The 57,029-nt window shown below is 59.7% G+C and carries 52 protein-coding genes (1 of these 52 only partly in view); 23 read left to right on the top strand and 29 right to left on the bottom strand.

Annotated elements, in window-relative coordinates:
• Window positions 1–47 precede the first annotated feature (47 nt).
• Window positions 48–941 carry a LysR substrate-binding domain-containing protein gene (locus tag DNK50_RS15585; protein ID WP_112194975.1) on the top strand — a complete coding sequence of 298 codons (894 nt, stop codon included), beginning with the start codon at window positions 48–50 and terminating at the stop codon, window positions 939–941.
• Here the strand turns inward: DNK50_RS15585 and DNK50_RS15580 are convergent.
• The 5 genes from DNK50_RS15580 to DNK50_RS15560 all read right to left on the bottom strand — a co-directional run bounded on the left by DNK50_RS15580 (window position 938) and on the right by DNK50_RS15560 (window position 5,962).
• Window positions 938–1,519 (bottom strand): GNAT family N-acetyltransferase, encoded by a 582-nt coding sequence (locus tag DNK50_RS15580; protein ID WP_099582784.1) that lies wholly within the window; start codon window positions 1,517–1,519, stop codon window positions 938–940. The two genes, DNK50_RS15585 and DNK50_RS15580, sit on opposite strands and share 4 nt — an antisense overlap.
• An 8-nt stretch (window positions 1,520–1,527) precedes the next feature.
• Entirely contained in the window at window positions 1,528–3,783 is a 2,256-nt protein-coding gene (locus DNK50_RS15575) for an Orn/Lys/Arg decarboxylase N-terminal domain-containing protein (protein WP_112194974.1), read from the bottom strand.
• A gap of 125 nt (window positions 3,784–3,908) precedes the next feature.
• Window positions 3,909–4,649, bottom strand: coding sequence for a DNA polymerase III subunit epsilon (gene dnaQ / locus DNK50_RS15570; protein WP_177411613.1), 741 nt, complete (start codon window positions 4,647–4,649; stop codon window positions 3,909–3,911).
• Between the two features lie 70 nt (window positions 4,650–4,719).
• Complete coding sequence (rnhA, locus tag DNK50_RS15565) at window positions 4,720–5,172, bottom strand: ribonuclease HI (RefSeq protein ID WP_017528573.1); 453 nt, start codon at window positions 5,170–5,172, stop codon at window positions 4,720–4,722.
• A gap of 31 nt (window positions 5,173–5,203) precedes the next feature.
• Window positions 5,204–5,962, bottom strand: a complete 759-nt coding sequence (locus tag DNK50_RS15560; RefSeq protein ID WP_099582781.1) for a class I SAM-dependent methyltransferase — start codon at window positions 5,960–5,962, stop codon at window positions 5,204–5,206.
• Between the two features lie 65 nt (window positions 5,963–6,027).
• On the opposite strand from DNK50_RS15560, the gene gloB reads away from it, so the two are divergent.
• The 9 genes from gloB (at window position 6,028) to DNK50_RS15515 (ending at window position 20,473) form a co-directional block, all read left to right on the top strand.
• Entirely contained in the window at window positions 6,028–6,795 is a 768-nt protein-coding gene (gloB, locus tag DNK50_RS15555; protein WP_112194973.1) for a hydroxyacylglutathione hydrolase, read from the top strand.
• A 98-nt stretch (window positions 6,796–6,893) separates the two neighbouring features.
• Complete coding sequence (locus DNK50_RS15550; protein ID WP_099582779.1) at window positions 6,894–8,300, top strand: lytic transglycosylase domain-containing protein; 1,407 nt, start codon at window positions 6,894–6,896, stop codon at window positions 8,298–8,300.
• Between the two features lie 212 nt (window positions 8,301–8,512).
• A complete protein-coding gene (locus DNK50_RS15545) occupies window positions 8,513–10,342 on the top strand; it encodes an extracellular solute-binding protein (protein ID WP_099582778.1) in 1,830 nt (609 codons plus the stop codon).
• Complete coding sequence (locus tag DNK50_RS15540; protein WP_112194972.1) at window positions 10,339–12,186, top strand: extracellular solute-binding protein; 1,848 nt, start codon at window positions 10,339–10,341, stop codon at window positions 12,184–12,186. The genes DNK50_RS15545 and DNK50_RS15540 overlap by 4 nt, the downstream gene beginning before the upstream one ends.
• Window positions 12,187–13,263, top strand: a complete 1,077-nt coding sequence (locus DNK50_RS15535; RefSeq protein WP_099582776.1) for a microcin C ABC transporter permease YejB — start codon at window positions 12,187–12,189, stop codon at window positions 13,261–13,263.
• A 1-nt stretch (window position 13,264) separates the two neighbouring features.
• Window positions 13,265–14,284, top strand: coding sequence for an ABC transporter permease (locus DNK50_RS15530; protein ID WP_032885814.1), 1,020 nt, complete (start codon window positions 13,265–13,267; stop codon window positions 14,282–14,284).
• A 1-nt stretch (window position 14,285) separates the two neighbouring features.
• Complete coding sequence (locus tag DNK50_RS15525) at window positions 14,286–15,887, top strand: ABC transporter ATP-binding protein (protein ID WP_112194971.1); 1,602 nt, start codon at window positions 14,286–14,288, stop codon at window positions 15,885–15,887.
• Between the two features lie 153 nt (window positions 15,888–16,040).
• Window positions 16,041–19,526 (top strand): hypothetical protein, encoded by a 3,486-nt coding sequence (locus DNK50_RS15520; protein ID WP_112194970.1) that lies wholly within the window; start codon window positions 16,041–16,043, stop codon window positions 19,524–19,526.
• A gap of 71 nt (window positions 19,527–19,597) precedes the next feature.
• Window positions 19,598–20,473, top strand: coding sequence for an AraC family transcriptional regulator (locus DNK50_RS15515; protein WP_099582773.1), 876 nt, complete (start codon window positions 19,598–19,600; stop codon window positions 20,471–20,473).
• On the opposite strand, the gene DNK50_RS15510 is transcribed toward DNK50_RS15515, so the two are convergent.
• Window positions 20,415–21,002, bottom strand: coding sequence for a LysE family translocator (locus tag DNK50_RS15510; protein ID WP_099582772.1), 588 nt, complete (start codon window positions 21,000–21,002; stop codon window positions 20,415–20,417). The genes DNK50_RS15515 and DNK50_RS15510 overlap by 59 nt on opposite strands.
• Before the next feature lie 129 nt (window positions 21,003–21,131).
• Window positions 21,132–22,013, bottom strand: coding sequence for an NAD(P)/FAD-dependent oxidoreductase (locus tag DNK50_RS15505; protein WP_112194969.1), 882 nt, complete (start codon window positions 22,011–22,013; stop codon window positions 21,132–21,134).
• 145 nt (window positions 22,014–22,158) lie between these two features.
• Between DNK50_RS15505 and DNK50_RS15500 the strand changes: the two genes are divergently transcribed.
• Window positions 22,159–22,596: an Rrf2 family transcriptional regulator gene (locus tag DNK50_RS15500; RefSeq protein ID WP_099582770.1), complete on the top strand. Its 438-nt coding sequence runs from the start codon at window positions 22,159–22,161 to the stop codon at window positions 22,594–22,596.
• Here the strand turns inward: DNK50_RS15500 and DNK50_RS15495 are convergent.
• Both DNK50_RS15495 and DNK50_RS15490 read right to left on the bottom strand, forming a co-directional pair.
• Window positions 22,593–23,222, bottom strand: coding sequence for a ribonuclease T2 (locus DNK50_RS15495; RefSeq protein ID WP_099582769.1), 630 nt, complete (start codon window positions 23,220–23,222; stop codon window positions 22,593–22,595). The two genes, DNK50_RS15500 and DNK50_RS15495, sit on opposite strands and share 4 nt — an antisense overlap.
• A gap of 35 nt (window positions 23,223–23,257) precedes the next feature.
• Entirely contained in the window at window positions 23,258–24,238 is a 981-nt protein-coding gene (locus tag DNK50_RS15490) for a Gfo/Idh/MocA family protein (protein WP_112194968.1), read from the bottom strand.
• A gap of 127 nt (window positions 24,239–24,365) precedes the next feature.
• On the opposite strand from DNK50_RS15490, the gene DNK50_RS15485 reads away from it, so the two are divergent.
• Both DNK50_RS15485 and DNK50_RS15480 read left to right on the top strand, forming a co-directional pair.
• Window positions 24,366–24,728, top strand: coding sequence for an NUDIX hydrolase (locus DNK50_RS15485; RefSeq protein WP_112194966.1), 363 nt, complete (start codon window positions 24,366–24,368; stop codon window positions 24,726–24,728).
• Window positions 24,729–24,865: 137 nt separating this feature from the next.
• Window positions 24,866–25,810 (top strand): sensor domain-containing diguanylate cyclase, encoded by a 945-nt coding sequence (locus tag DNK50_RS15480; RefSeq protein WP_099582766.1) that lies wholly within the window; start codon window positions 24,866–24,868, stop codon window positions 25,808–25,810.
• 266 nt (window positions 25,811–26,076) lie between these two features.
• On the opposite strand, the gene DNK50_RS15475 is transcribed toward DNK50_RS15480, so the two are convergent.
• Window positions 26,077–27,132: an AbrB family transcriptional regulator gene (locus tag DNK50_RS15475; RefSeq protein WP_112194964.1), complete on the bottom strand. Its 1,056-nt coding sequence runs from the start codon at window positions 27,130–27,132 to the stop codon at window positions 26,077–26,079.
• A gap of 106 nt (window positions 27,133–27,238) precedes the next feature.
• On the opposite strand from DNK50_RS15475, the gene DNK50_RS15470 reads away from it, so the two are divergent.
• Complete coding sequence (locus DNK50_RS15470) at window positions 27,239–28,138, top strand: LysR family transcriptional regulator (RefSeq protein ID WP_112194962.1); 900 nt, start codon at window positions 27,239–27,241, stop codon at window positions 28,136–28,138.
• On the opposite strand, the gene DNK50_RS15465 is transcribed toward DNK50_RS15470, so the two are convergent.
• Together DNK50_RS15465 and DNK50_RS15460 are read right to left on the bottom strand one after the other, a co-directional pair.
• Window positions 28,139–28,468 carry a hypothetical protein gene (locus tag DNK50_RS15465; RefSeq protein ID WP_026139966.1) on the bottom strand — a complete coding sequence of 110 codons (330 nt, stop codon included), beginning with the start codon at window positions 28,466–28,468 and terminating at the stop codon, window positions 28,139–28,141.
• 133 nt (window positions 28,469–28,601) lie between these two features.
• A complete protein-coding gene (locus DNK50_RS15460) occupies window positions 28,602–31,103 on the bottom strand; it encodes a TonB-dependent siderophore receptor (protein WP_112194960.1) in 2,502 nt (833 codons plus the stop codon).
• A 264-nt stretch (window positions 31,104–31,367) separates the two neighbouring features.
• Between DNK50_RS15460 and DNK50_RS29535 the strand changes: the two genes are divergently transcribed.
• From DNK50_RS29535 to DNK50_RS15445, 3 genes are all read left to right on the top strand, one after another.
• A complete protein-coding gene (locus tag DNK50_RS29535) occupies window positions 31,368–31,646 on the top strand; it encodes an HNH/endonuclease VII fold putative polymorphic toxin (protein ID WP_112194958.1) in 279 nt (92 codons plus the stop codon).
• Window positions 31,643–32,287: a hypothetical protein gene (locus DNK50_RS15450; protein WP_112194956.1), complete on the top strand. Its 645-nt coding sequence runs from the start codon at window positions 31,643–31,645 to the stop codon at window positions 32,285–32,287. The genes DNK50_RS29535 and DNK50_RS15450 overlap by 4 nt, the downstream gene beginning before the upstream one ends.
• Before the next feature lie 996 nt (window positions 32,288–33,283).
• Window positions 33,284–33,694: a hypothetical protein gene (locus tag DNK50_RS15445; RefSeq protein WP_112194954.1), complete on the top strand. Its 411-nt coding sequence runs from the start codon at window positions 33,284–33,286 to the stop codon at window positions 33,692–33,694.
• A 28-nt stretch (window positions 33,695–33,722) separates the two neighbouring features.
• Here DNK50_RS15445 and DNK50_RS15440 read toward each other — a convergent pair whose 3' ends face one another.
• The gene (locus tag DNK50_RS15440; RefSeq protein WP_112194952.1) at window positions 33,723–34,160 is read right to left on the bottom strand and encodes a DUF3995 domain-containing protein; all 438 of its coding nucleotides are present in this window, start codon (window positions 34,158–34,160) and stop codon (window positions 33,723–33,725) included.
• Window positions 34,161–34,251: 91 nt separating this feature from the next.
• Between DNK50_RS15440 and DNK50_RS15435 the strand changes: the two genes are divergently transcribed.
• Window positions 34,252–34,641 (top strand): DUF2946 domain-containing protein, encoded by a 390-nt coding sequence (locus tag DNK50_RS15435; protein WP_099585103.1) that lies wholly within the window; start codon window positions 34,252–34,254, stop codon window positions 34,639–34,641.
• A gap of 95 nt (window positions 34,642–34,736) precedes the next feature.
• Window positions 34,737–36,863, top strand: a complete 2,127-nt coding sequence (locus tag DNK50_RS15430; RefSeq protein ID WP_112194950.1) for a TonB-dependent siderophore receptor — start codon at window positions 34,737–34,739, stop codon at window positions 36,861–36,863.
• Between the two features lie 72 nt (window positions 36,864–36,935).
• Here the strand turns inward: DNK50_RS15430 and DNK50_RS15425 are convergent, their stop codons facing one another.
• The gene (locus tag DNK50_RS15425) at window positions 36,936–37,937 is read right to left on the bottom strand and encodes an ABC transporter substrate-binding protein (protein ID WP_099585105.1); all 1,002 of its coding nucleotides are present in this window, start codon (window positions 37,935–37,937) and stop codon (window positions 36,936–36,938) included.
• Window positions 37,938–38,070: 133 nt separating this feature from the next.
• Window positions 38,071–38,520, bottom strand: a complete 450-nt coding sequence (locus DNK50_RS15420; RefSeq protein ID WP_177411611.1) for a hypothetical protein — start codon at window positions 38,518–38,520, stop codon at window positions 38,071–38,073.
• A gap of 798 nt (window positions 38,521–39,318) precedes the next feature.
• Here DNK50_RS15420 and DNK50_RS15410 point away from each other — a divergent pair.
• A complete protein-coding gene (locus tag DNK50_RS15410) occupies window positions 39,319–39,549 on the top strand; it encodes a hypothetical protein (RefSeq protein ID WP_099585108.1) in 231 nt (76 codons plus the stop codon).
• A gap of 72 nt (window positions 39,550–39,621) precedes the next feature.
• Complete coding sequence (locus DNK50_RS15405; RefSeq protein WP_112194947.1) at window positions 39,622–39,858, top strand: DUF2789 domain-containing protein; 237 nt, start codon at window positions 39,622–39,624, stop codon at window positions 39,856–39,858.
• A gap of 48 nt (window positions 39,859–39,906) precedes the next feature.
• Here the strand turns inward: DNK50_RS15405 and DNK50_RS15400 are convergent, their stop codons facing one another.
• From DNK50_RS15400 to iolC, 13 genes are all read right to left on the bottom strand, one after another.
• Window positions 39,907–41,139 carry a methyl-accepting chemotaxis protein gene (locus tag DNK50_RS15400; protein ID WP_371929522.1) on the bottom strand — a complete coding sequence of 411 codons (1,233 nt, stop codon included), beginning with the start codon at window positions 41,137–41,139 and terminating at the stop codon, window positions 39,907–39,909.
• A 545-nt stretch (window positions 41,140–41,684) separates the two neighbouring features.
• Window positions 41,685–42,089: a TraR/DksA C4-type zinc finger protein gene (locus DNK50_RS15395; RefSeq protein WP_010564800.1), complete on the bottom strand. Its 405-nt coding sequence runs from the start codon at window positions 42,087–42,089 to the stop codon at window positions 41,685–41,687.
• Window positions 42,090–42,495: 406 nt separating this feature from the next.
• On the bottom strand, window positions 42,496–43,518 hold the full coding sequence (locus tag DNK50_RS15390) for an ABC transporter permease (RefSeq protein ID WP_024076018.1): 1,023 nt from the start codon (window positions 43,516–43,518) through the stop codon (window positions 42,496–42,498).
• Between the two features lie 31 nt (window positions 43,519–43,549).
• Window positions 43,550–45,103 (bottom strand): sugar ABC transporter ATP-binding protein, encoded by a 1,554-nt coding sequence (locus DNK50_RS15385; protein ID WP_112194944.1) that lies wholly within the window; start codon window positions 45,101–45,103, stop codon window positions 43,550–43,552.
• A gap of 65 nt (window positions 45,104–45,168) precedes the next feature.
• Entirely contained in the window at window positions 45,169–46,098 is a 930-nt protein-coding gene (locus DNK50_RS15380) for a sugar ABC transporter substrate-binding protein (protein ID WP_112194942.1), read from the bottom strand.
• Window positions 46,099–46,146: 48 nt separating this feature from the next.
• Window positions 46,147–46,323, bottom strand: a complete 177-nt coding sequence (locus tag DNK50_RS28935) for a hypothetical protein (RefSeq protein WP_012723783.1) — start codon at window positions 46,321–46,323, stop codon at window positions 46,147–46,149.
• Window positions 46,324–46,451: 128 nt separating this feature from the next.
• Window positions 46,452–47,480 (bottom strand): Gfo/Idh/MocA family oxidoreductase, encoded by a 1,029-nt coding sequence (locus DNK50_RS15375; RefSeq protein ID WP_112194940.1) that lies wholly within the window; start codon window positions 47,478–47,480, stop codon window positions 46,452–46,454.
• 212 nt (window positions 47,481–47,692) lie between these two features.
• Window positions 47,693–48,703 carry a Gfo/Idh/MocA family protein gene (locus DNK50_RS15370; RefSeq protein WP_099585114.1) on the bottom strand — a complete coding sequence of 337 codons (1,011 nt, stop codon included), beginning with the start codon at window positions 48,701–48,703 and terminating at the stop codon, window positions 47,693–47,695.
• 19 nt (window positions 48,704–48,722) lie between these two features.
• Window positions 48,723–50,654 carry a 3D-(3,5/4)-trihydroxycyclohexane-1,2-dione acylhydrolase (decyclizing) gene (gene iolD / locus DNK50_RS15365; protein ID WP_099585115.1) on the bottom strand — a complete coding sequence of 644 codons (1,932 nt, stop codon included), beginning with the start codon at window positions 50,652–50,654 and terminating at the stop codon, window positions 48,723–48,725.
• A gap of 10 nt (window positions 50,655–50,664) precedes the next feature.
• Window positions 50,665–51,480 carry a TIM barrel protein gene (locus DNK50_RS15360; RefSeq protein WP_099585116.1) on the bottom strand — a complete coding sequence of 272 codons (816 nt, stop codon included), beginning with the start codon at window positions 51,478–51,480 and terminating at the stop codon, window positions 50,665–50,667.
• 23 nt (window positions 51,481–51,503) lie between these two features.
• The gene (gene iolB / locus DNK50_RS15355) at window positions 51,504–52,292 is read right to left on the bottom strand and encodes a 5-deoxy-glucuronate isomerase (protein WP_112194939.1); all 789 of its coding nucleotides are present in this window, start codon (window positions 52,290–52,292) and stop codon (window positions 51,504–51,506) included.
• Window positions 52,292–53,182 (bottom strand): myo-inosose-2 dehydratase, encoded by an 891-nt coding sequence (gene iolE, locus DNK50_RS15350; protein ID WP_112194937.1) that lies wholly within the window; start codon window positions 53,180–53,182, stop codon window positions 52,292–52,294. The genes iolB and iolE overlap by 1 nt, the downstream gene beginning before the upstream one ends.
• A 100-nt stretch (window positions 53,183–53,282) precedes the next feature.
• Window positions 53,283–55,220: a 5-dehydro-2-deoxygluconokinase gene (gene iolC, locus DNK50_RS15345; protein ID WP_099585119.1), complete on the bottom strand. Its 1,938-nt coding sequence runs from the start codon at window positions 55,218–55,220 to the stop codon at window positions 53,283–53,285.
• Between iolC and DNK50_RS28800 the strand changes: the two genes are divergently transcribed.
• Together DNK50_RS28800 and DNK50_RS15340 are read left to right on the top strand one after the other, a co-directional pair.
• On the top strand, window positions 55,219–55,422 hold the full coding sequence (locus DNK50_RS28800; RefSeq protein ID WP_143522444.1) for a hypothetical protein: 204 nt from the start codon (window positions 55,219–55,221) through the stop codon (window positions 55,420–55,422). The two genes, iolC and DNK50_RS28800, sit on opposite strands and share 2 nt — an antisense overlap.
• 82 nt (window positions 55,423–55,504) lie before the next feature.
• Entirely contained in the window at window positions 55,505–56,413 is a 909-nt protein-coding gene (locus DNK50_RS15340) for a MurR/RpiR family transcriptional regulator (protein ID WP_112194935.1), read from the top strand.
• Between the two features lie 151 nt (window positions 56,414–56,564).
• Here the strand turns inward: DNK50_RS15340 and DNK50_RS15335 are convergent, their stop codons facing one another.
• Window positions 56,565–57,029 carry the 3' portion of a hypothetical protein gene (locus tag DNK50_RS15335; RefSeq protein ID WP_112194933.1) on the bottom strand. It continues 441 nt past the right edge of the window, so only the last 465 of its 906 coding nucleotides appear in the window; the start codon falls outside the window, past its right edge; its stop codon occupies window positions 56,565–56,567.

Here is a 57,029-nt window from a genome sequence, read left to right as displayed (position 1 = left end):
CCACTTGTACCATTGAAACCCCACTGCACTGCACATAGACTCCGGCCATGCGTTTACGTCATCTCGAAGTGATTCAGGCCATCTTGCAGACCGGACACCTTGGCACGGCCGCCGAATGGTTGCAGCTCCCCGTGGGCGATGTGGAGGCGTCGCTCAAGGAAGCCGAGCAGCAACTGGGTTTTATGCTGTTCGCCAGCGTACGCGGGCGCTTGCAGGCAACGCGGGAAACCCTGGCGTTGCAGGCAGAAATCGCCCATGTGTACGAAGCGTTGGAGCCGGTGCAACGGCTGGCCAGCCGCCTGAAACACCATCACGCCCCACCCCTGCGAGCGCTCTGCACCCCGCCCCTGGCCAATCAACTGTTGCCGCACAGCATCGCGGTGCTGCGCCGACGGTTCCAGGACACCCCCTGCAACCTGTCGAGCCAGCCCACACGAGAAATCGTCAGGAGCCTGTTGCTGCACGAGGCCGACGTCGGCCTGAGCCTGCATGACCCGGAACACCCGCAAATCCTCAGCACCGTGCTCGCCCAGGGCAAACTGCAGCTACTCGCACCCCACGGTTGGCTCAAGCCCAAGCAAAAGTACATTGCGCTGCAGGACCTGGCCGGGCAGTCGATGATCGGGCTGGAGGGGCAAGACCCACTCAGCCGACTGCTGGACGCCAAGCTGCAAGCCCTTCGGCCACTGCCGGTGGTGCAAACCCGCGTGCAGACCTACCAGATGATGCGCAGCATGGTGGAAGCGGGAGAAGGCCTGGCGATTGTCGACCCGTTCACCGCGTTCGGCGCACGGGAGGCCGGGCTGGATGCATGCCCGGTGTCGCCGCCGATCACGATCCATCTGTACGCGCTGACCCTCAAGGATGGGATGGCTTCTGCAGCCTTGAATGCATTGCTGGAGATTGTCACGCAGAAGGCTGAAAGCCTGCTGTTGGGTTAAGTCTTGTCGACTTCGGACTTGAACAACCGATACCAGAAAATCGCCACTTCGCGCGTTTGCGGGTCGATGCCGCGATAACGCAGGTGGTCGATCCCCCCCATCACATAACCGCAGCGCTCATAAAGACGGCACGCGCCGAGGTTGTTGTTTTGGGTTTCGAGCATCATGCCCGGCAGGTTTTTCTTGCGGCTCCAGAACTGCGCCACATCCAGCAACGCCTTGGCCACGCCGTGCCGCCGTGCCGGCAGGACCACCGCCAGTTCATCCACATGGGCAAAACCATTCCAGTTGGTACTGACCACGATATGCCCCACCGCTCGATCGTCCAGGTAGGCCATGAAAATCGCGCTGTCTGGCGCATCGCGGAAACTGGCGAACTCCTCAGGATCAATCCCATAACATTTGCGGTACGGCAGGATGCGCTCCAGCGGCCACTGATCGACGCGCTTGCCCATCTCCGGCACGCTATAGGCGCTGACCTCGAAACTGAAGTCATTGCCCCACACGTAGGCATCGAAGCCTTCGTCGGCGACTCGCACACTGAGCCCTGGATACTTCGGGTTCATTACGGCTTGCATAAACATCCTTAACCCTTGATGCAATCTACGGTGTAACAACGACCACTGCCGTCATCTTCGTGTTGTAACCCGTGAACATCGGCAACAAAACCGGGGAAACTGCTATCGAACGTCCGGGCAAATGCCAGGTAGTCGATGATCGAGCGGGTTGACTCGGTAAAGCGCTCGCCAGGCATGATCAACGGAATGCCCGGCGGATACGGCACCAGCATCACGGCTGCGACGCGTCCTGGCAAGGCATCAATCGACACGGCCTCCACTTCTCCTCTTACCAATTGGTCGTAGGCGTCCGCCGGTTTCATCGCGACGTCCGGTAATACGGTGTACATGCGCTTGAGGTGTTTGGCGGTGGCGTTGCTGCGGTAGCAACTGTGCAGTTGGTCGCACAGGTCGCGCAAACCCAGGCCCTGATAACGCGCCGGGCCCTGGGCAAATACTGACGGCAAACAACTGGCCAGGCTGGTATTCGCGTCATAACTGCGCTTGAACTCCAGCAACTCGGTGAGCAACGTGCTCCATTTGCCTTTGGTGATGCCCATGGAAAACAGCACCAGAAAGGAATACAGCCCGGTCTTTTCTACCACCAGCCCGCGCTCCCAGAGGAATTTGCTGACCACCGCCGCGGGAATCCCGCAATCGCTCAAGGCACCGCCTGCATTGAGGCCGGGCATCACCAGCGTGACTTTGATCGGGTCCAGCAACACATAGTCTTCGGCCACATCACCAAAGCCATGCCACTCATCCTGCGGCTGCAACAGCCAATCCGCCGTGGCGACGCGGTCGATGCCGGCCACCGACGGCGGTTGCCAGATGGAGAACCACCAGTCCTCGGCGGCGATATGCTGGCGCAGATTAGCCAGGGCGCGGCGAAAACTCAGGGCCTCATCGAACATTTCCTGGAGCAACGAACGCCCGGCCGGACCTTCCATCATCGCCGACGCTACGTCCAGCGAGGCGATGATGCTGTATTGCGGCGATGTGGAGATGTGCATCATGAACGCTTCGTTGAAACGGTCGCGGTCCAGCTGCCGCGCACCGCCATCCTGGACATGGATCATCGAGGCCTGGCTGAAGGCCGCCAGCAGTTTGTGGGTGGAATGGGTGGTGAACACCAGCGGGCTGTCCGGGGTACGCGAGGTGCCCATGCCATAGCGCCCGGCGAAAAACTCATGGAACGCTGCGTAGGCATACCAGGCTTCGTCAAAGTGCAGCACCTCGACGCTGTTGCCCAGTTGCTGCTTGATCAGCTCGGCGTTGTAGCACAGGCCGTCATAGGTGGAGTTGGTGACCACGGCCATCTTCACTTTCGCGGGCCGCCCACGGGTCAGGGGGCTGGCGTGGATCTTGGCGCGGATCGACTCGGGGCTGAATTCGCTCAGGGGAATAGGGCCGATGATCCCCAGTTCATTGCGTTCCGGGCACAGGTACAGCGGGATCGCGCCGGTCATGATGATCGAGTGCAGGACGGATTTGTGGCAGTTGCGGTCCACCAGCACCAGGTCATCGCGGCCGACCATGGAATGCCAGACGATCTTGTTGGCGGTGGATGTGCCATTGATCACAAAGAAGGTGTGGTCGGCGCCGAAGTTGCGCGCAGCACGAGCCTCGGCTTCGGCCAGCGGGCCGGTGTGGTCCAGCAGCGAGCCCAGTTCGGGCACTGAAACCGACAAATCCGAACGCAGGGTATTTTCCCCGAAGAACTGATGAAACGCCTGCCCCACTGGGCTTTTGCGATACGCCACGCCTCCGCCATGACCGGGGGTGTGCCAGGAATAATTGGAGTCGGCGGTGTGTTGTACCAAGGCCTTGAAGAATGGCGGCAGCAGGCCATCTAGATAGGTGCGTGCGGCGCGGGCCACTTGCCGGGCCAGGAATGGCACGGTGTCTTCGAACAGATAAAGGATGCCGCGCAGCTGGTTGAGTTCGCTCATGGCATCGGCCGGGGCGTTTTCCAGAGTGACTTGCTCGCCCAGGGCAAAGATCGGCAGGTTGGGTGCCCGCACCCGCGCCAGGCGAATCAGCTCGACCATGTTTTGCAGCAGGTGGGTATTTTCGCCAGCGCCCTCGGCGGCGATCAACATGCAGGCCAGGCCGTGATGGGTAGACGCCACCAGCCGACCTTCGGCGTAGTCCACGGCGGAAAAAACACTGAAGCCCTCCTGTTCCAGCTCCCGGGCAATGCCGCGGACCCGGTCGCCAGCAACGGTGTCGGCCTTGATGTCGCGGTGCACGATAAGAACAGGGAACTTCAGGTCTTTGTACATGAGGGCGTAGAGTCCTGAGGGCTATGCACTCAGGGTAGAAGCTAGGCTGCGATGACGCGAATGAAGATTTTGAAAGCTATGGAGATCAACTGTAGGGGGGCAAGCCCCCTCCGACATCTTGATGGCTATTGTTGTGTCAGCTGAGTCCACAACGCAGGAGCACCGGCCGACTTGGCAATTGCTTCCAGGCGTTGTGCATGCTCGACCATGTCCTGTTCGCTGGCGCGAAGAATCGTGGTCGGCTTGCGATCTGCCGGCAGGCGGCGGATTTCCGAAGGACGGTTGCCCGAGCCTTCTGCCGAGCCACTGCCATCGGACGCATTACCTGCCAACGAAAGGCTGGTCTGCCCGCCGGTCATGGTCAGGTAGACGTCGGCGAGAATCTCGGAGTCGAGCAGAGCGCCGTGGAGTTCGCGGCCGGAGTTGTCGACACCATACCGCTTGCACAACGCATCGAGGCTGTTGCGCTGGCCGGGGTGACGTTCACGGGCCATCATCAAGGTATCGAGGATCGAGCAGTGCTGGGAAATGTCTGCACGATCAGTCTGCCCCATCAGGGCAAATTCGTTATTGATGAAACCGACGTCGAACGCCGCGTTATGGATGATCAGCTGGGCGCCCTTGATGAATTCGAAGAACTCATCGGCCACTTCAGCGAAGCGTGGCTTGCCCTTGAGGAACTCGTCGGTGATACCGTGGACGCCGATGGCGCCTTCGTCACTGTCGCGGTCCGGTTGCAGGTAGACGTGGAAGTGACGCCCGGTGAGACGCCGCCCCATGAGTTCGACACAGCCGATTTCAATGATCCGGTGGCCGTCAGTCACCGGCATGCCGGTGGTTTCGGTATCGAGTACAACAGATCGGATGGCCATCAGGGTTCAGCTCTCAACGGTGGTGTGCACTGTGGTGTGCGTCAAAGGGCGCGATGTTAGCACGTCAGCTCTGCTTGTAGCCTCGCACCTCGTCTACACCGCGGTTGGCGAGCTGGTCTGCACGCTCGTTGCCGGGGTGGCCGATGTGCCCGCGAACCCACTTCCAAGTGATGTCATGGCGATTGCATTGCTCGTCGAGCAATTGCCACAGGTCGGCATTTTTTACCGGTTCCTTGGCGGCGGTCTTCCAGCCGCGCTTCTTCCAATTGACCATCCATTCGTTGATGCCCTTCATAACGTACTGCGAGTCGGTGACCAGCAGCACGCTGCAGCGACGCTTGAGTTCTTCCAGGCCGCGAATCGCGCCCATCAGTTCCATGCGGTTGTTGGTGGTATTGGCTTCGCCGCCCCACAGTTCCTTCTCGACGCCCTTGCACACCAGCAAGGCGCCCCAGCCGCCAGGGCCTGGGTTGCCCTTGCAGGCGCCATCGGTGAAGAGTTCTACGCTGTCAGTCATCAGTTACTCGGTCTTAAATCAAAAAGGGGTTTTACGTTTCACTTTGCTTGCGGTTGACCTTGGCCATCGGCATCGGCACCAGTTTGCCGATGGGCTGGCGCGCTACCTGGCGCACCGGCCGTAGCCCGACCACAATCTTGCGCGCCACTAATAGATAGAAGCCGCCGCCCGAGAGCTGCCAGATACCCGCCCGGCGTTCCCAGCCGCTGAGGCGCGCCTGCCACTTGGTCGAGGCAAGCGGAGGACGATAGCACCCGAAGCGGCGTTTCTCCAGCGCGAAGCCCAGCAGGTTCAGCCAGTCCGCCACCCGCGACGGCGCGATGCAGCGCGCCTGGCGCAGGCCATCATGGGCGAACACATGGCGCAGCCCCCAACTGCTCCAAGGGTTGATGCCGACAATCAGCAAATGGCCACCAGGGCGCACGCTGCTCGCCGCCTCGCGCAGCAAACCGTGGGGCGACAGGCAGAAATCCAGGCCATGCTGCAACACCACCACATCGGCGGCGTGCTCGCTCAACGGCCAGGCCTGTTCCTCGCAAACGATCTCGACGCCCGGCAACGGTGCGCCCAGGCGCACATTGCGTTGCACCTGCGGCGCAGACGGCGGCGTCTGTGCGGAGGGACCGTAATGCACCAGATAGCCACCAAAGAAGCGGCCCAGCTCGTCTTCGAGCATGCGCCGTTCTTCATCCAGCAGAAATTGCCCGATGGGCCCGGACAGCCATTCACGGGCCGCGCCGATCAGGGCTAGCCACTCAGGATCGGCCTGGGCGAACGCTTTATCAGTCATTGCATTCTCCAACTCGCCTAGACGTTCTAAGATGCACCAATGTGTTCAGCTTGGCGAATCGAAGAATGATACAGATCAGTGCCCTGCCCGCCTTCACCGATAACTACATCTGGTTGTTACAGGACCCGCCTAAAAAGCGCTGCGCGGTGGTCGACCCCGGCGATGCCGCGCCGGTACTGGCCTGGCTCACGCAAAATCCCGAGTGGACCTTGAGCGATATCCTGATCACCCACCATCACCATGACCACGTGGGTGGCGTCGAACAACTCAAGCGCGTGACCAACGCCAAGGTCTACGGCCCGGCCAACGAACAGATCCCGGCGCGGGACGTGGCGTTAAATGATAACGACCGCATCACGGTGCTCGGCTGGGACTTCGACATTTATGCCGTGCCCGGCCACACCCTAGGCCATATCGCCTTTTATCACCCGGGCGTGCTGTTGTGTGGCGACACCCTGTTCGCCGCCGGTTGCGGGCGCCTGTTCGAGGGCACGCCTGAACAGATGCACACTTCGCTGGAGCGTTTGGCTGTCCTGCCCGCCGACACCTTGGTGTACTGCACCCACGAATACACACAAAGTAACCTCAAGTTTGCCCAAGCGGTGGAACCAGACAACGCCGATATCGCCGAACGGGTGGAAAGCGTCCGCCAACTGCGGGCCCGTGGCGAGATAACACTGCCCTCCAACCTGGCCCTGGAAAAACGCACCAACCCTTTTTTGCGCACCTCTGAAACATCCGTTAAACAAAAAGCGGACGAACGGAACGGCCGCGACAACCGCTCTGGGGCCGAGGTTTTTGCTAGCTTGAGGGCGTGGAAAGATAAGTTCTAAGACGATGCAATCTGATACGTAATTTCTGAATGGTTGACCGGAACCAAAGCGCTTTCTAGAATCGCCCGACATTTTTGCCCGGAACTTACTTCCAGCCAATGTCGTCATCTATTCGTAAATCCAACCATTCAGACGCATTGACCCGCCTGGCTCAAGCTGTGGCGGTGGCTGTCTCCGCAACTCTGGCGGGCTGCCAATCGACAAATTACGCTGCACAAACCACCGTGCAACCCAAACCCAATCTTGCTGCCAAGATCAAGCAAAAACCTATCTGGCTCACAGAGAAGCCCAGCCCCGAAGTACCCCAGGACGTCTGGGAACGCATGCGCCGGGGCTTTCAATTGCAGGACAACGTTGGCGTCAACCCGCGCATCGAGCAACAGCGCCTGTGGTTCGCGAGCAACCCGTCCTTCCTGGAGAACGCCGGCGAACGCGGCAGTCTCTACATTCATTACATCGTCGAACGCCTTGAAGAACGCAACATGCCCCTGGAGCTGGCGCTACTGCCGGTGATCGAAAGTGCCTACAACCCGATGGCCTATTCACGCAGCGATGCGGTGGGCCTGTGGCAGTTCATCCCCTCCACCGGGCGCTACTTCAACCTGCGCCAGACCCGCGCCTACGACGGCCGACGCGACATCACCGCCTCCACCACCGCCGCCCTCGACTACCTGACACGCCTGCATGACATGTTCAACGGCGACTGGCTGTTGGCGCTGGCCGCCTACAATGCCGGCGAAGGCACCGTGAGCCGCGCCATCGAGCGCAACGAAAAGCTCGGCCTGCCGACCGACTACTGGAACCTGCCCCTGCCCCAGGAAACCAAGGACTACGTGCCCAAGTTCCTGGCGCTCTCCCAAGTGGTGCTGGCCCCCGAGGCCTACGGCGTCAACCTGAACCCGATTGCCAACACGCCGTACTTCGAAGTGGTTGAAGTCAAGCAAAGCATGGACCTGTCACGGGTCGCCGCGCTGGCTGAAATCGACGAAGACGAGCTGTTCCAACTCAACCCGGCCCTGAAACAACGCACCACCCTGGACGGCCCGCAACATCTGTTGGTACCGAGCTCCAAGGCGCAGTTGCTGACCAGCACCCTTTCGACGATGAAGCCGGAAGAATTGCTGGCGATGCGCCCGAAAAAACAGGTGTTCGACGAAGTCGAGACCGCACGGGTGGCCGGCCGCAGCCGCAGCTACAAGGTGCGCAGCGGCGACAACCTCACGCTGATCGCCAAGGCCAACAAGGTCGATGTGCACGACCTGCAGCGCTGGAACCAGCTTAATGGCCAGGCACTGAAGGTCGGTCAGACATTGGTGATGCAGGACACCCGCCGCGCGGTGGCCAGCAGCAAGAAGCCGGTGCAGTACAAGGTCAAGAAAGGCGACTCGCTGTACATCGTCGCCAAGCGATTCAACGTCGAGATGCAACATCTCAAGCGTTGGAACCCGCGTACTGGCCAGGCATTGAAGCCTGGGCAGATGCTGGTAGTTTCCGGGCCGCGCTGATAACTCGGGAACACTACGGATCTAATCGTGGGAGGGGGCTTACCCCCGATAGCGGTGTGTCAACCAGTGAATCTGGTAGCTGACAGCCTGCTATCGGGGGCAAGCCCCCTCCCACATTGGTTCTCCAGTGTCTGGGACTGGCTTTTTCCAACCGGAACAAGCTGTTACTGTACCGACCATAAAGCCCAAGCCGCCTGGATCGGATCTCTGACTTGAAGCGTCCCCTCCTTCTACTAATAAGTCTGGCCTTGAGCTTTGGTGCGAACGCGACGATTACCGAGAGCCACGGTTATACGCAGTTCGGCAGGCTCAAGTACCCGGCCAAATTCACCCACTTCGACTGGGTCAACCCTGCAGCGCCGAAAGGCGGGACTTTGCGGGTCATGGCATTTGGCACCTTCGATACGCTCAACCCCTATACCTTCAAGGGCTCCAGCCCGGTTTCCACCCCCAATTTCCTGCAATACGGCGTCAACGAGCTCAATGAGCCGTTGATGGTCGGCACCGGCCAGTACGCGCCGTCCGGTGATGAGCCCACCTCTAGCTACGGATTGATTGCCCAATCGGTCGAGTACAGCGAGGACCGCAGCTGGGTGGTGTTCAATTTGCGCCCGGAAGCGCGCTTTCATGATGGCAAGCCGATCACCGCCGATGACGTGGCCTTTTCCTATCGCACCCTGCTGACCGAGGGCCATCCGCAATACCGCACCAACCTGCAGGAAGTGGCGCGGGTGGACATCCTCAATCCTCACCGCATCCGGTTTGTGTTCAAGCGCGCCGGCAACCCGCTGCTGATCCTGCGCCTGGGCGAGCTGCCGGTATTGCCCCAGCACTATTGGAAAAACCGCGACTTCAAGGCCACCACCTTCGAACCGCCGCTGGGCAGCGGACCGTACCGTATCAGCAAGGTCACCCCGGGACGCCAGCTGGTGTTTGAGCGGGTCAAGGATTACTGGGGCAAGGACCTCCCGGTCAACCGGGGTTTTTACAATTACGACAAGGTCGAAGTGGAGTTCTACCGCGACAGCGACGTGGCCTTCGAGGCCTTCAAGGCCGGCGAATTCGACATCTATATTGAGCACCAGGCCAAGAACTGGGCCAATGGCTACAACTTCCCTGCGGTGAACCGGGGTGAGGTGATCAAGGCGCAGATCGCCCACCAGATCCCCACCCAAAGTCAGGGCCTGTTCATGAACACCCGCCGGCCGACCTTCAGCCAGGCCAAGGTGCGTGAAGCCCTGGGGCTGATGTTCGACTTCGAGTGGACCAACCGCACCCTGTTCAGCAACGCCTACAAACGCACCTTGAGCTACTACCCCAACAGCGAGTTCGCCGCGAGCGGCGTACCCGTGGGCCATGAATGGCTGATGCTCTCGCCGTACCGCGAGCAATTGCCGGCGAACCTGTTTACCCAAGCCTTCAGCCTGCCGCAGACCGACGGGCGCGGCATCCCCCGCGAGAACATGCGCCGCGCCCTGGCACTGCTGGGCGAGGCTGGCTGGAAACTCTCGGGCCAGCGCTTGCTCAACAAAGATGGGCAGCCGCTGCGCTTTGAGATGCTGCTGGTCAACCCGAACCTGGAGCGCATCCTGCAACCCTATGTGGAGAACCTGATCAGCATCGGCATCGACGCGCGCCTGCGCACCGTCGACCGCGCGCAGTACAAGCAGCGCCTGGATCAATTCGACTTCGACATGATCCTGATCACCCTCAACCAGACCCTGAGCCCCGGCCTTGAGCAGTGGCAGTACTTCCACTCCAGCCAGGCCGCGATCAAGGGCAGCAAGAACTACGCAGGCATCGCCAACCCGATCGTCGATCATCTGCTGGAACAACTGCTGGCCGCCCAGACTCGCGAAGAACAACTGGCCGCCGGCCGCGCCCTCGACCGGGTGCTGCTGTGGCAGCACTACAGCATTCCAAACTGGTACCTCAACTATCATCGCCTGGCGTACCGCAACCGGTTCGCCTTTGTCGCCACGCCGCCCTACAGCCTGGGCCTGAGCGCGTGGTGGCTCAAAGCGTCGGAGAAAGCCCAATGATGTCTTTGCGTTCTTCACTGTTTGCCGGCTTGTTGCTGAGCTGCGCGGCCCACGCGGCCCACGCGGCGCCGCAGCATGCGCTGACGCTGTACAACGAGCCGCCGAAATACCCGGCCGACTTCAAGCACTTCGACTATGTGAACCCGGATGCCCCCAAGGGCGGCACGTTCCGCGAGTCGGCCATGGGCGGCTTCGACAGCCTCAACCCCTACATTGCCAAAGGCGTGCCGGCGGACAACCTCGGCCTGATCTACGACACCCTGGCCATGCAAAGCCTGGATGAACCCATCACCGAATACGGCCTGGTCGCCGGCAAGATCGAAAAAGCCCCGGACAACAGTTGGGTGCGTTTCTACCTGCGCCCCGAAGCGCGCTTCCATGATGGCCACCCGATCCGCGCCGAAGACGTGGTGTTTACCTTCCAGGAACTGATCAAGGAAGGCTCGCCGATCTACCGCACCTATTACGCCGACGTCGACGAAGTCATTGCCGAAGATCCGCTGAAAGTGCTGTTCAAGTTCAAGCGCACCAACAACCGCGAATTACCGCTGATCCTCGGGCAACTGCCGGTATTGCCCAAGCATTGGTGGGCGACCCGCGACTTCGCCAAGGGCAACCTTGAAGTGCCGTTGGGCAGCGGGCCGTACAAGGTCGCCGAGGTCAAGGCCGGGCGCATGATCCGCTACGAGCGGGTCAAGGACTACTGGGCCAAGGACCTGCCGGTCACCAAGGGTTTCTACAATTTCGATAACCGCATCACCGACTACTATCGCGACAGCACCGTCTCCCTGGAAGCCTTGAAGGCTGGGCAGTTCGACTATTGGCTGGAATTCAGCGCCAAGAACTGGGCCAACGCCTACAACATCCCGGCCGTGACCGAAGGCCGCTTGATCAAGGAAGAGATTCCCAACGGCAACCCCACCGGGATGCAGGGTTTTGTGTTCAACATGCGCAAACCCATGTTCGAAGACGTGCGCGTGCGCAAGGCCATCAGCCTGTTGCTGGATTTCGAATGGAGCAACAAGCAGCTGTTCAACGGCGCCTACACCCGTACCCGCAGCTACTTCGAAAACTCGGAGATGGCGGCCACTGGCCTGCCCGGCCCTGATGAGCTGAAAATCCTCGAACCGCTGCGCGGCAAGATCCCACCCGAAGTCTTCACCCAGGCTTTCGAACCGGCCAAGACCGACGGCAGCGGCATGATCCGCACCCAGCAACGCGAAGCCTACCAACTGCTGCAGGAAGCCGGTTGGCGTATCGTCGATGACAAGATGGTCGACCCCACCGGCAAACCGGTGAAGATCGAATTCCTGCTGGCCCAGACTGAATTCGAACGCATCCTGCTGCCCTTCAAGCGTAACCTGGCCGACCTGGGCATCGACCTGGTGATCCGCCGCGTCGACGTCTCGCAGTTCGTCAATCGTATCCGCTCGCGGGACTTCGACATGCTGGTGGGCAGCTTCCCGCAGTCCACCTCGCCCGGTAACGAACAGCGCGAATTCTGGAAATCCTCCAGCGCCGATAAACCCGGCAGCCGCAACTACATGGGCCTCAAGGACCCGGCGGTTGACCAATTGGTAGAGGAACTGATCGACTCCGATTCGCGCAAAAGCCTGGTGGCCCATGCCAAAGCCCTGGATCGCGTGTTGCAGTTTGGCTACTACGTGATTCCCAACTGGCACATCAAGACGTTCCGCGTGGCGTATTGGGATCACCTGGGCCACCCTAAGGTACCGCCGCGCTACGACGTGGGCACCGCCACCTGGTGGAGCAAACCCAATGTCAAACCTGCCGTCCCCCTGAACACAGACACGAACGCCGATCCGGCGAGCGGAGGCGATTGAATGCTGGCCTATATTGTTCGCCGCCTGTTACTCATCATCCCCACATTGTTCGGGATCCTGCTGATCAACTTCATCATCATCCAGGCCGCCCCCGGCGGCCCGGTGGAACAGATGATCGCCAAGCTTGAGGGCTTTGAAGGCGCCACCAGCCGCATTGCCGGCGGCGGCGCCGAAGTCTCGGTGGCCGGCTCCAGCAGCTATCGCGGCGCCCAGGGCCTGGACCCGGCGCTGATCAAGGAAATCGAAAAGATGTACGGCTTCGACAAGTCGGCGCCGGAACGCTTGTGGATCATGGTCAAGAACTACGCCCAGCTGGATTTTGGCGACAGCTTCTTCCGTGACGCCAAGGTCATCGACCTGATCAAGGAAAAGATGCCGGTGTCCATCTCCCTCGGGTTATGGAGCACGCTGATCATGTACCTGGTGTCGATCCCCCTGGGGATCGCCAAGGCTACGCGCCATGGCAGCCATTTCGACGTGTGGACCAGTTCGGCGATCATTGTCGGCTATGCGATCCCGGCGTTCCTGTTCGCGATCCTGTTGATCGTGGTATTTGCCGGCGGCAGTTACTTGGACTGGTTCCCGTTGCGCGGGCTCACCTCCAACAACTTTGACGAGCTGAGCTGGGGCGGCAAGATCCTCGACTACTTCTGGCACTTGGCGTTGCCGATCACCGCGCTGGTCATCGGCAACTTCGCGACCATGACGCTGCTCACCAAAAACAGCTTTCTCGACGAGATCAACAAGCAGTACGTGGTCACCGCCAAGGCCAAGGGCCTGACCAACCACCGCGTGCTTTACGGCCATGTGTTCCGTAACGCGATGCTACTGGTGATCGCCGGTTTCCCCTCGGCGTTTATCGGCATCTTCTTCACTGGCTCATTGCTGGTGGAAGTGATCTTCTCCCTCGACGGCCTGGGCCTGATGAGCTTTGAAGCGGCGATCAACCGTGACTACCCGGTGGTGTTCGGCACGCTGTTTATCTTCACCCTGCTGGGGCTGATCGTGAAACTGATCGGTGACCTCACCTACACCCTGGTCGATCCGCGTATCGACTTCGCCAGCCGGGAGCATTGAGATGAATCTGTCCCCCCTCAATCGTCGCCGGTTCGAGCGTTTCAAAGCCAACAAACGTGGCTGGTGGTCGCTGTGGCTGTTCCTGATCCTGTTCGGGCTGAGCCTGGGCGCGGAGCTGATCGCCAACGACAAACCGCTGGCTGTGCACTACGACGGCGACTGGTATTTCCCGGCGCTCAAGCGCTACCCGGAGACCACCTTCGGCGGCGAGTTCCCGCTGGAAGCCAACTACAAGAGCCCGTATATCCAGGAGCTGCTCAAGGCCAAGGACGCCTGGACCTTGTGGGCGCCGATCCCGTTCAGCTACCAGAGCATCAACTACGACCTCAAAGTGCCAGCCCCGGCGCCGCCGTCATCCGTGAACTTGCTGGGCACCGATGACCAGGGCCGCGATGTACTGGCGCGGGTGATCTACGGTTTTCGGGTGTCGGTGCTGTTTGCCCTGACCCTGACCATCCTCAGCTCGATCATTGGCGTGATCGCCGGGGCCTTGCAGGGATTCTACGGCGGCTGGGTCGATCTGGCCGGGCAGCGTTTCCTGGAAATCTGGTCCGGGCTGCCGGTGTTGTATCTGTTGATCATCCTCGCGAGTTTCGTGCAGCCCAACTTCTGGTGGCTGCTGGGCATCATGTTGCTGTTTTCGTGGATGAGCCTGGTGGACGTGGTGCGCGCCGAGTTCCTGCGCGGGCGCAACCTTGAATACGTGCGTGCAGCCCGCGCCTTGGGCATGCAGAACGGCGCGATCATGTTCCGCCATATCCTGCCCAACGCCATGGTCTCGACCATGACCTTCATGCCGTTCATCCTCACCGGCGCCATCGGCACCCTTACTGCCCTGGACTTCCTCGGCTTTGGTTTACCCGCCGGCTCGCCGTCCCTGGGCGAACTGGTGGCCCAGGGCAAATCCAACCTGCAAGCGCCGTGGCTGGGCATGAGTGCGTTCGCCGTGCTCGCGATCATGTTGAGCCTGCTGGTGTTTATCGGCGAGTCCGCTCGCGATGCCTTCGACCCGAGGAAATGAGATGAATCAGGACAATCTGATCGAAATCCGCGACCTCAGCGTCGAGTTCGTCACTGGCGAGCATCACCACCGCGTGGTCAACAACGTCAGCTTCGACATCAAGCGTGGCGAAACCATCGCACTGGTCGGCGAAAGCGGCTCCGGCAAATCGGTGACCGCCCATTCGATCCTGCGCCTGCTGCCCTACCCGCTGGCGCGGCATCCGAGCGGCACCATCGAGTACGCCGGGCAAGACCTGCTGACCCTCAAGGAAAAGACCCTGCGGCACATTCGCGGCAACCGGATCGCGATGATCTTCCAGGAGCCGATGACCTCGTTGAACCCGCTGCACAATATCGAGAAACAGATCAACGAAGTGCTCGGCCTGCATAAGGGGCTGACCGGCAAGGTTGCCACCCAGCGCACCCTGGAATTGCTGGAATTGGTCGGCATTCCCGAGCCGCACAAACGCCTCAAGGCCCTGCCCCATGAATTGTCCGGCGGCCAGCGCCAGCGGGTGATGATTGCCATGGCATTGGCCAACGAGCCGGAGTTGTTGATCGCCGACGAGCCGACCACGGCGCTCGACGTGACGGTGCAGTTGAAGATTCTCGAACTGCTCAAGGAATTGCAGGCGCGCTTGGGCATGGCCTTGCTGCTGATCAGCCACGACCTGAACCTGGTGCGGCGCATTGCCCATCGTGTGTGCGTGATGCAGAAAGGTTGCATCGTCGAGCAGGCCGAGTGCGAGACGCTGTTCCAGTCGCCGCAACACCCCTACACCCAGGAACTGCTGGCGGCCGAGCCCAGCGGAGGTCCGGCCAATAACGTAGTGGGGCCGCCGCTGCTGGTGGTCGATGATCTCAAGGTGTGGTTTCCGATCAAGAAAGGCTTTTTGCGCAACACCGTCGATTACGTCAAAGCGGTGGATGGCATCAACTTCAGCCTGCCCCAAGGGCAAACCCTGGGCATCGTTGGCGAAAGCGGCTCGGGCAAATCCACCCTCGGTTTGGCGATCCTGCGCTTGATCGGCAGCAAGGGCGGCATCTGCTTCGAAGGCGAACAGCTTGACCGCCTCACGCAGCAACAGGTACGCCCGCTGCGCCGGGAAATGCAGGTGGTATTCCAGGACCCGTTCGGCAGCCTGAGCCCGCGCATGTGCGTCAGTGAGATCGTTGGCGAAGGTTTGCGCATTCACAAAATGGGTACGCCGGCCGAGCAGGAAGCAGCGATTATCGCCGCGCTCAAGGAAGTGGGCCTGGACCCGGAATCCCGGCATCGCTACCCCCATGAGTTCTCCGGCGGCCAACGTCAGCGCATCGCCATTGCCCGTGCACTGGTGCTCAAACCGCGCCTGATTTTACTCGACGAACCCACTTCGGCCCTGGACCGCACGGTGCAACGCCAGGTGGTCGAACTGCTGCGCAGCCTGCAGGCCAAGTACAACCTGACTTACCTGTTTATCAGCCATGACTTGGCGGTGGTGAAAGCACTGAGTCATCAACTGATGGTGGTCAAGCATGGGCAGGTAGTGGAACAGGGCGATGCACGGGCGATTTTTGCCGACCCGCAGCATGCGTATACCCGGCAGTTGCTTGAGGCTGCGTTCCTCGTACCGGCCTGAATGCATGCTGGCCACCCGCTGGGACTTCTGACCGCAGGCCAATGGCCTGCCGCCGTGATCGACACACGCCACGGCATTCCAGGAAGCGCCTGCTACTGCGCCAGCGCCATGGGCGTCGATGATCCGGGTTCCCCTTAACTCGGACATACGTTCATGGAAGACTCCACTAGCTTCGGCCTGATGTGGGACACGTTGCCGCACGATACCGCAGAGTCAATCACCCCCGGCCCGATGCACGCGTCTTTGAGTGAGCCCCAGGCGTTGCACGTCGTGGGCGACAACGCCTTGATCAGACAATTGATCGGCCTGTTCTCCGACGGGGCAGAGGCGCCGTTGCCGACGCCCGCGCAACCTGTGCGGGTTGCCGCATCTTCATTGTTGGGACAGTGGACCGGGCTGTTCAGCAAGGCGATCCATGCCAGCCACTTCAAGGCCTGGGCCGCCGATCGGAACGTTGACCTCAAGACCCTGAGCGTGTGTACCAGCACACTCCGCGTCAGCGCTCACGGACAGCCCAAGGTCTACACCCTGGGCGATACGTCAGCGTGGTGGTCAGTGGCCAACCCCATTATTGCCATCAGCCATATGGTCGACCCCTCGGACCTGGGCGCTCACTACCTCGCCCCCCTCGCCGATGACGATGCATTCACGTTGCCGCTGAACCTGGTTCTGGCCTTCCATGGTTATCCGCTGCCAGCCAATCGCTTTACCGCGTGGAGCATGGTCGAGGAGCTGCAAGCCCTGCGAGGGTTCCCGGTATTCGACGACAACGGACGCAGCACGTCTATCATCGAGGCGGAACTGACTCACCAACAGCGCGACTTCCAACAGTTGGCCGAGGCCCTGGAATCGCTGATCAGCGGTGGAAGGTTGCTGTTTACACGGGACATCTACCTCACCAGCCTGCAACTGAACTCAGACTCCAAATTGGCCAGAAGCCTGCGCGAAGCGGCCATGCTGTTGCAGGCAGTTATCAACGAGAACGATCTTGCCGGTCCGACCGATGCGCCAACCCGTGCGCATTTCGACGCGCAGCGCAATCGCATCTGCGTGCTGGCCCACGGCAGTGAGCAGGAGCAAAGCACCTGGGCCCCCGAGTCACCTGATACGCGCTGGGAGCGCCTGACTTTGCTGGGTACGCAACTGCGCGCACACCTTTATCCCGGCCACAGCGTGAGCCTCGCGGCCGTGTTGAAGGCTTACGGCTTTGAGCGCCCATCGAGGCGGGCAGAGATCCGTGCCCTGATTCAACGCCTGCGCGATTGGGAAGTCCCCGCTGCACCGTCGATCCTGCACACGAAGCACTCGTACAAGCAGTTGTTGCGCTATCGGCGCCTGGTCGGTCAGTTGAATGATCGCTACACGCTTTGCACCGTGCTCTCAGAGGTGATCGCCGACGGCAAGCTGCATGGACCTGAAGGCCTTGACCGCATCATCGCCGTCGACCCAGACGGCCTGCAGCCGTTCGTCAACAAGGCCTATGTTCACCTGCGCCAGTTGACCGACGACCCGGCCTTCGTGAGCCTGCGCACACGCGAAGGGATTGACCCGGCCAGCCACGTGTTGCTGTCGGTTTCCGGTGAGATCGGTGCGTACGCCATGGATGGCAGCTGGAAATCCCTGGAGCGCGCCGTCACTGCCAACGACCACCTGTTTGCGCTGAAACTGGTGTTGATGAAACTGGCCGCCAAAACCGGTGGACAGTTGCGCACCAACGGTGCGGTGAGCCTTGCACAAGGGTTGCGGCTTTATCAGTTTGGCTTGCCGGAAACGCTGGCCCAGGTACGCACGCTGGTACAGCGCCTGGAAACTCCACTGCCCTTGCCCGCCAGCCATGGCTCTTACTGGCGCGCACTGACGCCCGTCGGCACGCAACCATCGGCCGGGGTCCTGACGCCGCGGCAACGCCAACAGATCGTGGAATTGAGTAACGCTTTCATCGCAGGCCGCAGCGACGCACTGTTCACCTGCCTGTGCCAACCCTGGCTGGCCGGCAAGTCGACGGCCGAGGTGCGCGCAGAGGCCGATTACCTGCTGGTGCGCGTGCTCGATTCGCCGCTGGCCCAGGCGTTGGGCGAAACATTGTCGGACACCCTGCACTGGCACGACAGCCATGCCCGCGACAGCTCGGAGCGTGGCAGCCGGACAGCGCTGATAGCAGCAGCCTTGATCCTGAGCATCGACCCACACTTCGACGCGCACCCCACGCGCCTCGTCTACCTCGACTGGCAGGATGACTATTTTTGGGGGGAACCCATCACGTTCGTGCGGGACTACCTCGAAAGCGTCCTGCCCAGTTTGGACAAGCCGGTTGCTGCACTGGCGGCACACTTGATTCTTAGTGGGAAAGGTCCACATCTGCTGGTGCGCGAGATTCACGACGCCGCCGCACACCTGAGTTCCCATACGTGGGTGTTGTTTCGCCAATACGTGATGTACCTCGAACGGCTGCTGCCGGGTGCCTCGCGCCAACTGACCTACGCCCAGATCATGTCTCTTGCCAATCTGCCACCAGAGGGTGCCTGGAAAACTTTCCTCGCAAGCGCCCACGCGGCCGTGCCGATCATCGACTGGGCAGTGGTCAATGGCATTCTGCAGCCCCAGTCACGCTACGGCACGTTTGCGGTGAATACGGCAGTAGACGCCCTCAACACGCAATGCGCGCGCTTGCGTTCCACCCTCGAAGCATTCGCCGAACCCGTGGTGAGCCTGCGCGAGACTGCGCGCAATGATCTGCGCAGGGTCTACCCGGACAATCCCTGGCTCGACGCGCGGATTCTGATGTGGCTGCCGGAAAACTCCCCGTTCTCCGAAAGCGGTCGCTTCGAGAATGTGTATAACGGCCCCAAATACTCGTTCATCGACCTGCACATGGCCGACCGCCTCGACGTCACCGAAACCAAATGGCACTCGTCACAAGCCGAGATCAAATACCAGCAGATGACCAGGCGTTTTCATCTGCTGGGACGCATTTTCAACGTATTTTCCCAGGCGTTCGACCAGAAACTCCAGCAGCTCAAGGCCGCTTACCGGGAGTCCATTTGCTATTGGCTGTCGCAACTCACGCTGCCTCAGCGTGAGGCCCTGGAAAATGGCCGAGTGCGGTTCTTCCGTCTGGTTCGGCCAGCCACCGCGCAAGGCACGCCACTCAGCGTCGGTCGCTTTGGTGTTCTAATGCGTGTCGCCTATCTGAGCCAGCTGGATTTTTATGAGTGCTTCCCCTGTCAGCTAGTGATAATGACGCGTCGCGACATTGACGACGAGCAACTCAAGCGTGCCGTCGATACGGCCACCCGGCAGCCGTGGATGCGTTTTGACTGGACGGCCTATGCAAAGGGCAGTTGGCCGGTGGAACCTGCCCTGCTGCCGGAGAACACCGATGTGGTCATCCAGGCGCTGGGTAACGAGCTACCCGAACCGGATGAGATTGCGCCACCGGACATGCTGGGCCGCCGCGTGCCGCGCACCCTTGATTCAGCGCGCTCCCACGCCGTGGCAGACGCGATCCTCGCCCATCAGTTGGAAGACAGTCAGGCTTTGAGCGAAAAGGCCAGGCTGCCGATCACGCTGGAAGCAGCCGTGAGCGAGCACGATCCCTGGGCTGACTTCCTGCGCAGCATGGCGCTGAAGTCCGGCTGAAGCTTGAACAATCGCCGCGTTTGTATAAGGCTGCAGGCTTGCTCATTCGTTCACGTCAGGGAGTTGCCTCCATGCCCGCCTCTACCGCTCCGCTGTTCTGGCGTGATCCGGCGCTCGCGTTTCTCGAAGCGCGCAGCATCGCCGACGGGCGCAAGGTCACTTACACGCGGCATGCCCACGAACATTTCTCCATCGGTGCGGTCACGGCAGGCCGCAGTTATTACCACTACGGCGCGCAGACTTTCGAAATCAGCGCCGGCACGCTGGTGCTGATGAACCCTGGCGATGTCCACGCCTGCAATCCGATCGAAAACGAGCCGTGGTCGTACCAGATGCTGTACATCGACACGCCTTGGCTGACCGATCTGCAGCACCAGTTGGGCTTCAGCGCCGATCAGGGTTTTCGCCCGTTCAGTACGCCGTACAGCCGTGATCCGGTGCTCTACGAGGGTTTGCTGGAGCTGTACCGCATCGTCGTCGATGAACAGGCCGAGCACCTGCACAAGCAAAGCGCGCTGGTCAGTTACTTCAGCGATGTACAGCAACGCCTGAACCCGTCCGATACGCCTTTGCGCGAGGTCAACTACAAGCTGGAGCGCGCTGCCCAGTACATCCGAGCGCACTGCACGCTGGCATTGAAACTGGAAGACATCTGCCTGGCGGCCGAGTTGTCGCCGTCGTACCTGATCCGAGCATTCAAGCAGTATTACGGGCTGACGCCCCATGCGTTTTTGGTCAACCAGCGTATCCAGTTTGCCCGCAGCCAACTGCGTGAGGGCGGTCTGATCGCTGATGTAGCGCTTGCCGCAGGCTTTGCCGACCAGGCGCATTTTCAGCGTGCCTTCAAACTGCATTTTGCCGCCACGCCGGGGCAGTACCGCGACCGGCTCAAGCCATCAGCAAATAACCCACACTGGCCACCAGCAACGCGGCCATTGAGCGGTTGAACACACGCACGCCCTGAGGGTTGCTCAGGTAGCGGCGCAGAAAGGTGCCCGCGTAAGCCCAGCACGCCACCGACAGATAGCAGATCACCAGGTAGAGGCTCGCAAACAGCCACACTTGCCCGGCGTCGCCATCGGCCACAAACAGCCCCATCCCCGCCACGCAGGCCAACCAGGCCTTGGGGTTGAGCCATTGCATGATCGCGCCGTAGAGCATCGACGGTGCAGTGGCCGTGCCAACGGCGTCCAGGCGACCATCATCGACGGCCAGTTTCCAGGCCATGTACAGCAAAAAGGCCACGCCGCCCCATTGGATCAACTGGGTCAGGACCGGCCAGCGCAGCAGCACTTCATGCAAGCCCAGACCGATCAGCACCAGCAGCAAAGTGAAGCCGACGGCAGCGCCAAACACGTGTTTCTGACTGGCGACAAAGCCGAAGCGCGCACCAGAACTCAGCGCCACGACATTGACCGGTCCCGGTGTGATGGAAGTGGCCAGGGCGAAGGCGGCCATGGAAATAATCAAGCTCATTGCGGTTCCCTTTTTATGGTGATGCATAAAGAGGGTTCCACGGTATAAGGCCGCGCCGAAACGGTATTGAACAAAATCACCCTGGCAACGCACGGCACTGCTTCACAAACAGCTCACGGTCCCTGGCCTTCACATGATCAAGGAAAAATGCGCGCCCACGCCAGCACGTACGCCCTCGCCCACCGCCAGCGCTACCGAACCGGCGGCAAGGGACGTATCACCACAGGCAAACACACCGGGCACCGAGGTTTGGCGGGTTTCGTTGGTGTGCACATAAGGGCCCGTGGGGCCGTCGGCCAACTCACAGCCCAGGTGTTCCACCAGCGGACTGATCTGTGTGCGAGACATCGTGAACACGCCATCCAACGCAATGACGCGACCGTCAACCAACTCCAGGTCTGCACGTTCACCGCTGATAGCGCTGACGGCGGTGCTTTCCACACGGACTGCGCGCCGATCCAGCTGGAGCTTTTGCTCGGCATCCGGCGTGAATACGCCATTGGTGAACAAGGTGGTGGTGCCCCAATCGGGCAACATCAGCGCATGGTGCATCGCCAAGGGCGAAGTCGCCAGGACGCCGATGCGGCCCTGCTCAAGCTCGTAGCCATGGCAGTACGGGCAATGGAACACCCGTTTGCCCCAGCGTTCTTTCAAGCCCGGGATCGCTGGCAACTCATCGACCACGCCGGTAGCCAGGATCAGGCGCCTGGCCTTGAACGCTCCGTTGCATGGGGTGCGCACGCTGAATCCGTCCAAGTGCCCGCTGGCCTGAACCACACTGTCCTGCACCCATGTGACCGTCGGGTACTCCATCAACTGGCTGCGCCCTTCGGCGGCGATGACCTGCGGCGGTTGGCCGTCCTGGCCAAGAAAGCCATGGGAGGTGGCTGCAAACCGGTTACGCCGTTGCCCCGCATCAATCACCAGCACCTTGCGCCGCGCCCGCGCCAGTTGCAGGCCCGCAGACAGGCCGGAATAGCTGCCGCCTATGATAATGACGTCATGCATCATGGAAGGTGACCTCATGTGATACGCACGCGGTTATCCGCGCGCTTTCACGACACACCATAAGTTACGTAAAAATACGCCGTCAAGTGTCTCGCAACTTATCGGGTTACGAACGATACTTTGCGCCGGCTCAACCTGAGGTTTATCGATGAGAAATGACACCCGGCTTTCGCGCATGCTGCACGTGTTGATCCACATGGGGCGCCACGAGGAACGCGCCACGTCGCAGACGATTGCGCAAATGCTCGGCACCAACCCGGTGGTGGTGCGGCGCACCCTTGGCCGGCTCAAGGAGAAAGGCTATGTGCGCTCGGAAAAGGGCCACCAGGGCGGCTGGAGCTTGGGTAAACCCCTGAGTGAGATCACCCTGCTGGATATTCACAGCGCGCTGGGCACGCCATCGATCTTCGCGATCGGCCTCTCGACCGATCACCCGGAGTGCCTGGTGGAACAAGCAGTGAATGCTGCCCTTACCGACGCTTTCGAACAGGCCCAGGCGCTGCTCTTGAAGCGTCTGGGCAAGGTGACACTGGCACAATTGGCCGAAGACTTTGACGAGCGTTATCGACTGGCAATGCTGCCCTAGCGCTGCGCAGGAATGCGGATATCGCCCTCGCGGCATTGGGTTTTCACACTGCGCGGGCAGCCGGCGAACGCCAGGTCCTTGGTCAGGCACACGCGCACTTCCGACAGCACCTTGCCTTTGCAAATCACGGCCACCCCATGATTGCCCATGCGCGGGTTGCTCTCGCGAAACAACGCCTCGATCTCAGAGGCAGGCAACGATGGCGGTGTATTGAACGGCTGCAGCTGCGTTGGAACGGCAACAACGCCCAGTGCCGCGTCGGTTTTCTCCAGGTAGGCCAGCGGTTCAAGCCCGCTGCAAGTGCCGTGCTTGGCCCACTCGTGCTTGAGCAGCGAACGGGTGGGGAACAGTGCGGCGCCCTTGTCCAGTTCTTCGCGGGACAAGGACGACTGCGGGTTACAGGACGCCGGCCACCCGCCCTTGGCGTATTGCGGCCACAGGCCGTGCAGCACAAATCCGTAGCCTTTGCCCGAACACTGCTCATTGTCCGGGTGCGTCAGGCAAAACGTCGGCGACCATGACAGCGACAACACATAAAAATCAAACTCTCCAGGCGTCCCCTGACTCCGTGGGGCCGCCATAGCACCTGTAGCGAACACGAGGCACAACGTTATCCAGTATTTCATCCGTCTATTTCCTTGAAAAAGCAGGTATATCGCGCCTAGCCGGGATGATGGGGGTTACGTTGTAGCACCTTGTCCAGGATCCGGTCGGTCTTCAACGCCTCGATGGCCAGCGACGGATGCTCGGCTTCACCACGTATATGCGCGTTCATGGCCAACACGTGGTGCCACTGGATATGCGTGTGGCACGGCACGTCCAGCACTTGGTTGATCTCACCTTCGAGATGCAGCGGTTGGTCTTCGAAGACCGCAAACGTGATGCGGCCCCTGCTGCCGATCAGCTCGACTTTGTCTTCCCGGCGGTCGGCAACAAAGTTCCAGCACCCCATGCCCAATGCGCCCGAGCTGAAGGTCCAGCAGGCGGTAACCGCGTCCTCGGCCACATAGCGCCCGGCCTGACGTGCGCTAAAGCCCGACACCTCGACGATATCGCCGGCCAGGTACTGGAACAGGTCAAACCCATGGCTGGCCAGGTCGGCAAAGTAACCGCCACCAGCGACCAGCGGGTCGGTACGCCAATTGGCGGCGCTGGCGTCCTCGGCAGCCGGTGGTTTGCACAGGGTCCAGGTGAGCTGGCGCAGTTCGCCGATGCGACCGTCGCGCAACCAGTCGCGTACTTGCACAAAGCGCGGCAGCGAACGGCGGTAGTAGGAGACAAACAGATGCAGCCCGGCGCGCTCGAAGGTGCGTTGCATCAACGCACTTTGCTCGGCATTCAGTGCCATAGGTTTTTCGACGCAACAGTGCTTGCCGGCCGCAGCCACCATCAGGCTGTATTCGAGGTGGCTGTCGGGCGGAGTGGCGATGTACACCGCGTCCACTTCGTGGTCGTTGATCAGCGCCTGGGCGTCGGTATAAAAACGGGCAATCCCATGGCGTGTCGCATAATCGCGCACGGCGGCTTCGCGGCGCCCCATCACGGCCACCAGGGCCGAACCTGGCGCTTTGTAGAAAGCGGGTCCACTCTTCAATTCAGTGACACTGCCACAACCGATCATGCCCCAACGTACGGTGCTCATCTCTTTCCCTCGTGCGTTTTGTTCAGTCGGGCAGTATCTACATAGCTGCGCCGACACGCCATACGCAGTTAGCATGACAATTGCATTACACTTTTATGACAATCATCCCGGGGCGGGGGCACAGACGATGAAAATCAGGGCAACGGTCATTTGCGAACACGAGGGGCATATCCTCTTCGTGCGCAAGGCCAGATCAAAATGGGCCTTGCCCGGCGGCAAGGTCGAGCGTGACGAACGCCCGGTGGGCGCCGCCGAACGCGAGCTGGAAGAAGAAACCGGGTTGAACGTGGATGGCCTGCTGTACCTGCAGGAACTGAAGGCCCGCGACACGCTGCATCATGTGTTCGAAGCGTCAGTGGTGAATATTGCGCAGGCGCGGCCGTGCAACGAGATCGCCGATTGCCAGTGGTACGCCTATGGCGCACTGGACCAGTTGGACACCACCGATGCCACCAGACACATCGTCAAATCCTTTCTGCGTCGCCTGTAACCCCCGGTGGTTGGCCGACATCTTGGCGCCAAAAAGCGCCTGTCACGACCTCTCGTCTGCTGCCCCGGCTTACGCTTGACTCAAGGTGTCAATCAAAAGAGGCTCTTGGCTATTCGCCACCATCCCCGAGCACGCCCATGAGCATCGATCCCCCGAGCCAGCCCGACAGTGACGTGTACCGAACGCTGCTGGAGTCGACCAAAGCCATCCCCTGGCGCATCGACTGGCAGACCATGACCTTCAGCTATATCGGCCCGCAGATCGAGACACTGCTGGGCTGGACCCCGCAAAGCTGGGTCAGCGTGGACGACTGGGTCGAGCGCATGCACCCGGATGACCGGGAATACGTGGTGAATTTCTGTGTGTCGCAGTCCCGCGCCGGCGTGGACCACGAGGCGGATTACCGAGCGCTCACGGTCAACGGCGACTACGTGTGGATTCGTGATGTGGTGCACGTGGTGCGCAAGGATGGCGAGGTCGAAGCCCTGATCGGCTTTATGTTCGATATCAGCGAACGCAAGAAAACCGAAGAGCACTTGATACGCCTGCAAAAACAACTTGAGGAATATTCCTATCAGGACGGTCTCACCGGCATCGCCAACCGGCGCATGTTCGACACCGTGCTTGAGCGCGAATGGGCCAGCGCCCTGCGCAGCCAGTTGCCGCTATCGTTGCTCATCCTGGATATCGATTTCTTCAAGCAGTACAACGATCACTACGGCCATATCAAGGGTGATGAATGCCTGCGCCAGGTCGCACGCACGCTGTCCCAGGCGGCCAATCGACCAAGGGATTTCATCGCGCGTATAGGCGGTGAAGAGTTTGTATGGCTGCTACCGGAGACCGACGCGGCATCAGCCAAACAGGTGGCGCGGCGTTGCCTGCACCTGATCTGCCAGCAGCAGATCGAGCATGGCTTTTCGGCAGTGTCGAACCTGCTGACCCTGAGCCTGGGCGTCGGTACACGTATCGTCACACCCGACAGCCCGATGCTGGGTTTTGTCGAGGATGTCGACAAATTGCTTTATCAAGCCAAACGCAATGGACGGATGCGCGCGGAGTTTGCAGAGGGTGAAGTTTGACGCTGGCGGTCAAATTCCAGGCAAAAAAAATCCCAAGTAGCTGATGGAAACTTGGGATTTAAAAATGCATAAACCGTGGGAGGTGAACGCCCGGCTATAGTAACGATTGTAAAAACGTGTAACAAGACTATTTCAATCCATTCGTCGGATTAAAAGTTGCGTAAGTCCTTCAATAACCACATGTTTTTTAAGGTGGTGAGAAATTCCAGTGCCACTTTTTGGTGCAACTACCGGGTATATTTCCACTTATAAAAAGGGGTTATTGACTACCACAACGCTGCACGCTTTGAAGTTCGTTCATCAGGCACTTGGTTCAATAGACGATACAACGGCAGGCACGCGGCCTGGATCAATAGCATGCGGATCACTTGCATCGCCGTCACCAACGTGACCGCCAGCCCCAGCGCCTCGGCAGTCAGGCTCATTTCCGGGGCGCTGCCCGGCATCATGCCCAGGGCCAGCGACAGCCACGACAGGCCCAGCCACGTCCCCAGCCCCCAAGCGGCCAACCCGGTGGCAATCACCGAACCTGCCATCAACACCACTACCTTCAGTAGAAAGCCCGGCGCACGACGGAAAAAACCTCTGTCAAACGCAGCGCCCAGAGCGCAGCCAATCAAGAGCTGGCCCGCGCCGCTCAGCCATCCCGGCATGCTCATCGACAAGTTATTGCAGCCCACCCCCACCGCACAGATCACGAACGGCCCGAATGTCCACGGGTTAGGCACGTTGCAGTGTTTGAAACCCAGCGCCGCCAACCAGCCCATGGCCAGGATGAAAACCAGCCAGGGCCAAATCACCGGCAAAGGGGCCTGTGCAACCCCAGGCGATAGGCCAAAGGTCGCAATAGCTGGCACGGCCAGCAGGATCAGCAACAAGCGGACACTGTGGGCAGCCGCGATAAAACCGGGGTCCGCCTGGCGTTGACGGCCCAAGTGGACCATCTCGCTGGAATTGGCCGGCATCAGTGCGAAGAACGCCGTGCCGAACGGCACACCCCAGCGATTAAGGATCAACACCGAACACAGTGCCAACACCAGGGTCAGCAACACCGCCGTGACGATCAATCCAAGATGGGCCGCCACTTGCTGCATCACCGGCAAGGTGAAATGGCAGCCGATGGCGACCGCCACGATCAATTGCCCGGCTTGGCGGCCGAGGGGGATTTCAGGGACCGGGCCGCCGGTGCAACGGGTTATCAGCACCGCAAGTAGTGAGCCAATGACCCATGGCAACGGCCATCCCGCCCAACTGGCGAGGCTGGCGCCCAAGGCGCCAATGATCAGGGTGATAAGCCAATACGGGCGAAGAGTGAGGAACATGATAAATCCGGCATGGAGAAGAGTGCCGACAGGTTATAGACTCGACCTCATCACAGAAAATATCCATTTGTTAAGCAACTCATCACTCTTTGTTATGCGAGCTTTTATGAACTTGAAAGCCTTGGAATATTGCGTCGAAATCGCCCGTCAAGGCAGCTTCACCAAAGCTGCTCAGGCCCTGCATGTGGCGCAACCGGCGTTGAGCATGGCGGTGGGTCGGCTGGAGGATGAGTTGGGGGTGGCCCTGTTCAACCGGGCCACGCGACAGATCAGTGTCACGGCAGAAGGCCAGTTGTTTCTGGCGCGTGCTGAAGCCTGCCTGCAGGGGTTGCAAGGCGCGCGGCGCGAACTGCAAGACTTGACCCAATTGCACAGCGGCGAGATCCGCGTCGGCGTGCCGCCCATGTATGGCATCCGCCATATTCCCGAGTTGCTGATGCAGTTCCGTGCCCGCTACCCCGGCATCGCGATGCATGTCGTGGAAGGCAGCGCCGATGACATCAGCGAGCGCCTGGCCACACGGGACATTGATGTCGCGCTGCTGGAGTCGCGGCGCGTCGATCCGGGCTGGGAGTCGGTGTTGCTTGGCAGCGATGAAATGGTGTTGTGCATGGCTGAGCAGCACCGGCTGGCGCGAGCGGCGTCGATTTCGGCGCCCCAGTTGCAGGACGAAGCAATGCTGGTGTTCGACAACACCTTCCTGCAACGCCACCTGCTGGACACCTTTTGCAGCAATGCCCGCGTGCGTTTCAATATCGCCCTGGAGAGTAACTTCGTGCCGCTGGTGATTGCCGCTACCCGCAGCGGAATGGGCGTCTCCACCCTGCTGCGCTCGGTCCAGGAGCAAGAACCGGGAATCGCCGGCGTGTCTTTCGAGCCCGCCCAGTTCATGCACTTCAACCTGTGCTGGCGCGCCAGTGAGTACCTGTCCCAGGCCAATCGACGGTTTATTGAAACGGCCAAGTTGTTCTTTCAGGAAGATGCCGGCTCGCCGCTGTCGCGATGATCACTTGCGTGCGACTTTGTAGCGAACACAGTCCTGATAGAAGCTTTGGCGGATCGCCTCGGGCTTGAGGCGTGAACGGCTGTCGTAGGTCTGCTCGGTGATGCCCATGGCCATCATGCGCATCCACGACTTGTTGAACTTGATCGTCTGGATCTTCTGCCGCGCAGCGTACAGCGATACCCCTGACAGCTTGAGTTCCTGGGCCCTGGCGGCGGTGCCGGCGCCCCAACTGCACATGTACTTGTCACCCTCGCGCAGTTCCCGAGCCTGCACGGCAGCCGCGCCGCCGGCCAGGGAGCAGGCGATCAGCATGATTCCAACATTGCGCATTTGCATCCCCACCTAACCGCCTGAAAATAAAAGCGATTCTGGCGAGGATTTTGTTACAAAGGGGCCATTAAATTGCCTTATCGACAAAACTTTATGGCCACAATTAAGCCCCTCACCCAGGAAGTTCAGGCGTTTACCACTGATAAGTCGCACTCGCCTGCACCGTACGCTGCGAGCCATACCAGCACCACGAGTACGAATAGCACGACGCGACATACTCTTTATTCGCCAGGTTAGTGGCGTTCAGCGCCAGGCGCAGGTTGTCCTTGAGGTTGACGATGTTCTTGATGTCGTAGTGCACCGCCGCATCGAACAAGGTGTAGCCTGGTACTTTCAGAGTGTTAGCCGTATCGCCCCACGAGGAACCGACATAACGCGCCCCCGCCCCTGCCCCAAACCCCTTGAGGTTGCCGTCATGGAAGGTGTAATCCGCCCACGCCGAGGCCGTGTGGCGCGGAACCGCGTAGGTGGTGGTGCCCTCGGCATTGATCGCCGGGCCTACGCCGATGTCGCTGATGGGCGCATAACGCACGGTGTTGTTGGACTTGCTGATGCGATTGTCCAGGTACGCGTAGGCCGCAGTGATGTCCAGGTTGTCATTGAGGCTGGCCTTGCCTTCCAGTTCAAACCCACGGGATTGCACTTCGCCATCCTGGCTCTGGCAGCGTCCGGTGCCGCACAGGTGCGTAGGGTCCGGATCGGTCGTCAGGACGTTGCTCTGGCGCAGGTCAAAGATTGCCGCGGTGATAAAGCTATTGCTGCCCGGCGGCTGGTACTTGATGCCGATTTCATACTGCTTGCCTTCGGTCGGCTTGAACACCGAGCCACCATACCCAGTGCCTGATTGGGGGTTGAAAGACTCCGAGTAACTGGCATACGGCGCCAGGCCATTATCGAACAGATAAACCAGACCGACGCGCCCGGTGAAGGCTTTGCTGTCCAGCGAGGACTGGCTCTTGGTCCCCGTGCGCAGGGTCTTCGTGGTGCTGTCAGTGCTGGCCCAGTCATAGCGACCGCCCAGCAGCAACACCCACTTGTCCCACTTCATCTGTTCTTGCAGGTAGACGCCGGTCTGTTCGCTGCGCGACGTGCCGTCGGTGGTGTACGCCGGTACCGCAACGGCGGCGCCGTAGACCGGGTTGAAAATATCCAGGGTCGGCCCGGCAGTGTAGGTGCCTGAACCGGACAGGGTATCGGTGCTGGTGTTCTGATAGTCGAGCCCCATCAGCAAGGTGTGCTGCACCGGGCCGGTGTCGAATCTGGCTTGTACCTGGTTGTCGAGGGTATACGCATCCATGTCCACATCGGTGGCGATGGTCGAACGGCGGATGGTCCGATAATCCGTCATCAGGTAGTTGCTGTAGAGGCTGCGGTACTGGCCTTCGCTGCGCAGGTAACGCGCGTTCTGGCGCACGGTCCACACATCATCGAAGTGATGTTCGAAGGCGTAGCCGATGGAATAGTACTCGCGGTCGCTCTTCTCGAAACTCTTTTCCCCATCATAGAAATCCACATCGATGCTGCGCCCGGTCGGACTGTGCAACACCGAACCCCAGGCCGGCACCGAGCCGTAGGACGCGCCTTTAGGGTCCTTCTGGAAATGCCCAAGCAGGGTCAGCGACGTGGCGTCGTCCGGGCGCCAGGTGAACGCGCTGGACAGCGACTGGCGACGGGTCTCGGTGTGTTCGACCTGGCCGTCGGCGTCGTCGAACAGTCCGGCGACGCGGTAGGAATACACGCCCTGATCGTCAATCGGCCCGCTCAAATCGAAGGTGGTGCGCTTCTTGTTGAAGGTGCCGTATTCCACGCCCACTTCATGAAACGGCGTGTCCAGCGGGCGCTTGGTGACCATGTTGATCACCCCGCTCGGCGTGCCCTGGCCGTACAGCACCGACGCCGGGCCGCGCAGCACTTCAACGCGCTCCAGGTCGAAGGCGTCTTTTTGCGGCAAGGCGTCACGGCTCGACGGCATGCGCAGGCCATCAAGATAAGTGGCCGGCGCGAAGCCGCGGATGGTCAGTTGGTCCAGACGCGAGGCGGTAGCGCCACGGGTTTCCGGGACCACGGCGGCGCTGTAGCGCAGGATCTGGTTAAGGCTCTCGGCGTTCTGCGCACGCATCTGGTCCTTGGTGACGATGGAGATCGACTGCGGCGTTTCGATCAGCGCGGTGTCGGTCTTGGTCCCGGACAGGCTGCGCGTGGCCACATAACCGGACACCGGCCCGGTGGGACTTTCGGCCTGGTAGGCGCCGCTGATCGTGGTGGCCTGCAACTCCATGGCGCCGCCGTTATCCGGGATGGCTTCCAAGCGGTAACGGTCGGCGGAAATCTTCAGGGCTTGCAAGCCGCTGCCGGCCAGCAGCTGGCTCAGTGCCACATCGGTGTCGTATTGCCCGCTCAAACCATTGCTGACTTTGCCTCGGGTCAAGCTTGCATCAAACGCCAGCACCAACCCCGCCTGCTCGGCCAGGCTATTGAGGGCCTGGCTCAAGTCACCGGCCCGGATCTGGAAGCTGCGCACGGCGCTGCTGCTTGCTTGGGCATAGGCGGATTGGACATTCAGCAACGGCACGGCGGCAAAAGCCACTGCCGCTGACAGGGCCAGTGGATGCAAGGGACGAGCGAGGCGCGACATGGGAAATCCTGGGTCATAGAGGTTCTATTAACCATGACGGCCATGTCCGCACATCGGGCAAGGATGAGAGCAGTTTTTATTTGAGGTGGTTTATCCAGGCCTTGCTGCAATCAGTCGGCTCGCTTTTTTGTGTAGCCCTTTGAGGTGGGTTTACGCGGTTTTTCTCCAGCATTTGTCAGCCCATTCTGATTTTCCAAACCGTTCATCCAGCCGCTTTTTCCTGCGGCAGACTCCGACGCCTTGCCCTCTGCCGAGACGTCACGGATGACCCACGCTGCCCACATTGCCGCTATCGAACATGAAAACACTCAACCATTAGCAATTTACAGAGATAAAATTCGCGATCAGGATAAGCACATAATGGGACGAGTATATGTTTTTAGCTTAAAAGATGGCCACCTTACTACGATTTACGAACACTCTCTCGGACACTTAGAAGGAAATCATGGCCCACACCTCAATACCAAAAATACGATAAACGAAATTAAGACCCCACTAAAAACTGGTGACGACTCCCACACGTATTTTAAGAGATCAAAATGAAAACCGCTTATATAAACGAACTCGGCATCAGGCCTTGGACAGATGCGGACAGCATAAACAACAGTAAATTTACTACCACAACCTTGGTAGACCACAACTTTCCTGATTTATGGAAAAGTTGGTGCAGTGTCGTGGAGCACCTTTCTGAGACGTGGTGCTTTAAAAGAGAGTGGAAAGTAATTCGCGGGAAAAAGCCCAACTCAAAAACTGAGGAATACTTATTAAGGAAAGACTTAACCAGCCAGCTCAAAAGTGGAGATTTCTTGCAAAAAAACGAAAAAAGCAACACATACTCCATGATCAAAAACAGGCCAAACACGCCTATAAAAATAAACAGCTTAGCGCTAGAAGGGTCAAGTAGCGTTTTTTTAATAATAGAAAAAACAAAAAGCGAAATAGAGACACTCTGGAAAAACATGTTGATTTTTGAAAAAAATATTACCGCGAAAAACATTGGTTATTTTTTAGACTCGAATAACAGCTTATTACTCTGTAGATTCTATGAAGAAGAAACACATGCAGCAACGCAGTTTATATACCCAACAAAATTCAAAGACGAGATATCTTCAGCACTCAAAAAAAACAAAATACAGAAAATAAATATTCAAGACACCTACAATTTTATTCACCACAAACTATAAATATACAACCTTGGCAAGCAATATAAAAACCAAGCAACTAACAGCACTCTGATATTTATTGGAGACCCTACTGATATTTATTTTTATGAGGCAACCAACCTAAAACCCAAACACCAAAAACACAGATAAGTTATAAAAACAACCCAAAAAACACAAAATAATTTAACCAATGAATAATTCAACAGATCACACAACCCATTACAAAACAGCTTTGGTTATAGCACTCAATGCCGACATAGAAGAAGACGTTATGCTACTTATCGATGAAGTACTCATTAATTGCTTTATCACCTACTGTCCTTATGAAATTGAAATAGGCAAGGGCTACTCCTATTTCCTTTACGGATAATTGCAAGACGAAAACTTTTTTCCTTCACGCTGCTCAATGACCAAGGCGTGCATTACGACCACCCCCACCTCAATGAGGGCCTCATCAAGTTAGAAGTCGAACGAATAGATGCAAGCTTTCACTAACATATAACTAAGCGACAATACTGCGCACTGCAGACCAACCCAAGCAAAATTCGAAAATCACATCGAGATTGACATGCCGGAGCGAATAAGATTACAAGCACAATCCATTAAGGTTGTCACGAGAAAAATCTTAATCCAAATAACACCAAGCTTGCGAAAAGCAATATTATTGCAAAGCTTATAACCCGAATTAGCGAGAGCAATAATCGCTGGATGACATCAACAAAAGCCAAACCTAAAACACCTGCACCGCCAAATCAAAACACATGGAACTAATGAAGACAAATTTTGATCATCTCGCATAACTATAAACCTCAACAATCCAAGTGGTGCAAAAACAAAAATTGTGACATTTAAACCATGGCGATACCATAGAGCTTCGGCAGCAAGGCGCACACGCACGCCAGTCACCATAAGATTGATCAAAGATTTAGATAGCCACAAAAGCTCATTCAGCAGCACCAAAGATGTGGTAGATGCTTCAAATGCAGTCGGGCTCGATAGATTGGAAAGGCCAAGAAGATGAAAACTCAGACCCTGGAAAACTTGATAACCGAATATTTATCACAGGTAAAAAAAGCAACAGACCTACTTGAGCGCACGTTCGGAACCAAAAATATTCTGGGGCTATGGCGCGCCAAAAAGATTCCGCAATGCGGGCTCCTTACCGAAGACATTACCTACGAGCTGCATGGTGTTGGTTGCAGTGTTTATCTATCTAACATTTGTGTCGATTTCGATTATGGCCCTGATGAGAGGATCGACGGCTTCGACCCTTGGCGGCTGTATATGTACGCATGTGAGGTGCCGATCAAATACAAGAAATACACAAACAAAGCGTCTTTGGAGAATGACTTCAACGAATATCTTAAGTTGGGAAAAGCCAAGAGAATTTCCGGCTCTATGTCGAACTTGTACTTCATTCAACCATGACCCAGGAACCTAAAAAAACGATCGGACCTCACCCCCACGCCACCACCAACAACCCCACCCCCAGCCCCAGACACAATGGCGAATAAACCCACGTATCCATCCTCGCAAACCGCGACCCGCCGACCTTCTTGAAAAACCCCACCAACTCCGAGTCCCCAATCGCCCTGGCAAACATCACCAACGCTATCGCACTGATCCCCCACTGCAATGCTCCGTGGGATACCGGCGAGAAATACAGCCCGGCTCGCAGGCAGACGAGCAGTGCAATCGCGACCAAACCCATTGCCACCAGAAATGTGCCCAAAGCCGATGGTTTGAACGCAGGACGAGGCCCGCTGGCGAATTCGCCCGGGAGCTGCGGGATGGCTGCCAGGCTGCCGAGTTTGCCGCCCGCCGCCCAGTACAGGTGGACCATGCTGATGCAGGTAAAAATGCCGACGATCCACCGTGCGATGACAAAGCTCATGGCTGGCTCTCCTCAAAGGTGCGAGACAGGATAGTCGCCCAGGGATTTTTTGCAGGCATTTCGTCGGCGGCTGATGGTAAAGTGCCGCCCCATGAAACTTGCCCGTGCCGACCGCTCACTCATTGCCTGGATGCTGTATTGCTGCGTCCTGTTCAATGTGTTCGTCTGCAGTATTGGGCATGGGCAGATGGTCGGGATGCAGCTCAATGGCATCGGCGGTCAGTTCTGTACCGTGGACCCGCGTACCCAGGCGCCCAAGCCGTCCAACTCCACCGATGAAAACCTGCCCACGCTGTCCAAGGCATTTGGTTGCCCACTGTGTTCCACCGGTGGTATGGGGCCGGCGCTCAGCTCCAGCCTGAATGTGGCGGTGTTGCCACAACCTCACGCACCACCGCCAGCAATCGTCACCCGCGCTGACACCCCCGCCCGCGTCACCTGGCCCACGGCTAATCCGCGTGCCCCGCCTGCCTTCACCTGATCCCTGCGCTTTCCGATCTGCACCGGCCACCGTTTCCCCAAGGAAATACGCAAGGCTGTGCGTTGCTTTCAAGCCAAGTTTTTCAGGATTCAACCATGAAACATTTACCCCTGTTGGCGGGCCTGTTCGGCTGCCTGCCTGTCTGCACCTGGGCCATCGAGCTGGCCCCGACCACCATTGATGGCGAGTCAACAACCGAACCCGGCCTGAGCCTGGAGCAATCCAGCGGCGTGGCTTCGCGCTTGGGATTGAGCGTGCGGGACACCCCGGCGTCAGTAGCCATTGCCAATCGCAACGATATTGAACGCCACGGCGCCAAGACCTTCCGTGATGCCGCCAACACCCTGCCTGGCGTCAATGCCAGCGCTCCGCCGGGATTTGGAGGTTTTGTGTCTTATCGTGGATTCACCAGCAGCCAGATCACCCAGATGTTCAATGGGATCAACGTTGCCACCGGCCTGGCGCGGCCGGTGGATGCGTGGATCTATGATCGGGTGGAACTGGTCGGCGGCCCTTCCTCCCTGATCAACGGGGCCGGCTCCGTTGGCGGCTCGCTGAACTACGTGACCAAGTTGGCGACCCGTGAGGAACACGCTGCCGAAGGCCAACTGACCTATGGCAGCTACGACACGGCCGGCATGGCCTTCGGCGTGAACCATGCCCTGACCGAACCGGGCGCCGAGGTGCAGCACTATGCGCGCCTGGACGTCAGCCGCAACACCCATCACAGCTACATCGACCGCGCTCAACGCGATGCCTGGAGCCTGGCGTTTTCCCTGCTCAGCGACCTCACCCCCAACCTGTCCCACACCCTGGCCCTGGAATATCAGGATGAGCATGAAGACAGCCCGTATTGGGGCACGCCCGTGCTCAACCCCAAGGCCGGCGAGTTGAAAATCGACACACATAACCGTTTCAACAACTACAACGTCGCAGACGGTCGTTATGAGCAGCGCACGCTGTGGGCACGCTCGATCATCGACTACCGGATCAACGACAGCACCACCCTGAAAAACACCCTCTATCATCTCGACAGCCAACGCGACTACCGCAACCTGGAGACCTACCAGTACAACGCCAATAACAGCGCGGTGAACCGCTCCACCGCCTACCAGGTGCGCCATCAAGGTGAACAGAACGGCAACCAGTTCGAGCTGCGCCATGACGCCCGTGTCTTTGGCCTGTCGACCACGTGGTCCGGCGGCTTTGAGTACAAGGTCAACAGCACCACTAACACGCCCTGGAATGTGCCGGGCAACAGCACGGTGGATCCGAACGCCTTCAACCCCGGGCAGTTCTACGACCTACCGCGAACCCAGGAGAAGTTCGGTAAGGACAAGACCAATGAAGTCACCACCAAAGCGCTGTTCGTGGAGAACCGACTGGGCCTCACCGACAAGCTCTCGTTGCTGACCGGCATGCGTTATGACGCCATCGACCTGGATGTGACCAACCACCGCGCAGTCACGGCCACCAACCCGCGGCACTTCAAGCGCCGTTGGGAGCCGGTGACCGGCCGGGTGGGCCTGACCTATCAGTTTGTCCCATCAGCAAATGTTTACGTGCAGTACAGCACCGCCGCCGAGCAACCCAACACCACCACGCAGGTGTTCGATGTATCGACTGGCAAGCAGTGGGAAGTGGGCAGCAAGTTCGACTACCTGGACGGGCGTGGCTCAGCCACCGTGGCCGCCTACCGGATCGAGCGCAAGGATTTTGCCGTCACCGACCCGCAGGACCCGACCAGCAGCATCCCGGTCGGCGCGCAGTCGTCCAGGGGCATCGAGCTGGCCAGTTCGCTGCGCCTCACACCGAGGTTACTGGCAGAGGGCAACTTCGCCTGGGTGGATGCGGAGTACGACGAGTTCAACGAGAAGATCGCCAGCGGCGCAGTGGTTTCGCGCAAGGGCAATACACCGACCAACGTGCCCAAGCGCGTAAGTAACCTGTGGTTGACTTATGATTTCGCCGAGGACTGGCAAGGGGGCGTGGACGCACGTTATGTCGCCGAGGTTTATGCGGATAACGCCAATACGATGACCGTGCCCGCCTACACCCTGTTTGGCACGTTCCTGCGCTACAAGGTGGATGCTCACACCTCGGTCACTGGCCGGGTGCGTAACTTGACCAATGAGGTGTATGCCGAGTTTGCCCATGTGTCGCCGGCTTATTACCTGGGCTCGCCGAGAACCTTCGAGGTCGCGCTGCAAACCCGTTTCTAAACCTGAAATGCAATCAACTGTGGGAGCGGACTTGCTCGCTCCCACAGTTTGACCTTCAGCAGCTAGCAAGACTTACTTCAAGCTTGCCTCCACCTTCCCCGCCACATCCTCCGGTAACCAGGCCTTCCACACTTCAGGGTGCTCTTTCATGAACACCTGAGCCACCTCCCGTGGCGGTGTGTGCTTCTCGCTCATGCTCGCCAAGGCTTTATTCAGCGGCTCTATCGGAAATTCGACCTTCTCGAAAACTGCCGCAATCTGCGGATGTTCCTTCTGGAACGGGGTAGACACACCAATGCTCAATTTGGACGCCAGGGAGCGCGTAGGCTTTGGATCGGGATTATCCGCATCCGTCAGCGTTTTCCAGGCTTCGGCATCGAACGGCGGCTCTTCCAACTGGATCAACTTATAGCGGCCCATCAAGGGCGTCGGCGACCAGTAGTAAAACAACACCGGCTTGCCCCGGCGGATCGACGAGGCAATTTCGGCATCCAGCGCCGCCCCCGAACCACTGCGAAAGTTCACGTAGCTGTCGTCAAGGCCATAAGCTTTAAGCTTCTGCTTGTTGACCACTTCCGAGGTCCAGCCGATGGGGCTGTTGAGAAAGCGCCCTTTGCCTGGGGATTCCGGGTCCTTGAACACATCCTTGTAACGGGCCAGGTCCTTCACGCTCTTGAGGTCCGGCGCCAGGGGCTTGATACCTTTGGCGGGATCGCCCTTGACCACGTATTCCGGCACCCACCAACCCTCGGTGGCACCTTTGACCGTATCGCCCAAGCCCGCAACCTTACCCTCGGCTTCGGCCTTGACCCACACCGGGCTGCGTCCCGCCCACTCTTCACCGATGACCTGGATGTCGTCCTTGGCCAGGGCGGTTTCCAGCGTAATGGTGGTGCCGGGCAAGGTGTCGGTGGGCAGGTCATAACCCTTCTCGACAATCACCCGCAGTATTTCGGTGATCAGGCTGCCGCTTTCCCAGTTCAGGTCGGCAAAGTGTACCGGCGCCTGTGCGGCCGACACTGACAGGCTCATGGCCGTCAACGACGCCGCCAACAGCGTTCTCAATCCTTTCATGCCCTTGCACCTCGCGATATCACAGCAAACAGCGGACGGCTTTGCTGACTAAGCGCGAAGCCTCTGAATAGTTAAGTCAACTCAACTGTAGTAGAGGTTCCGGGAGATAGGAGATGTTCGCTGTATTTGCTGGTTATTCGCTGGCCTTGAATGTCACCAGCTCACCCTTGCGCCATTTGGCGGCCTTGCCGGTCACGGCCTTGAGGGTTTTGGTCAGGCCTTCCTGCAGTTGTTCGTTGGCCGCAAATACCAGCATCACGCTGTGGCCTTCCTTGAAGACGATGCCGTAGCCATCGGCCGTCGACACAAAGGCGTAGTCGCCCAGGCCATACACCGTCAACTTGATATCGCGGAACTTGAGTTCAAACTTCCCACCTTCGCGACTGGGCAGTACCGCAGCACGAAAATGGTCACCCACCTTGAGCTCCAGGCGCGGTTTGTCATCCACGACCATCGCTGCCTCGGTGTCGATTTCGGCAACGTAGATGCCTTCTGGCGTCTGCTCAGTGATGTAAACGAAACGGGATTGAAACTGCTTGACCAACTTTGCGCGCAAATCACCCAGCACGAACAACGCGTGCATATCCAGATTACTGACTGCCAAGGAAACGCCCCCACATCGAAAAGAGCGCTGTCCGCCAGAGCGGGCAGCACAAAAAAACGGCCATCTCGGCACGATCACACAACACATTCATAGAAAAACTGAAGAAGATCTCGCGGCTGCGTCCGAAGACTAGTACAGACGTACACAATGAGCCTTGTGCAAGGTCATCAGCCATCACAGGAGATCACAGGTTCAATAACCAGAGAATACCGGTCGACCCGCTTCAGAGAATAACGCCCTTAAAAAACGTAGTTTCCGACAATTCAAACAAGCCAGGACAGCCTGGCATGGAACCAACGGCCGGCTGCCGACGACAATACTAAAACAGCAACGCGGGTTAAAACCACCTGTAACGCTGCTGCTGGGTCAACAAAGATCGATCGACAGGAGCCGACCATGCACCGACGCCCAAACGACGCTACGTCTTCCCGAACTCGTTCATCGTTTCAGGACGAACACCAATACTACTGCTTGCACAGTCCCAACGGGTACCCCAATTCTATTCTTTACCAGGTAGTACCGGCCGGAAGAAACTTCTTTCATATCCGCGAAGTCACCAGCGGCAGGGTCAAAGGCTTTCGCAGCGACCATGTCCAGGCCTGCGAACTGGCCAAGCGGCTGGAGGCCTCCCTGCACGACGGGATCGTTTCGTCACCCGGATGACTTTACTGCGCCGTCGCCCCTCAACAACTGCCATACTGGCCCGTCCATTGAAATTGGCCCCGCTTGGGTCAGGTTTCATCAGTGCAGTTGGTTACCTCGAAGGGAAGGCTATACGTGACGGAATTTGATATTGGCGAATTTTTCATCCACGGCGACGCAAGGGAAGTAGACGGTGAGTTTCAAGCAGTGATCGTGATGCGCGCCAAGCCACCGTTGACCACCGTCACCACGCACCAGGTGGAAAAGGACCGTTGGTTCAAGACACTGGATACCGCTGCCATCGCTGGCAAGGAATCCGCCCTGGCGCTGAAGACCGCAGTGGATTCAGGGGCGCTGACCTCCTGACAATCCGATCGAACTCTACCGCGCCACAAGCCTCCCATGCGTAACGATCCTAAAACCCGCAGGGAGACTGATATGGACGCGCCACTACCTACACTCGAAACGTTATTTGAACAACTGGGCCTGAAATCGTCGCCGCAAGCCATCGACGCTTTCATTGCCGCGCACCCGCTGCGTGACGACGTCAAATTGATCGACGCCCCGTTCTGGACGCCGCAACAGGCTCAGTTTCTCAAGGAAGAACTGCGTGAAGACGCCGAATGGGCCATCTGCGTGGATGAGCTCAACCAGCGCCTGCATCAACCTCGGTAACCCCGTCGCCGCAAACCGCCTGCAGCTCGCAGGCGCTTGCACAAGCGCCTAACGCAGAGCCTTCGCGCCCTCAGGCTTATACCCCAGACGCAAGCCACCCCAATGCCGCCCCAGAACCATGATCGGCACCGACAGGTCATGCATCAGCTCGCCGGTATCACGGGTATAGGTCTGTAACAGCACCGCTTGCTGATGGCTGCCACAACGAATCCCAGTGCGGTCCTCGAACTTGCGCTTGGTGCGATTCTGCACCGCATCCACCTGGGCATCTCCGGTCAGCGCCTGGGAAAACGCCTTGTTGTGGGTCGGCACATAGCCTTGGGGCGTGCAGGCAATCGCAAACACCAGCCCTTCGTGACGCGGCAGCAGCGCCTCCTGAATCGCCGGCAACACCTGGTCGGTGTAACCGTCGAAGCGCGTGTGATACTTGCTCGGGCTGGTTTTGGGGATTGGCGTGTAGCTGCGGTCGAACAAGTCGTCCAGGCTGATGCGGCTTTGCTGCACGTCTGCCTCGAACTGCGCGGCAATGCGGCTGGCCCCTTCGCGCGCCAGGTCGTAGACACGCTGGTGATAGTCATCCAGCCCGACCTCCGCCAGGCGTTCGCTGATGGTTTCTGCCTGCCCCTCCATTTGCACGGCGGCGTCGGCCAGTTGGCGGGTTTGCTGGTCACTCACGTCCAGGTCGCTGCGCATCTGCTCAACGGCGTGGAACAAGCTATCGAGTTGGGCGCGGTTGGTGTCGGTACCCTGGGCGATCTCACTGACTTGCCCTTCCACATCCGCCGCCAGGCTGGCGATGCTGTGCAGTTGCTCGCCGGCTTGCTCCACTTGCTCGACGCCGGTGTGCAGATCCGCCGACAACTGGCGAATCTGCTCCACCACCTGAGCCGTGCGTTGTTGGATGTCCGCCACCATCACCCCGACTTCATCGGTGGCCGTGGCGGTACGACCGGCCAGCCCGCGCACTTCGTCCGCCACCACGGCAAACCCGCGCCCATGCTCACCGGCCCGCGCCGCTTCAATCGCGGCGTTAAGCGCCAGCAAGTTGGTCTGGCTGGCGATGGACTGGATCACCAGGGTGACGCGCTGGATTTCTTCGCTGCGCTGACTCAAGGCTTCGATCAGCTCGCGGCTGGCGTTGGCGCGCTGGCTGAGCTGGTGCATGCGGATGATCGACTGGGCCAGCACTTCACGACCTTCAGTGCTGCGCTGATGGGCCTGGCTGGCGGCCGCCAAGGCCTCACGGCTGAGTTGGGAGGTGATCTTCTCGGTGCCGATCATCACTTCGGCATTGTTGACAATCTGCTTGGCCGCGCTCAATTGCGACTGCACACGCGCAGCCAGTTGCTTGACCGAATAGGCCACGCCGGCGGCGGACAGTGCGTTATGGCTGGTGGTATAGGACAGATCGCGGGTCAGCTCGCCCATCGCATCGGCGGCATCAGACCGCGCAATCACAGGCTTGGGACTTTTGAGGCGGGGCAACCAGATGACCAGCAAGGTCAATGGTAGGCAGAGATACAGCGGCAGGCTGGCCAACGCAAGGCCCAGCAGGACCAGCACCAGGGCGGTGCTCTGCAAGAGCGGCATCAACCAGCCGGGCAACCCGCGCACCACCGCATCGGGTGGCACTGCTGCGCCCATCAGAGTTCCGTCTCCAGCCATCTTCGTTACCCCGCTGCTTGTCGTTATTGTGCCTGCATTAAACGCCACTATCGGGCCATTATCCATGGGCCTTTAGTGGGGTGGCTTGCAGCAGATCAATAGACGGGGTGTAACGGGTTTTTCTCTGGGGAGCCGCCTACACGGCCCCCAGCTTCACCGCATCAGGCTTGACGCTGGTGCTTGTCGATCTGCTCGTGGCGCTCTTGCGCTTCGATGCAGTACTTGGTGGTCGGGCTGATCAGCAGGCGCTTGAGGCCGATAGGCTCGCCGCTGTCATCGCACCAGCCAAAGGAATCTTCCTTGATGCGTTCCAGTGCACGCTCAAGTTGCGGCAGCATGCGCTGGTCGCGGTCGATGGCGTTTACCAACCAGGTGCGCTCTTCTTCCACGGAAGCAGCGTCGGCCGGGTCAGCCGGGGTGTCCAGGCTTTCAATGGCGATACGGTTCTGTTCAATGCGCTCGTGGTGCTCCACTTTCATGTCTTGCAGCAACTGCTCAAAAAAAGCGTGCTGTTCGGCATTCATGTAGTCATCCGCCGGCATGGCCAGCAACTTTTCCTTTGTCATTGATTTCTCTATAAAAAATACGTGCATTAAGGCGAATAAGGGAGCGTTCCGGCCGACCTCTGCAGGTCTCGGAAGGGCGCCATCCATTCCAAGCGCCACCCGGCACTCAATTTACGAGGGGCGGCAGTCTAAGGCCGACTTGAGGGCGCAGCAACTGAAAAGACAGGCATTTTTACCGATACAACCCCAAAAGGCACCAGAACGGGCTTGGCGAACGGTTATCGGAGTGCGTTTATAGCAAGAAATTCAAGTTAGTGGAGCTATATAGAAGACAAACGGTTAGATCTGCCTGGTGATTTTCAAATGTGGTAGGGGCTTGCTCCCGATAGCGGTGGGTCAGTAAATAAATCTGCTGGCTGACACTCCGCTATCGGGGGGCAAGCCCCCTCCCACATTTTGTACTGCGTCAGCGCTTGAGTTTGCGCTTGTTGCGGTATTGGTCGATGACCACCGCCACTACAATGATCAAGCCCTTGATGATGTCCTGGATATACGCATCCACACCCACAAACGTAAACCCGCTGGCCATCACCCCGAGGATCAGCGCGCCGATCACCGTGCCGGTGATGCGCCCTACCCCGCCCGCCAGGCTGGTGCCGCCGATGACCGCCGCAGCAATCGCGTCCAGCTCATAGGACATGCCCATGCCCGCCTGCCCGGTGGCAGCGCGTGCCGAGGCCACCACACCGGCCAGGCCAGCCAGCAGGCCCGCGATGCTGTAGACGATGATCAGGTGGCGCTTGACGTTGATCCCCGAGGTCCGCGCCGCCTGCATGTTGCCGCCGATGGCGTAGGTGTACTTGCCGTACTTGGTGTAGCGCAGGGCGATATGGAAGATCACCGCCACCACCAGGAAGATGATCACCGGCATCGCGCCATGACCGATGGCCGTGTACGAGTCCGAAAGCATGCTCACCGGCTGGCCTTCAGTGTAGTAACGCGCCAGGCCACGGGCCGACACCATCATGCCCAGTGTGGCGATAAACGGCGGGATCCCGGTGACAGCAATGATGCTGCCGTTGATCGCCCCCGCCAGCAGTCCCACACCCAGCCCCATCGCTACCGGGATCCACACCGGCAAATCGGTCAGGCTTGGGAACACGGCTCGGGAAAAGTCGGAGGTCTGCGCCAAACTGGCGGCGATCATCGCCGACAGCGCCAAAACCGACCCGGACGACAAATCAATCCCCGTGGTAATGATTACCTGGGTCACACCAATGGCCAGCAGGCCGATGATCGACACCTGCAGGATCATCAGCACCAGGCGCTGGGAGTTCATCAAAAAACTCTGGTCCCGCACGATCCAGCCGAACAACTCAAACACCAGGCCGATGCCGATCAGCACCAGGAAGATGCTCAGCTCGGTGGGCAGTCGACGCCGGTGCTTGACCGGTGCCGTGGCAGGCTTGTTGTCTGTTATTGCGTTCATAGCCAATCACCTTCTTATTCTGTGCAATTCTTCAGTGGACCACGGACATACCGGAGGCCAACTGCATGACTTTTTCCTGGGTCGCATCCGCACGGTCCAGGGTGCCCATCAGTTCACCTTCGTGCATCACCATCACCCGGTCGCTCATGCCCAGCACTTCAGGCAGCTCCGAGGAAATCATGATCACCGCCATGCCTTCGCTGGCCAGGAACGAGATCAAGCGATAGATCTCGGCCTTGGCGCCGACGTCGATACCGCGAGTCGGCTCATCCAGGATCAGTAAGCGTGGATTGGTCATCAGCCAACGGGCGAGCAAGGCTTTCTGCTGGTTGCCGCCGGACAAGGTGTCGATGCACTGCTCAAGCGACGGGGTCTTCACCCGCAGCTTCTTGCACATCTCCTCACACAAGGCGCGCAGGGCTTTCTGCTGGATAAAACCGTTGCCCGAATAATGCGGCAGCACGGCCATCTCCATGTTTTCCAGCACCGAGAGGCACGGGAACAGCCCACTGAGCTTGCGGTCCTCGGTCAGCAGCGCGAAGCCTTTCTCGATGGCCATGTGCGGGTCGGTAATGCGTACCGGCGCGCCGTCCAGGGTGATCTGGCCGCTGCTGCTGGGGGTGATGCCAAAGATGGTTTCCGCCACGTTGGTGCGGCCAGAGCCCATCAGCCCGGCAATACCGAGGATCTCGCCGGCATGCAGATCGAAGGAGACGTCCTTGAACACGCCGTCCAGGGTCAGGTCGCGCACCGACATCAGCAGCTCGCCGATAGGCGTTTCGCGTACCGGGAACAACTGGCTCAGTTCACGCCCGACCATCATCGAGATCAGGCTGTCGCTGTTCATGCTGTCGGCACGTTGCAGGCCGATGTAATGGCCGTCACGGAACACCGCCACTTCATCGGCGATCGCAAACACTTCGTTCATTTTATGGGTGATATAGACGATGCCTTTGCCCTGTGACTTGAGGTCGGCAATGATCGAAAACAGGTGGGCCACTTCCTTCTCGGTAATGGCCGACGTCGGTTCGTCCATGATCAGGATGTCGGAGTCGTAGGACACCGCCTTGGCAATCTCGACCATCTGCCGCTCGGCGATGCTCAGGTTGCCGACGTGTTCTTCCGGGTCGAGGTTGATGCGCAGGCGCGCCAGCAACTCGGCGGTGCAGCGGTGCATTTCGCGGTGGTTGACCATGTGCAGGCTGTTGAGCTGCTCGCGGCCGATCCAGATGTTCTCGGCGATGCTCATGTGCGGCATCAGGTTGAGTTCCTGATGGATCATCGCGATCCCGGCCTTCTGGGCCGCCAGGGGCGTTTCAAATACGATGGGCTTGCCGCGCAGGCGGATTTCACCGGCGTCTGGCTGATAGATGCCGGCGATGATTTTCATCAAGGTCGACTTACCTGCACCGTTCTCGCCCATCAGCGCCAGTACGGTGCCAGGGCGTACACGCAGTTGCACGTCGGCCAGGGCCACGACGCCGGGAAAGCCTTTGCTGATGTTGACGATTTCCAGCAGGTAGGGTTCTTCCAGCGCCAGCGGCTGGAGACCGGGGGGCTGCGAGACAGCGGCTTGAGCGAGCATAGGGAGGTACTCCATCAGCAGGGCGGGCACGACCGCCCTGCCGGTTTATTGTTGTTATGTCAGGGCTACTTGAAGTCTTTGACGTTGTCCGGGGTGATCAACTGGAACGGGATCACCACGTTCTGCTCGATGGGTTCGTTCTTGGCCATCTTGCGCGCCGTCTCCACCGATTTGTCCGCCTGGCCCTTGGCATCCTGGAAGGCCGACACGGTCATGTCGCCCTTGGTGATCGCGTTGAGGCCGTCCGGCGTGCCGTCGACATCCGCGATCAGCACGCCTTTCTTGCCTGCCGATTTCAGCGCCATGGACGCGCCAATCGCCATTTCATCGTTGTTGGCCAGCACCGCGTCGAAATCGCGGCCTTGAGTCAACCAGTCGTTGACCAGGGTCATGCCCCTGTCACGCAACCAGATGCCAGTCTGTTCCTGCTCGATCTTGATGCCTGGATACTTGGTCAGGACTTCCTTCACGCCCTTGGTGCGGTTGGTGGTGGAGTTGTTCGCCAGGTCACCCAACAGGATCACGACGTTGCCCTTGCCGCCGAGTTTTTCGGCGATGTATTGCATTTGCAGTTTGCCGGCCTCGACGTCATCGGACACCACTGCCGCGACGCCTGGCGCCAACGTTGGGCTGTCGGGGCGGCGGTTGACGAACACCAGCGGAATTTTTGCGGCGGTAGCGGCCTTGATGATGTTCGCCGTAGAGGCAGTGTCCACCGGGTTGACGATAATGGCGTCGACCTTCTGGCTGATAAAGTTCTCGACCTGGCTCAGTTGCTTCACCACGTCGGCGCGGGCGTCTTCGAACTGCAGCTGCACGCCGTCACCTTTAGGGTAGGACTTGGCTTGCTTGTCCATGTCTTCGCGCAGGTAGGTGAGGAAGGTGTCATCGAAGGCGGACATGCTCACGCCTATCTTCAGATCAGCAGCCGAGGCAACACCGCTGGCGAGCAGCATGGACAGGGCCAGCGCGGTAAAACGGATCGGGGTCTTCATGAACGGTCTGTCTCCACTTTCTTGTTGGTTTTTTGGACGTTGCGTTTATCAGAGCTCGGCGGGCAGTCGTACGACCGGTGCGCCAGGAATGCAGCAGACCAGCGCGCCTTTGTTTTCGACGCACAGCACATTAAGGAAGGAGAAGTAGAACGGCCGGGCGCGGGGCAGACCGCGTGGCGTGTGAGCAGGGCGTAAAACTCGCAGTACAGCGTTGAAGATTTTCATCTGACGGTACCTGGTTGTTTTTGATCTTGTTTTTGTTGAGTCGCCGGGGTCGAGCCCAAGACGTACTTTATGCAACCTGGAAAAGACTTTATTGGAAAATAATTTCCATATCAACCTGTTTTAGAATTTTATTCTATTTTTGTTGAAACCACCTGCTGGCGCTCGGCGCTCAGGCGTGCGGCGTCCAATATACGGGTGGTTTCCAGCGCCTCATAGGCGTCTACCGGTAAAGGTCCCTGCCCTTGCACGGCGGCTTGCAATTGACGATAGAACTGCGTCCAGCAGCCCTTTTCCGATGGCACCCGTTCACGCTCATCCCCTTGCTCGAACCAACCCCAGCGTCGGTGCTCCTCGGCGCCCCAGTGCTCGCCTTCGGTTTTCGGCGATTTGCCGGCCATCAGCGCTTCTTCCTGGCCATCGAGGCCGTCCACCGTGTAACAACCCAAACTGCCACTGACGCGAAAACGCGGGGCCTGGCTGTTTTGCAGGGCGTTGCCCCAGAGGTGGGAAATCACCCCGTTGGCGTGGGTCAGGGAGACAAAAAAACCGTGGTCGACACTGGGGTGTTCGACGGTGTAGTGCAATTGCGCAAACACCCGCTCCACCGGGCCGAACAGTTGCAGTGCCTGGTCCACCAAATGGCTGCCCAAGTCACGCAGCCAACCGCCGCCACTGGCATTGCCCACCGCTTGGGGGCTGTAGCGTTCCACGCGGGATTCGAAACGGGTGATGGTGCCCAGGGCGCCGGCGTCGATCAGTTTGCGCAAGGTCAGGTAGTCCGAGTCCCAGCGGCGGTTCTGGTAAACGCTCAGCAGCACCTCATGGCGCTCGGCGGCCGTGATCAGCGCCTGGGCCTGTTCGGCGTTGGCGGCAAAGGGCTTGTCGCTGACCACCGCGACACCGTGTTCAATGGCCTCCAGCACCAGGGCCGGGCGGCCTTTGAGGGTGGTGGAGATGACCAGCGCGTCGACACCGGCTTCGACAATCTGGCCGATGGAGTTGAAAGCCTGGACGCCTGGGTGGTCGGTATTCAACTGTAGGCGCCGCTCAGGAGAACGGGTGACGACGCCAACGAACGTGGCGCCGGCCAATGTGGCAATCAGCGGCGCATGAAAAAAGCGCCCTCCATGGCCGTAGCCGACTAGTCCGATTCGCATGATTCACTCCTTCTTTAAAGTGCAAACCCAATCAAATGTGGGAGGGGGGCAAGCCCCCGATGAGCATAGGTATCTACACAACTTCGAGTGGATGTTGAATCTATGGCAATGGGCTGTTGTGGTGAGCGGGCTTGCCCCGCTCACCACAGTGTTATGTGTAAGCCTTTGAGAATTGCGTAGATACCCATGCCCCCTCCAACCTCGACCGAGTGTCAGCCGTAGAAGTGCGGACGATCCGGCAAGCTCACCTTGACGATCTGCTCGCTGCTCTGCGCCTGGATGCACGCATCTGCCGCCACTGCCGCTGCAAACCCATCCCACGCCGACGGCCCGCCGACTTGCCCGGCGCGCACGCTGTCGATAAAGGCCTGCAACTCAACGTCATAGGCGCCGATAAACCGGTCCTTCCAGTCCATCAGAATCGCGTTCGACAGCTTGGCGCCGCTGCGCATCTGCACTTGTGAAGGCTCCGGCAGTTTGGCGATGCCGGTCTCCCCGACCACTTCGCACTGGATGTCATAGCCGTACTGGCAGTTCACAAACACTTCCACGTCGATGCGCGTGCCCTTGGCGGTTTCCAGCAGCACGATCTGCGGGTCACGCAGGTGGGCCAGCGCCTTGCTGGTTTTGCGCGGGAACACCACTTGCACGGAAACGTAGTCGTCATTGAGCAACCAGCGCAGCACGTCCAGCTCGTGGATCAGCGTGTCGGTGATCGCCATGTCGGTCTTGTAGTTCTCGCCCACCGTCGGGTTGCGGTGCGCGCAGTGCAGCATCAACGGCTCGCCGATCTGGCCGCTGTCGATCACTGCCTTGAGGGCGCGATAGCCTTCGTCGTAAGGGCGCATGAAACCCACTTGCACCAGGCGCTTGCCGTGGGCCACTTCGGCCTCGACGATCTTGCGGCAGCCTTCGGCAGTCACCGCCAGGGGCTTTTCACAGAACACCGGCTTGCCGGCGGCAATGGCGGCGAGCACGAATTCTTCGTGGCTCGGGCCCCAGGAAGTCACGAGAACGGCCTCGACCTGCGGCGAGTTGATCAGCGCATGGCCGTCCGGATACACCTCGGCGTCCAGCTTCAAATCGGCAACCACCTTGGCGGCTTGCTCAAGGTTGATATCGGTGACCGCCACCACCTGGCTGTTAAGCAGGGTCTGGCTGCAACGACGAATATGGTCACGGCCGATGGCACCGGTACCGATCACTCCAAGCTTCAACGACATACAAACACTCCTCTTGTTATTAGTACTGCCGGGCCTTCGCCAGGTGTTCATTGAGTTTTTTCGCTGCGGCATTCGTGCGTTCGCTGGTGGACACCTGCGCCACCCCCACCCGCCACCACGACAGATAGCCGTGGATCATGGTCTTGGGCAGCACTTTGATGTCGATCAGGGTCGACACGGTTTGCGTACGCGCATCAGCCAGGGCCGCTTCAAGCTGTTCCACGGTGCTGACCTTGTAGGTCTTGCAGCCATAGGCCGCCGCACTCATGGCGAAATCCACCGGCACCAACCCGCCGTCGAGCTTGCCGCTCTCGGGGTTGCGGTAGCGGAACTCGGTGCCGAAACTGTCCATGCCATTGCCGATCTGCAAGTTGTTGATGCAACCGAAGGCCATGTTGTCCAGCAGCACCACGTTGATCTTGCGCCGCTCCTGGATCGAGGTGGCCAGCTCCGAATGCAGCATCATGTAGGAGCCATCGCCGACCAGCGCGTAGACCTCTTTGGTCGGCTCGGCCAGCTTCACGCCGAGGGCCGCGTTGATCTCGTAGCCCATGCACGAGTAGCCGTATTCGACGTGGTAGGTATTCACGCCCTTGCTGCGCCAGGCGCGTTGCAAATCGCCCGGCAGGCTGCCGGCGGCGGCAACGATGATCGCGTCGTCGGCCAGGGTTTCGTTGAGCACGCCAAGCACCCGGCTTTGGGTCAGGCAAGAGCCGGTCAACTCGATAAATTCACGCAGTACGGCGCGGTCCAGGTGGTCGTCGACCTCGGGGACGAAGCCGTCACCTTCGTATTCCACCTGGTGCACACGGTCCACTTCGGCGTCCAACTGCGCCTTGGCCTCGGCAACCTGCCCGCCCCAGCCAGAGCGGTAATCGCCGAGGGCATCGGCCAGCGCTTCCAGGGCCAGCTTGGCATCGGCCAACACCTGCACGCCGTCCAGCTTCAAGGCGTCGGCGGGGCTGATATTGAGGTTGAGGAACCTCACCTCGCCATGCTTGAACAGCGATTTCGACGAGGTGGTGAAGTCGGTGTAACGGGTGCCGATACCAATGATCAGGTCCGCCTCGGGCGCCAGCAGGTTGGCCGCCAGGCAGCCGGTTTCGCCGATGCCGCCGACATTCAGCGGATGGCTGGAGACCACCGCGCTCTTGCCCGCCTGGGTTTCCGCGAACGGAATATCAAAACGCTCGGCAAACGCCTGCAACGCCGCATTCGCGCCGGAGTACTTCACGCCGCCGCCGCAGATGATCAACGGTTTGCGCTTGTCCCGGAAAGCGGCCAATGCATCGCCGATCATCGCGGCAGTGGCCGGACGACGGTCGAGTCGGTGCACACGTTTTTGCAGGAAATAATCGGGATAGTCCCAGGCTTCGGCCTGCACGTCCTGAGGCAGCGCCAGGGTCACGGCGCCGGTTTCCGCAGGGTCGGTGAGCACGCGCATCGCATGGATCGCAGCGGTCATCAGTTGCTCGGGACGGTTGATACGGTCCCAGTATTTGCTCACCGAACGGAATGCATCGTTGGTGCTGATGCTCAGGTCATGGAACTGCTCGATCTGTTGCAGCACCGGGTCCGGCTGACGGCTGGCGTACACGTCGCCGGGCAGCAGCAGCAACGGAATACGGTTGGCCGTGGCGGTCGCCGCAGCGGTCAACATATTGGCGGCGCCGGGCCCGACGGAGGCGGTGCACGCATAGATCTTGCGGCGCAGATGCTGCTTGGCAAACCCGATGGCGGCGTGGGCCATGCCCTGCTCGTTGCGGCCCTGATGCACCACCAGGTCGCCGCTGTCCTGCTCCAGCGCCTGGCCCAGGCCCAGCACATTGCCGTGACCGAAAATGGTGAACACGCCGGCGACAAATTTGCTCTGCACGCCATCGACTTCGATGTATTGGTTATCCAGGAACTTCACCAGGGCCTGGGCCATGGTCAGTCGGGTGGTGGTCATGTCGCGCCCCTTAACGATTTTGCAGGTGGGCAATGCTTGCCCCCAACGCCTGCTGGATATCCGCCAACTCATGCACGCTGGTCGCAAACGGCTCGAACGACAGGTAGCCGCTGTAACCGGTGCTGAGCAAGGTGTCGATCTGCGCGGCATTGCCGAGGATGTCGCCCTCACCCACCAGCACACGGTGGCCGTCGCGAATCGAGTTGAGCGGCGCGTCGGCATCTTCCACGCCGGAGATATGCACCAGGCCGGTCAGCTCCGGGAAGAACTCGTGCTCATTGGCCAGGTGATGGTGGAAGGTGTCATGCACCACACGGAACACATCCAGGCCGCCGATGGACTTGATCGCATCCACCGCCACACGCTTGCGGCGCAGGGCGGATTCTTCGAAGCCCAGGGGTTCGACGAAACCGAGAATCCCGTACTCGCGCAGGATCGGCGCCAACTCGCTCAACGCGGTGCGCAAACCGGCGGCGCGCTGGGCATCGTTGCGCGTGTCGCCGGGCTCATTGAGCGGGCACATCACCAGCCCTTGGGCGCCGCATTCACGGGCGTAGGTGGCGAGTTTGATCGCCTGGGCGCGGCGCTCGTCGTTCCACACATCAAAGGGGTACAGCGCGTTGATCGACAGCACGGTAATGCCCTGCACCGCGCACAACTCACGCACGCGGCTGGCCGGGGTGCCGTACTCGATTTCACGGTTTTTCAGGTCATTGCGAATTTCGATGGCATCGCACTTGAGCGCGGCCGCCAACTGGATGAAATCCGGCAGGGACAGGTTGGGTGCGACCATGCGGTTCAGGGCAAAGCGTAGAGGCGACTTCATTGTTGTTCTCCGTCCAAAACCGCTTAAAGGTCCAGCAGCCAACTGTGCTGCGGGTCGTTGTGGAAATGCCAGGCGCGCTTGGGCCCCGCCATCACGTTCAGGTAATAAGATTCGTAGCCGTACGGCACGCTGACCGGGTGGTAACCCTTGGGCACCACCACCAGGTCGCTGTTTTCCACGGCCATGGCCTGGTCAATGCTGCGGTCGTCGGTATAGACCCGCTGGAACACAAAACCCTGGGGCGGGTTGATCTGGTGGTAGTAGGTTTCTTCCAGGAAGCTCTGGTGCGGCAGGTCGTCGGTGTCGTGCTTGTGCGGCGGGTAACTCGACGAATGCCCCGACGGCGTGCGCACTTCCACCACCAGCAGCGAATGGGCCGGCGAAGTGTCGGGCAGGATGTCGCACACATAGCGCGTGTTGGCACCTTTGCCACGTACGCTGCGCTTGCAGTCTTCGGGGCGGATCAGGCGTGGTTCGTAACCGCCGGCACCGGGGGCGGCGCAGACGGCAATCTGCACGTCGCTCAAGGCGGTCACCTGGGCGTCGGCGCCCGGCGGCAGGTAGGCGGCGAACGGGGACTTGTCCTCGAACACCGACTGGCGATCGCCGAGGTTCTGCCAGTTGAAGCCCTCGCCTTCGATGTTCACCCGACCGCTGAGCAGCACCAGGCACAGCTCTTTTTCGCCAGCGCTGACCGGCAGGGTTTCGCCCAGGCTCAGGCGGTAGGCTTTGAACCCGACGTATTCCAGCCGGCCCTCTTCCAGGGCAACCATGGTTTGCCCGCGTTTGCTGCTTTTGACCAACAGGCTCATCACTGGGTCCTCTCTGTGAGCAGAGCGCGCAGGGTGTCATAACCCTTTTTCGCGTAGATATAGCTGGGCGCCACCGCCGGATCCTGCTCGGCTTCCACCACCAGCCAACCCTCGTATTTCGCCGCGAGCAGCACATCGAGCAACTCGGCAAAGTCGATATCGCCATCGCCGGGCACGGTAAACGTGCCGTTGACGATGCAGTCCGGGAAGCTCCACATCTGGTTGCGCGCCAGTTGCACTACCGGTTTGCGCACGTCCTTGAAATGCACGTGGCAGACGCGGTCGATGTGCTTGCGCAGCACCTCCAGCGGTTCGCCGCCGCCCATATAGCAGTGACCCGAATCAAACAGCAGACCGACTTCCGGGCCGGTTCTTTTCATCAACTGGTCGATGTCTTCCGGGGATTCGACGTAGGCGCCCATATGATGGTGATAGGCAAGACGTACGCCTTGGGACAGGGTGAAGCGCGCCAACTCGGTGAGCTTGTCGGCGTACGCCTGCCAGGCCTGCTCGCTATGGAAACGCGGGCGTTCGATCAGGCGAATGCGCGAGCCCTGGATCGAATCGGCCACCTCACCGTAAACCAGCACGTTGGCGCCATTCTGTTTCAGTAATTCGACGTGAGCGGTGATGGCTTCGATTTCTTCGGCCACCGAGCGGCGGGCCAGGCGGCTGGAATACCAGCCGGAGACCAGCGCCAGGTCATAAGGGCGCAGTACATCGCCGACGCCCTTGGCGTCCTTGGGGAATTTACCGTTGAGTTCAAAACCTTCGTAGCCGATTTCCTTGCCCTCGCTCAAGGCGGTGCTCAGCGGCGTTTCGCCGCCCAGGGCTGGCAGGTCGTCGTTGCTCCAGGAGATCGGGTTGATGCCAATTCGGATTGCGGGCATGGCTGCACCTTTATTATTTTCAGGTATCACTGAGATCTGCTTTATGTGGGAAGGGGCTTGCCCCTCCCACATTGGATTGCCTTTCAAATTAGAACTGGGTTCAGGTTCGGGCACTGCGCCAGGCATTGATCAGTTGCTCGAACGTCGCCTGTACCTGCTGGATCAGGGTTTCATCATCAATCTCCCCCGCCATCCACGCCTTGCTCGGCTCCTGGAAAATCGTGCGGCCCACGGCAAACCCACGGCAGGTGGTGCTCAGGCGTGCTTGCTGGAATCCGTCTGCGAGAAACTGTGCCGAGGCATTCAGGCCCAGCAACACCACGCCACGGCAGTACGGGTCGCGCTCCTGGATCAGCGCATCGAGCTTTTTCCAGTCCTCGGCCGACTGCGCTTCGATCTTCCACCACGCCGGGTAGATGCCCAGGTTGTACAGGCGCTTGAGGCTGCGATAGAGCGCGTCCGGGTAGGTGGACGGGTGATCCTTGGGCGGGATGACTTCCAGCAGCAGTTCATGGCCGCTGACCAGGGACGCGTCATACACGGCCTTGAGTTGGGCTTCCTGTTCCAGGCGCAACAAGGGTTCGTCATCCGGGTGGAATTGCACCAGGCACTTGATGATCTGTTCCTGGGGCCAGGCGATCAGGTTGCTGCCAATCGAACGCCCATGTTCGAAAGCCAGGGGCCGCGAGTTCTGCACTTCCACCGGGCGCGCGATCCACCAGCCGCGACCGCTGGCGGCGTTGAGCGCGTCCTGGCCGAAGCGCTGGTCGGCCAACAGGCCCACATCGGCGGCAACGCCCTGCTCGGCGAGCTTTTTTTCCACCCGTTCGATGGCCTGGATAAACAGTTGCTTGATGTCGCTGATACGCGCCGGATCCTGGCCGCCGCGCTGCGCCAGGTCGACCAATTGCCAGCGGTGGTCGAAGGCAAAAATGAACAATTGCTTCCATTGCTTGCGCGGCACGCTGACGCGGTGCAGGCGTTGCAGGGTCACGTCCTGGTCCGGCCGCGTGATCGGCACTGGGCTGTTGAACAGGTAATCCAACTCGGCCGGCGTCGGCATCGCCGGGGCGCAGGCGTGGCGCGAGACCACCAGGCCGCCACAGGCATTGGCCAGTTGGCTGCAACGTTCATCGCTGGCGTCGTTGATCCAGCCGCTGAGAAAGCCCGACATAAACGCATCGCCGGCGCCCAGCACATTGAGCACTTCGACGCGCACGCCGGGGTAGATCGCGCCGTCTTCCAGGCGCGCAGGAATCGCACCGTGAATCACCGTGCAACCCTGCGGGCCGAGCTTGACTACCAAGGTGGCGGGCGTGAGTTCGCGCACGGTGCGCAGTGCGGTGAGCAGGTCTTCACTGCCACCGGCGATCAGGAATTCTTCCTCGGTGCCGACGATCAGGTCGAAACGCGGCAGGATTTTCTGCACATGCTGGCTGACATTCTGGTCGGCGACAAAGCGCGTCTCGCCATCCGCCTTGCCCGCCAGGCCCCACAGCACGGGCCGGTAGTCGATATCCAGCACGCGCTTGACGTTGTGCTTGGCCGCATAGTCCAGCGCCTGGATGCTGGCCTTGTACACGCCATCGGTGGAGAAATGCGTGCCGGTGATCAGCAGCGCCTTGCTGGAGGCAATAAAGGCTTCGCTGATGTCTTCGGCGCGCAGGGCCATGTCGGCGCAGTTTTCGCGGTAGAACACCAACGGGAAGGTTTCGCGGTCCTTGAGGCCCAGCAGCACCAGGGCGGTGAGCCGTTCCGGGTCGACCTTGATGCCGCTGACATCACAGCCTTCGCGGGCCAGGGATTCCACCAGGAAGCGACCCATATGGTCGTCCCCCACGCGGCTCAGCATCGCCGACTTGAGGCCCAGTCGGGCAGTGCCGAAGGCGATGTTGGCGGAGGAACCGCCGAGGTACTTGGCGAAGCTGGACACGTCCTCAAGCCGCGCACCTACTTGCTGTGCGTAGAGGTCGACGCCCAGGCGCCCGAGGCAAATCAGATCCAATTGACGCCCACTGGCAAAACGAGTCTGGCCCATGCTGGCTCCTGTTATTTTTATCAGCCTGCGTGGTGCCGCCGTGGTGACGGCACACGCTCTTGGTGAGAGCAGACTAGAACGTCCGGCGGCCGCAATCAATATTTATTCCAGAATTATTTTTAGTGGAATATTTTTTCCAATAAGCCAGCATAATGGCACCCCAGCCCGCGTGCATCGTTTCAGCAGCCCACGGGCGCCGTGATGCCGGGGTATTTTTTTGCGCCTACCCTGTAGACTTGCGCCACCCATCAGCGCATCAGACGAACACGCCAGAAGGATTGCCCATGTCCCGCACCGATCCCGAGACCACCCTGGAAGCCCCACTCGCCAGCACTCCGGTCAATGCCGAACGCCTGTTGCAGCTGATCACCGACGAATACGAAAGCCTGCCGCGCCAGCTCAAGCGCATCGCCAGCTACATGAGCCAGCAGAGCGACCGGATCATGGTCGACCGCATCAGCGACATCGCCCGTGAATGCGAAGTGCATCCGTCGGCCATCGTGCGGTTCTCCCAGCGTTTCGGCTTCAGTGGTTTCAGTGAGATGCAGGCGCTGTTTCGCGAGGCCTACACCCACAAGACCACGCCGGTACAGAACTACCAGCAGCGCATTCGCAGCATGATTGCCAACAAGTCGCAGAAGGCCAGCGGCGGCGACCTGGCGCGCGAATGCGTGAACGCCACGCTATCGGGCATCGAGCGTCTGGGGCTGGAACTGGATGACGTTGCGTTCGACAAGGCCGTGGACCTGGTGGTCAACGCCGACAATATCTACGTGGTGGGTGTGCGCCGTTCGTTCGCGGTGGCCGACTACCTGGTTTACAACCTGCAGCACACCAACAAGCGCATCCATTTGATTTCCGGCCTGGGCGGCAGCTACCGCGAGCAGATGCGCAGCGTACGCGCCAATGACCTGGTGATCGCCATCAGCTTCACGCCGTACGGCAAGGAGACCCAACACTGCCTGCGCATCGCCCAGCACCATCAGGCCAAGACCCTGATCATCACCGACAGCAACCTGTCGCCCCTGGCCAAGCGGGCGAACGCGGTGTTGTTGGTGAATGAAGGTTCGTCGTTTGCTTTCCGCTCGCTGAGCGCCACCTTGTGCCTGTGTCAGGCGTTGTTCATCGCGGTGGCGTATCGGTTGGAATTAAAGGTGGATGAGATTCACGAGCAGGTCGGGTTCGACGACTGACTTCCTGACACTGCAGACCAAATGTGGGAGGGGGCTTGCCCCCTCCCACACTGGACCGGCATCAGTGCATGAAAATTGCGATCAGGATGATCACCGGAATTGGCACGCCGAGGAACCACAGAAGTAATGAGCGCATGGTGTTCTCCTTGAATTAACGAACGTAGTTTTCGGTTTCGACGTACACCACCGCATCGCGACGACGACCACCAAAGGTCGCAGCGAAGCTGGCAAAGAACGCACCGATCAACAGGGCAACAAACGTCCACAGCGACGTGTAGGCAGCCACTTTGGCGGCCGTGTCAGCGGCCTGCCTGGCTTTGAGCTTGGCGTCTTCGACAGCTTTACGGGCATCGCCATAGACCTTGTCGATGCGCGCTTCGGCCTCGGCCTGGCTGAGGTTGGTGCGCTGGCTGATCAACTGCGCCAGGTAGGCACGGTCTTCAGCGGCCAGTTGGCCATCGTTGCTCAGGGTGCGAGTGAAGATGCGCGCTACCACGCCGTGGGCCGCGTCATCGCTGACGGCAACCGGGCGGTCGTCACGGAAGAGGCTGTCGACGTAATAGTCGAAGTCGCCGCCGTTGACGCCTTTGGCCGCACTGCCCGCTGCTTGGGTGAT

The sequence above is a fragment of the Pseudomonas sp. LG1E9 genome (genome assembly GCF_003290225.1).
In the GTDB taxonomy this organism is placed as follows: Bacteria; Pseudomonadota; Gammaproteobacteria; order Pseudomonadales; family Pseudomonadaceae; genus Aquipseudomonas; species Aquipseudomonas cyclaminis.
The sequence above is the reverse complement of the archived record's forward strand: the minus strand, read 5'-3'. Positions and strand labels throughout refer to the sequence as shown.

Excerpts from the sequence above, each read along its gene's own strand:
- DNK50_RS15585 (WP_112194975.1), top strand. The coding sequence starts at position 48 with ATGCGTTTACGTCATCTCGAAGTGATTCAGGCCATCTTGCAGACCGGA.
- DNK50_RS15580 (WP_099582784.1), bottom strand. The coding sequence starts at position 1,519 with ATGCAAGCCGTAATGAACCCGAAGTATCCAGGGCTCAGTGTGCGAGTC.
- DNK50_RS15575 (WP_112194974.1), bottom strand. The coding sequence starts at position 3,783 with ATGTACAAAGACCTGAAGTTCCCTGTTCTTATCGTGCACCGCGACATC.
- rnhA (WP_017528573.1), bottom strand. The coding sequence starts at position 5,172 with ATGACTGACAGCGTAGAACTCTTCACCGATGGCGCCTGCAAGGGCAAC.
- DNK50_RS15560 (WP_099582781.1), bottom strand. The coding sequence starts at position 5,962 with ATGACTGATAAAGCGTTCGCCCAGGCCGATCCTGAGTGGCTAGCCCTG.
- gloB (WP_112194973.1), top strand. The coding sequence starts at position 6,028 with ATGATACAGATCAGTGCCCTGCCCGCCTTCACCGATAACTACATCTGG.
- DNK50_RS15550 (WP_099582779.1), top strand. The coding sequence starts at position 6,894 with ATGTCGTCATCTATTCGTAAATCCAACCATTCAGACGCATTGACCCGC.
- DNK50_RS15540 (WP_112194972.1), top strand. The coding sequence starts at position 10,339 with ATGATGTCTTTGCGTTCTTCACTGTTTGCCGGCTTGTTGCTGAGCTGC.
- DNK50_RS15535 (WP_099582776.1), top strand. The coding sequence starts at position 12,187 with ATGCTGGCCTATATTGTTCGCCGCCTGTTACTCATCATCCCCACATTG.
- DNK50_RS15530 (WP_032885814.1), top strand. The coding sequence starts at position 13,265 with ATGAATCTGTCCCCCCTCAATCGTCGCCGGTTCGAGCGTTTCAAAGCC.
- DNK50_RS15525 (WP_112194971.1), top strand. The coding sequence starts at position 14,286 with ATGAATCAGGACAATCTGATCGAAATCCGCGACCTCAGCGTCGAGTTC.
- DNK50_RS15520 (WP_112194970.1), top strand. The coding sequence starts at position 16,041 with ATGGAAGACTCCACTAGCTTCGGCCTGATGTGGGACACGTTGCCGCAC.
- DNK50_RS15515 (WP_099582773.1), top strand. The coding sequence starts at position 19,598 with ATGCCCGCCTCTACCGCTCCGCTGTTCTGGCGTGATCCGGCGCTCGCG.
- DNK50_RS15510 (WP_099582772.1), bottom strand. The coding sequence starts at position 21,002 with ATGAGCTTGATTATTTCCATGGCCGCCTTCGCCCTGGCCACTTCCATC.
- DNK50_RS15505 (WP_112194969.1), bottom strand. The coding sequence starts at position 22,013 with ATGATGCATGACGTCATTATCATAGGCGGCAGCTATTCCGGCCTGTCT.
- DNK50_RS15500 (WP_099582770.1), top strand. The coding sequence starts at position 22,159 with ATGAGAAATGACACCCGGCTTTCGCGCATGCTGCACGTGTTGATCCAC.
- DNK50_RS15495 (WP_099582769.1), bottom strand. The coding sequence starts at position 23,222 with ATGAAATACTGGATAACGTTGTGCCTCGTGTTCGCTACAGGTGCTATG.
- DNK50_RS15490 (WP_112194968.1), bottom strand. The coding sequence starts at position 24,238 with ATGAGCACCGTACGTTGGGGCATGATCGGTTGTGGCAGTGTCACTGAA.
- DNK50_RS15485 (WP_112194966.1), top strand. The coding sequence starts at position 24,366 with ATGAAAATCAGGGCAACGGTCATTTGCGAACACGAGGGGCATATCCTC.
- DNK50_RS15480 (WP_099582766.1), top strand. The coding sequence starts at position 24,866 with ATGAGCATCGATCCCCCGAGCCAGCCCGACAGTGACGTGTACCGAACG.
- DNK50_RS15475 (WP_112194964.1), bottom strand. The coding sequence starts at position 27,132 with ATGTTCCTCACTCTTCGCCCGTATTGGCTTATCACCCTGATCATTGGC.
- DNK50_RS15470 (WP_112194962.1), top strand. The coding sequence starts at position 27,239 with ATGAACTTGAAAGCCTTGGAATATTGCGTCGAAATCGCCCGTCAAGGC.
- DNK50_RS15465 (WP_026139966.1), bottom strand. The coding sequence starts at position 28,468 with ATGCGCAATGTTGGAATCATGCTGATCGCCTGCTCCCTGGCCGGCGGC.
- DNK50_RS15460 (WP_112194960.1), bottom strand. The coding sequence starts at position 31,103 with ATGTCGCGCCTCGCTCGTCCCTTGCATCCACTGGCCCTGTCAGCGGCA.
- DNK50_RS29535 (WP_112194958.1), top strand. The coding sequence starts at position 31,368 with ATGACCCACGCTGCCCACATTGCCGCTATCGAACATGAAAACACTCAA.
- DNK50_RS15450 (WP_112194956.1), top strand. The coding sequence starts at position 31,643 with ATGAAAACCGCTTATATAAACGAACTCGGCATCAGGCCTTGGACAGAT.
- DNK50_RS15445 (WP_112194954.1), top strand. The coding sequence starts at position 33,284 with ATGAAAACTCAGACCCTGGAAAACTTGATAACCGAATATTTATCACAG.
- DNK50_RS15440 (WP_112194952.1), bottom strand. The coding sequence starts at position 34,160 with ATGAGCTTTGTCATCGCACGGTGGATCGTCGGCATTTTTACCTGCATC.
- DNK50_RS15435 (WP_099585103.1), top strand. The coding sequence starts at position 34,252 with ATGAAACTTGCCCGTGCCGACCGCTCACTCATTGCCTGGATGCTGTAT.
- DNK50_RS15430 (WP_112194950.1), top strand. The coding sequence starts at position 34,737 with ATGAAACATTTACCCCTGTTGGCGGGCCTGTTCGGCTGCCTGCCTGTC.
- DNK50_RS15425 (WP_099585105.1), bottom strand. The coding sequence starts at position 37,937 with ATGAAAGGATTGAGAACGCTGTTGGCGGCGTCGTTGACGGCCATGAGC.
- DNK50_RS15420 (WP_177411611.1), bottom strand. The coding sequence starts at position 38,520 with ATGCACGCGTTGTTCGTGCTGGGTGATTTGCGCGCAAAGTTGGTCAAG.
- DNK50_RS15405 (WP_112194947.1), top strand. The coding sequence starts at position 39,622 with ATGGACGCGCCACTACCTACACTCGAAACGTTATTTGAACAACTGGGC.
- DNK50_RS15400 (WP_371929522.1), bottom strand. The coding sequence starts at position 41,139 with ATGATCGGCACCGAGAAGATCACCTCCCAACTCAGCCGTGAGGCCTTG.
- DNK50_RS15395 (WP_010564800.1), bottom strand. The coding sequence starts at position 42,089 with ATGACAAAGGAAAAGTTGCTGGCCATGCCGGCGGATGACTACATGAAT.
- DNK50_RS15390 (WP_024076018.1), bottom strand. The coding sequence starts at position 43,518 with ATGAACGCAATAACAGACAACAAGCCTGCCACGGCACCGGTCAAGCAC.
- DNK50_RS15385 (WP_112194944.1), bottom strand. The coding sequence starts at position 45,103 with ATGCTCGCTCAAGCCGCTGTCTCGCAGCCCCCCGGTCTCCAGCCGCTG.
- DNK50_RS15380 (WP_112194942.1), bottom strand. The coding sequence starts at position 46,098 with ATGAAGACCCCGATCCGTTTTACCGCGCTGGCCCTGTCCATGCTGCTC.
- DNK50_RS28935 (WP_012723783.1), bottom strand. The coding sequence starts at position 46,323 with ATGAAAATCTTCAACGCTGTACTGCGAGTTTTACGCCCTGCTCACACG.
- DNK50_RS15375 (WP_112194940.1), bottom strand. The coding sequence starts at position 47,480 with ATGCGAATCGGACTAGTCGGCTACGGCCATGGAGGGCGCTTTTTTCAT.
- DNK50_RS15370 (WP_099585114.1), bottom strand. The coding sequence starts at position 48,703 with ATGTCGTTGAAGCTTGGAGTGATCGGTACCGGTGCCATCGGCCGTGAC.
- iolD (WP_099585115.1), bottom strand. The coding sequence starts at position 50,654 with ATGACCACCACCCGACTGACCATGGCCCAGGCCCTGGTGAAGTTCCTG.
- DNK50_RS15360 (WP_099585116.1), bottom strand. The coding sequence starts at position 51,480 with ATGAAGTCGCCTCTACGCTTTGCCCTGAACCGCATGGTCGCACCCAAC.
- iolB (WP_112194939.1), bottom strand. The coding sequence starts at position 52,292 with ATGAGCCTGTTGGTCAAAAGCAGCAAACGCGGGCAAACCATGGTTGCC.
- iolE (WP_112194937.1), bottom strand. The coding sequence starts at position 53,182 with ATGCCCGCAATCCGAATTGGCATCAACCCGATCTCCTGGAGCAACGAC.
- DNK50_RS28800 (WP_143522444.1), top strand. The coding sequence starts at position 55,219 with ATGCTGGCTCCTGTTATTTTTATCAGCCTGCGTGGTGCCGCCGTGGTG.
- iolC (WP_099585119.1), bottom strand. The coding sequence starts at position 55,220 with ATGGGCCAGACTCGTTTTGCCAGTGGGCGTCAATTGGATCTGATTTGC.
- DNK50_RS15340 (WP_112194935.1), top strand. The coding sequence starts at position 55,505 with ATGTCCCGCACCGATCCCGAGACCACCCTGGAAGCCCCACTCGCCAGC.